Annotated in this window: 49 protein-coding genes and 3 tRNA genes (1 of these 52 cut by a window edge); 28 read left to right on the top strand and 24 right to left on the bottom strand. The window is 64.1% G+C overall.

What is annotated here, in order from left to right:
• Both F2P45_RS21025 and F2P45_RS21020 read left to right on the top strand, forming a co-directional pair.
• Positions 1-193, top strand: partial view of a nuclear transport factor 2 family protein gene (locus F2P45_RS21025; RefSeq protein WP_166879532.1) — the 3' portion only. It extends 938 nt beyond the left edge of the window; the window shows 193 of its 1131 coding nt (coding positions 939-1131); its start codon lies off the left edge, out of view; it ends in the stop codon at positions 191-193.
• 49 nt (positions 194-242) lie between these two features.
• Positions 243-1991, top strand: coding sequence for a serine hydrolase domain-containing protein (locus F2P45_RS21020; protein WP_166879530.1), 1749 nt, complete (start codon positions 243-245; stop codon positions 1989-1991).
• Between the two features lie 51 nt (positions 1992-2042).
• Here F2P45_RS21020 and F2P45_RS21015 read toward each other — a convergent pair whose 3' ends face one another.
• The 4 genes from F2P45_RS21015 to F2P45_RS21000 form a co-directional block, all read right to left on the bottom strand.
• Positions 2043-2186: a hypothetical protein gene (locus F2P45_RS21015; RefSeq protein ID WP_166879528.1), complete on the bottom strand. Its 144-nt coding sequence runs from the start codon at positions 2184-2186 to the stop codon at positions 2043-2045.
• Positions 2187-2192: 6 nt separating this feature from the next.
• Positions 2193-5546 carry a WG repeat-containing protein gene (locus F2P45_RS21010; RefSeq protein WP_166879525.1) on the bottom strand — a complete coding sequence of 1118 codons (3354 nt, stop codon included), beginning with the start codon at positions 5544-5546 and terminating at the stop codon, positions 2193-2195.
• Between the two features lie 241 nt (positions 5547-5787).
• Positions 5788-6633 carry a hypothetical protein gene (locus F2P45_RS21005; RefSeq protein WP_166879522.1) on the bottom strand — a complete coding sequence of 282 codons (846 nt, stop codon included), beginning with the start codon at positions 6631-6633 and terminating at the stop codon, positions 5788-5790.
• 164 nt (positions 6634-6797) lie between these two features.
• Positions 6798-10412, bottom strand: coding sequence for a hydantoinase B/oxoprolinase family protein (locus F2P45_RS21000; protein WP_166879519.1), 3615 nt, complete (start codon positions 10410-10412; stop codon positions 6798-6800).
• A 112-nt stretch (positions 10413-10524) separates the two neighbouring features.
• Between F2P45_RS21000 and F2P45_RS20995 the strand changes: the two genes are divergently transcribed.
• Complete coding sequence (locus F2P45_RS20995; protein ID WP_166879517.1) at positions 10525-12009, top strand: NAD(P)H-hydrate dehydratase; 1485 nt, start codon at positions 10525-10527, stop codon at positions 12007-12009.
• 104 nt (positions 12010-12113) lie between these two features.
• Here the strand turns inward: F2P45_RS20995 and F2P45_RS20990 are convergent, their stop codons facing one another.
• Positions 12114-12830 (bottom strand): ABC transporter ATP-binding protein, encoded by a 717-nt coding sequence (locus tag F2P45_RS20990; RefSeq protein ID WP_166879515.1) that lies wholly within the window; start codon positions 12828-12830, stop codon positions 12114-12116.
• Here F2P45_RS20990 and F2P45_RS20985 point away from each other — a divergent pair.
• The 4 genes from F2P45_RS20985 to F2P45_RS20970 are packed head-to-tail and all read left to right on the top strand — an operon-like array spanning position 12829 to position 15493.
• Positions 12829-13452 carry an arylesterase gene (locus F2P45_RS20985; RefSeq protein WP_166879514.1) on the top strand — a complete coding sequence of 208 codons (624 nt, stop codon included), beginning with the start codon at positions 12829-12831 and terminating at the stop codon, positions 13450-13452. The genes F2P45_RS20990 and F2P45_RS20985 overlap by 2 nt on opposite strands.
• A gap of 2 nt (positions 13453-13454) precedes the next feature.
• Positions 13455-14510, top strand: a complete 1056-nt coding sequence (mnmH, locus tag F2P45_RS20980) for a tRNA 2-selenouridine(34) synthase MnmH (protein WP_166879512.1) — start codon at positions 13455-13457, stop codon at positions 14508-14510.
• Between the two features lie 36 nt (positions 14511-14546).
• Positions 14547-15029 carry a hypothetical protein gene (locus F2P45_RS20975; protein WP_166879510.1) on the top strand — a complete coding sequence of 161 codons (483 nt, stop codon included), beginning with the start codon at positions 14547-14549 and terminating at the stop codon, positions 15027-15029.
• The gene (locus F2P45_RS20970) at positions 15026-15493 is read left to right on the top strand and encodes a hypothetical protein (RefSeq protein WP_166879507.1); all 468 of its coding nucleotides are present in this window, start codon (positions 15026-15028) and stop codon (positions 15491-15493) included. The genes F2P45_RS20975 and F2P45_RS20970 overlap by 4 nt, the downstream gene beginning before the upstream one ends.
• A gap of 65 nt (positions 15494-15558) precedes the next feature.
• On the opposite strand, the gene F2P45_RS20965 is transcribed toward F2P45_RS20970, so the two are convergent.
• Complete coding sequence (locus F2P45_RS20965) at positions 15559-16293, bottom strand: hypothetical protein (protein ID WP_166879504.1); 735 nt, start codon at positions 16291-16293, stop codon at positions 15559-15561.
• Between the two features lie 188 nt (positions 16294-16481).
• Here F2P45_RS20965 and F2P45_RS20960 point away from each other — a divergent pair, with 188 nt between their 5' ends.
• Positions 16482-18695, top strand: a complete 2214-nt coding sequence (locus F2P45_RS20960; protein ID WP_166879501.1) for a hypothetical protein — start codon at positions 16482-16484, stop codon at positions 18693-18695.
• 243 nt (positions 18696-18938) lie between these two features.
• Here the strand turns inward: F2P45_RS20960 and F2P45_RS20955 are convergent, their stop codons facing one another.
• The 9 genes from F2P45_RS20955 to F2P45_RS20915 all read right to left on the bottom strand — a co-directional run bounded on the left by F2P45_RS20955 (position 18939) and on the right by F2P45_RS20915 (position 28061).
• Positions 18939-20870, bottom strand: a complete 1932-nt coding sequence (locus tag F2P45_RS20955) for a SurA N-terminal domain-containing protein (protein WP_166879499.1) — start codon at positions 20868-20870, stop codon at positions 18939-18941.
• A gap of 211 nt (positions 20871-21081) precedes the next feature.
• A tRNA-Asp gene (locus tag F2P45_RS20950) sits at positions 21082-21158 on the bottom strand.
• Positions 21159-21191: 33 nt separating this feature from the next.
• Positions 21192-21267 (bottom strand) — tRNA-Val (locus F2P45_RS20945).
• Between the two features lie 66 nt (positions 21268-21333).
• The gene (locus F2P45_RS20940) at positions 21334-21651 is read right to left on the bottom strand and encodes an HU family DNA-binding protein (RefSeq protein WP_166879595.1); all 318 of its coding nucleotides are present in this window, start codon (positions 21649-21651) and stop codon (positions 21334-21336) included.
• A 98-nt stretch (positions 21652-21749) separates the two neighbouring features.
• Entirely contained in the window at positions 21750-24176 is a 2427-nt protein-coding gene (gene lon, locus F2P45_RS20935; RefSeq protein WP_166879496.1) for an endopeptidase La, read from the bottom strand.
• Positions 24177-24460: 284 nt separating this feature from the next.
• Positions 24461-25729 (bottom strand): ATP-dependent Clp protease ATP-binding subunit ClpX, encoded by a 1269-nt coding sequence (clpX, locus tag F2P45_RS20930; protein ID WP_166879493.1) that lies wholly within the window; start codon positions 25727-25729, stop codon positions 24461-24463.
• 216 nt (positions 25730-25945) lie between these two features.
• Positions 25946-26563 (bottom strand): ATP-dependent Clp endopeptidase proteolytic subunit ClpP, encoded by a 618-nt coding sequence (gene clpP / locus F2P45_RS20925; RefSeq protein WP_166879491.1) that lies wholly within the window; start codon positions 26561-26563, stop codon positions 25946-25948.
• A gap of 37 nt (positions 26564-26600) precedes the next feature.
• Entirely contained in the window at positions 26601-27941 is a 1341-nt protein-coding gene (gene tig, locus F2P45_RS20920; protein ID WP_166879488.1) for a trigger factor, read from the bottom strand.
• A gap of 33 nt (positions 27942-27974) precedes the next feature.
• A tRNA-Leu gene (locus F2P45_RS20915) sits at positions 27975-28061 on the bottom strand.
• A 226-nt stretch (positions 28062-28287) separates the two neighbouring features.
• Between F2P45_RS20915 and F2P45_RS20910 the strand changes: the two genes are divergently transcribed.
• Complete coding sequence (locus F2P45_RS20910) at positions 28288-29655, top strand: MATE family efflux transporter (protein ID WP_166879485.1); 1368 nt, start codon at positions 28288-28290, stop codon at positions 29653-29655.
• 172 nt (positions 29656-29827) lie between these two features.
• Here the strand turns inward: F2P45_RS20910 and F2P45_RS20905 are convergent, their stop codons facing one another.
• Positions 29828-32929, bottom strand: coding sequence for an efflux RND transporter permease subunit (locus tag F2P45_RS20905; protein ID WP_166879482.1), 3102 nt, complete (start codon positions 32927-32929; stop codon positions 29828-29830).
• A complete protein-coding gene (locus F2P45_RS20900) occupies positions 32926-34092 on the bottom strand; it encodes an efflux RND transporter periplasmic adaptor subunit (protein ID WP_370663291.1) in 1167 nt (388 codons plus the stop codon). The genes F2P45_RS20905 and F2P45_RS20900 overlap by 4 nt, the downstream gene beginning before the upstream one ends.
• Before the next feature lie 163 nt (positions 34093-34255).
• On the opposite strand from F2P45_RS20900, the gene hpnC reads away from it, so the two are divergent.
• The 6 genes from hpnC (at position 34256) to F2P45_RS20870 (ending at position 39386) form a co-directional block, all read left to right on the top strand.
• A complete protein-coding gene (gene hpnC, locus F2P45_RS20895; protein ID WP_166879479.1) occupies positions 34256-35065 on the top strand; it encodes a squalene synthase HpnC in 810 nt (269 codons plus the stop codon).
• A gap of 109 nt (positions 35066-35174) precedes the next feature.
• Positions 35175-36008, top strand: a complete 834-nt coding sequence (hpnD, locus tag F2P45_RS20890) for a presqualene diphosphate synthase HpnD (RefSeq protein ID WP_166879476.1) — start codon at positions 35175-35177, stop codon at positions 36006-36008.
• 4 nt (positions 36009-36012) lie between these two features.
• Entirely contained in the window at positions 36013-37338 is a 1326-nt protein-coding gene (hpnE, locus tag F2P45_RS20885; protein ID WP_166879590.1) for a hydroxysqualene dehydroxylase HpnE, read from the top strand.
• Between the two features lie 124 nt (positions 37339-37462).
• Positions 37463-37600 (top strand): hypothetical protein, encoded by a 138-nt coding sequence (locus tag F2P45_RS20880; RefSeq protein WP_166879473.1) that lies wholly within the window; start codon positions 37463-37465, stop codon positions 37598-37600.
• A gap of 17 nt (positions 37601-37617) precedes the next feature.
• Positions 37618-38559 carry a DUF1700 domain-containing protein gene (locus tag F2P45_RS20875; protein WP_166879470.1) on the top strand — a complete coding sequence of 314 codons (942 nt, stop codon included), beginning with the start codon at positions 37618-37620 and terminating at the stop codon, positions 38557-38559.
• A gap of 20 nt (positions 38560-38579) precedes the next feature.
• Positions 38580-39386 carry a head GIN domain-containing protein gene (locus F2P45_RS20870; RefSeq protein WP_166879467.1) on the top strand — a complete coding sequence of 269 codons (807 nt, stop codon included), beginning with the start codon at positions 38580-38582 and terminating at the stop codon, positions 39384-39386.
• On the opposite strand, the gene F2P45_RS20865 is transcribed toward F2P45_RS20870, so the two are convergent.
• Positions 39373-40611 (bottom strand): TIGR03862 family flavoprotein, encoded by a 1239-nt coding sequence (locus F2P45_RS20865; RefSeq protein ID WP_166879465.1) that lies wholly within the window; start codon positions 40609-40611, stop codon positions 39373-39375. The two genes, F2P45_RS20870 and F2P45_RS20865, sit on opposite strands and share 14 nt — an antisense overlap.
• A gap of 187 nt (positions 40612-40798) precedes the next feature.
• Between F2P45_RS20865 and F2P45_RS20860 the strand changes: the two genes are divergently transcribed.
• From F2P45_RS20860 to F2P45_RS20850, 3 genes are all read left to right on the top strand, one after another.
• Positions 40799-41002, top strand: coding sequence for a helix-turn-helix transcriptional regulator (locus tag F2P45_RS20860; protein WP_166879462.1), 204 nt, complete (start codon positions 40799-40801; stop codon positions 41000-41002).
• Entirely contained in the window at positions 40999-41931 is a 933-nt protein-coding gene (locus F2P45_RS20855; RefSeq protein ID WP_166879460.1) for an alpha/beta fold hydrolase, read from the top strand. Before F2P45_RS20860 ends, F2P45_RS20855 begins: the two co-directional genes overlap by 4 nt.
• A 116-nt stretch (positions 41932-42047) precedes the next feature.
• Positions 42048-42974, top strand: coding sequence for a hypothetical protein (locus F2P45_RS20850; RefSeq protein WP_166879458.1), 927 nt, complete (start codon positions 42048-42050; stop codon positions 42972-42974).
• Between the two features lie 26 nt (positions 42975-43000).
• On the opposite strand, the gene F2P45_RS20845 is transcribed toward F2P45_RS20850, so the two are convergent.
• Positions 43001-43672 (bottom strand): GntR family transcriptional regulator, encoded by a 672-nt coding sequence (locus tag F2P45_RS20845; protein WP_166879456.1) that lies wholly within the window; start codon positions 43670-43672, stop codon positions 43001-43003.
• Between the two features lie 189 nt (positions 43673-43861).
• On the opposite strand from F2P45_RS20845, the gene dctP reads away from it, so the two are divergent.
• Genes dctP through F2P45_RS20795 form a run of 10 tightly spaced genes read left to right on the top strand, consistent with a single transcriptional unit; the run spans position 43862 to position 52798 of the window.
• Positions 43862-44878 carry a TRAP transporter substrate-binding protein DctP gene (dctP, locus tag F2P45_RS20840; RefSeq protein ID WP_166879453.1) on the top strand — a complete coding sequence of 339 codons (1017 nt, stop codon included), beginning with the start codon at positions 43862-43864 and terminating at the stop codon, positions 44876-44878.
• Positions 44875-45441: a TRAP transporter small permease gene (locus F2P45_RS20835; RefSeq protein WP_166879451.1), complete on the top strand. Its 567-nt coding sequence runs from the start codon at positions 44875-44877 to the stop codon at positions 45439-45441. The genes dctP and F2P45_RS20835 overlap by 4 nt, the downstream gene beginning before the upstream one ends.
• A complete protein-coding gene (locus F2P45_RS20830; protein ID WP_166879448.1) occupies positions 45438-46787 on the top strand; it encodes a TRAP transporter large permease in 1350 nt (449 codons plus the stop codon). The genes F2P45_RS20835 and F2P45_RS20830 overlap by 4 nt, the downstream gene beginning before the upstream one ends.
• Positions 46788-48455 (top strand): malonate decarboxylase subunit alpha, encoded by a 1668-nt coding sequence (gene mdcA, locus F2P45_RS20825; RefSeq protein ID WP_166879445.1) that lies wholly within the window; start codon positions 46788-46790, stop codon positions 48453-48455.
• 14 nt (positions 48456-48469) lie between these two features.
• Positions 48470-48784 carry a malonate decarboxylase acyl carrier protein gene (mdcC, locus tag F2P45_RS20820; RefSeq protein ID WP_166879443.1) on the top strand — a complete coding sequence of 105 codons (315 nt, stop codon included), beginning with the start codon at positions 48470-48472 and terminating at the stop codon, positions 48782-48784.
• Complete coding sequence (locus F2P45_RS20815) at positions 48781-49692, top strand: biotin-independent malonate decarboxylase subunit beta (RefSeq protein ID WP_166879440.1); 912 nt, start codon at positions 48781-48783, stop codon at positions 49690-49692. The genes mdcC and F2P45_RS20815 overlap by 4 nt, the downstream gene beginning before the upstream one ends.
• Complete coding sequence (mdcE, locus tag F2P45_RS20810; RefSeq protein WP_166879438.1) at positions 49689-50405, top strand: biotin-independent malonate decarboxylase subunit gamma; 717 nt, start codon at positions 49689-49691, stop codon at positions 50403-50405. The genes F2P45_RS20815 and mdcE overlap by 4 nt, the downstream gene beginning before the upstream one ends.
• Positions 50389-51033, top strand: a complete 645-nt coding sequence (mdcG, locus tag F2P45_RS20805; protein WP_166879436.1) for a malonate decarboxylase holo-[acyl-carrier-protein] synthase — start codon at positions 50389-50391, stop codon at positions 51031-51033. Before mdcE ends, mdcG begins: the two co-directional genes overlap by 17 nt.
• Complete coding sequence (gene mdcB / locus F2P45_RS20800; RefSeq protein WP_166879433.1) at positions 51030-51905, top strand: triphosphoribosyl-dephospho-CoA synthase MdcB; 876 nt, start codon at positions 51030-51032, stop codon at positions 51903-51905. Before mdcG ends, mdcB begins: the two co-directional genes overlap by 4 nt.
• Positions 51902-52798 (top strand): ACP S-malonyltransferase, encoded by an 897-nt coding sequence (locus F2P45_RS20795; protein WP_166879430.1) that lies wholly within the window; start codon positions 51902-51904, stop codon positions 52796-52798. The genes mdcB and F2P45_RS20795 overlap by 4 nt, the downstream gene beginning before the upstream one ends.
• 5 nt (positions 52799-52803) lie before the next feature.
• Here F2P45_RS20795 and moaD read toward each other — a convergent pair whose 3' ends face one another.
• The 5 genes from moaD to F2P45_RS20770 all read right to left on the bottom strand — a co-directional run bounded on the left by moaD (position 52804) and on the right by F2P45_RS20770 (position 56933).
• Entirely contained in the window at positions 52804-53061 is a 258-nt protein-coding gene (gene moaD / locus F2P45_RS20790) for a molybdopterin converting factor subunit 1 (protein ID WP_166879428.1), read from the bottom strand.
• A gap of 6 nt (positions 53062-53067) precedes the next feature.
• A complete protein-coding gene (locus F2P45_RS20785; RefSeq protein WP_166879425.1) occupies positions 53068-54324 on the bottom strand; it encodes a molybdopterin molybdotransferase MoeA in 1257 nt (418 codons plus the stop codon).
• A gap of 4 nt (positions 54325-54328) precedes the next feature.
• On the bottom strand, positions 54329-55804 hold the full coding sequence (thrC, locus tag F2P45_RS20780) for a threonine synthase (RefSeq protein ID WP_166879422.1): 1476 nt from the start codon (positions 55802-55804) through the stop codon (positions 54329-54331).
• 692 nt (positions 55805-56496) lie between these two features.
• The gene (locus tag F2P45_RS20775; protein ID WP_166879419.1) at positions 56497-56709 is read right to left on the bottom strand and encodes a hypothetical protein; all 213 of its coding nucleotides are present in this window, start codon (positions 56707-56709) and stop codon (positions 56497-56499) included.
• Positions 56709-56933, bottom strand: a complete 225-nt coding sequence (locus tag F2P45_RS20770) for a hypothetical protein (protein WP_166879416.1) — start codon at positions 56931-56933, stop codon at positions 56709-56711. The genes F2P45_RS20775 and F2P45_RS20770 overlap by 1 nt, the downstream gene beginning before the upstream one ends.
• Between the last annotated feature and the right edge of the window lie 224 nt (positions 56934-57157).

Here is a 57157-nt window from a genome sequence, read left to right as displayed (position 1 = left end):
AGCCGACTATTACAAGACCTTCCCTTTTTCCATCGGCAAGGAAATCGCCAGGCAAGGCGGGAATTTTGTCCATTCAAAGAGCTTCGGCGACAATTTTCATGTGGTCGACGGCAACTTCATAACAGGGCAAGACCCCTCTTCCACCGCCTCGGTCGCGCGCAAAGTCATTGAGACCATCCAGAAAATCCACTGACAGCGGCCTGACGCCGCCTGACCATTCGAATTCACAGGAAGACACCGACATGAGCGAACATTTTTCACCTACAAAGTATCTGATAGCCGGATGCCTCGCACTTTCCCCCTTGACGGCAAACGCCAGCAATCTTGCAGCGACCGCAGATGGGCAAGCCATCGCCAAGGTGCTCAGCGAGTATGGCGGGCCGGACAAGCCTGCCTTGGCCATCACCCTCTTGCAAGATGGGAAAGTGATTTACGAGAACGCCTTCGGGAACGCCAATCTTGAATACAAGGTGGCAGCGACGGTCGATACGAAATTTCAAGTCGATTCGCTGGCATGGGAATTCATCGCCGCCGCTATTTTGATGCTGGAAGATCGAGGACAGCTGGCACTGAACGACGACATCAGGAAATACCTGCCGGAAGTACCCGACTTCGGCAAGAAAATATCCATCAACCATTTATTGAGCTCCACCGATGGTCTGTACGGATATCGGGTCATGAAGTCCCTGGGCGGGTGGGAATCGACAGCGCCTGAACGCTACGAGACTATTTTGCCCTTCATAAACGGACAAAAAACACTCAACTTCAACCCTGGAGAAGCGTTTTCGCCCGGCGGCGACACCCGGTTCGTCCTGTTGATGAAAATCGTGGAGCGCGTGTCGGGGCAAGCGTTCGACACCTACGCCAAGGAAAACCTGTTTGCACCGCTGAACATGTCGAACACGCTGTTTCTTACCGAAACTTCCGAGCCGGTGACCAACGTGGCGGTCCCGTACCTTGCCGATGCCAAGGGAACGTACAAAACCACCCACGCCGGCGGCAAAGCGGCGGGACCGATCGATCTGTACACCTCGATCCGCGATCTTTCACTCTGGAGGGCGGCCATGTCAGCGCCAGTGCCGGGCAAAAAGTCGCTGGCGGACAGATTGAATGTGCCTGTCAGGCTCGATGCCGGAAACGTGGTCAGGGATATTTCCGGTATTTCCACATACGGGCAGTTGCATGCGGGCCTGGAAAGAGGGATTTCCAAGTTCTATCGAACGGGAAATTCTGGCGGGTATGCCAGTTCCATCTTCCATTTTCCCGAGCAGAATGTCACGGCGATTGCGCTCAGTTCCGGCCTGGCATATAACGGAAGTTATGCCATGCGGATCGCATCCGTTGTGCTGAAAACCCACTTTACCGAGCCGGAGACGATCGATTATGCGGGCATCGCAGCTGTCGAGGTGCCTCCCGAACTGCTGCGGAAATACGCGGGAAGTTATTGGAACCGCCAGCGCGCCATTTCCGCAAGAGTTCACGTCAAAGACGGTGTCTTGCATTACAGCAGAACGGAAGGCACTGACGGACGCGCCTCGATCCCCTTGAGCGGCTCGGTTTTTCAGCTGAAAATCGACGGCGACGACAAATATACGATCAAGTTTGTGGATAAGAAAGAGGGACGGGACATGCACTTCATCATGGGAAACAGCGATCCGCTTGTTTTCGAGTCGTACACACCCGTTTCGTACCCGGAAAGCGCCTTGGCGCAGTTCGCCGGCACCTTCTACAGCAAGGAACTCAACTCGTCCTTTGTACTGGAGACGCGTGACGGACTCCTGACCGCCAGAAACCTACGTGTTGGCACGGTCGTTTTCAAACCAATGACGGCCGACATCTTTTCCGGCAACAAAGACTTCATGGGGAGTATCAAATTCAATCGAGGCAAAGGCAATGAGGTTACCGGATTCCAGATCGCGGTCGACGAGGTCCGGGGTCTGGAGTTCACGAAAATCCCCACTGGCGACGATGGCAAACTGCGTCATCTGTAAGCCGTCGAGGCCGATCCGCTAGCTGATCGGCCGGGTCGGCGCCGCGCACGTCTACCAGCGCCGGCGACATCGCAGGCACGCGCCGTCATCCGGATCATTGTCGATGGCATCGACCACGCCCTCACGAATGCGAAGCCGCTCGCCTGGCTCGCCGGGTGGTTTCAGCCAATGCCGGACCACCACCGTGCGGGTCATGGCGTCTCAGACTCCGGCGGCAAGTTCAACCTGTTCGTAGAGCGCGGGCGGCACCGAGGCACGCATGTACCCCAACTCCCGCACCGCCGCCACGCAGACGGCGACGGTGCGCAGTTCCGGCGGGAGCTTGTCGAGTTCCATGCCCTCTTTGCTCACCAAGGCCAGGCAGACCTCCTCGTTCAAATACTTGCGCGGGATCTTATCCAGCGGCATATAGCTTTCGCGCACGGCGATCGCGTACAGCTCGGACGTCATCAGCTTTTTGGGGACGTAGTCGACCGCGCGCGGCAGCGCGGCCACGGCAGCGTCCACCATGGCGCGGGTAATGCGCTTGTGCGGCAGCGCCGACAAGGCGCGCGGGTGCGATTGCATGCCTTTCAATAAGGCGTGGTCGTCCGCCGTGGCGAGCGTTTCCTGGCAGCGCGTGGCGAGCCATGACACATCGTCGGGCACGCCGAATTCCGGCGTGTAGTCGCGATCGCAGGACAGAACGGTGGCCGCTTCGAACGCCGCTTCCAACGGGCGCCCCAGCGCTTCCCACGCCGCGGCCATGACGTAGTGGCCATTCACGGGATACTTCAGATGAGGTGTTGCCAGGACGGCGTCGTCGAGGGCGCCCTGGAAATCGCCTGCCCAGAGGCGGGTCCAGGCGCGCGTGCCGTGCCAGGCGCTGTGCGCAAGGGGCTGGCCGGCCTCGATCAGGCGCGTGCAGATATCCTCGTGCAGCTCGGCCGGTACCCAGGCCAGGGCGGCGTCGTTTTGCCGCAATGCGGCCAGGTAGATGTCGACGTCGCGCAGTGCGGGCGGTACGAATTCCAGCGTTTCCCCGTCGTGCTGGACCGAAAGCAGGCATAAGGCGTGCGTGACCAGGTGCGCCGGAATGAACGGAAGCATGGGCGGGTAGCTCGCGCACACGGCGCGTTCGGCCAGCGCCTGCGTGATCATCTCCTTGCGCACGTAGGCAAGATTGGTGATATCCAGTTCCAGTGCCAGCGCCTCGATCTCGGACGTGCGCAGCCATAAGGGAATCCCGCGCAGGCTGGCTCCGGCCTTGAGCGCGCGGATGCACAGCGCGTTGTCCAGCAGGCAGCCCCAGAACTGATACAGGCAGCCGTGGTACCACTCGGAGATCGGCGTCGAGCAGGTATCGTCGCGCTCATTCCATCGCCGGTCGTCGGCATACAGGGCACGCGCCAATGCCAGGCCCTCGGCAGTCATGCAACGCTCCGGGATGTCGCAGGCGACGTCGGCGCCCTTGCGTATCAATGCCTCAAGCCGCGCAGGCGTCTGGAAGCGCGCCGGTATCCACCCGAGGGCATCCGCATGGGCGTCGACGGCGATGTCGGCCAAGGCCTCGTCGATCAGCGCGTCGGGGACCTCGGAAATGGCGATGGCGTGGCTTTTGACAAAGGCGGGCAAGTCGATACCGTCGAAATACGATGGCTCGTCCTCGTCCTCGTCCTCGTCGTCTTCTTCCTGCGCGCCGCCGGGTTCCGCGAGCAGCCCGCGCGCGGCATCGGCCGCCTCCAGCGTCTCGCTCGATGGCGAGCAGCTTAACCACACCTCGTCCCAGTCGTCGCCATCGCCCCAGTCGCCAAAGGTGGCGAGAACGAGCCAGACACGATTCGATTCCTTCGCGCCATCCGTACCCGCCAGTGCGGCCGGCAAGTCGAACGCCCAGCCTTGTTCCCGGCACAAGCCGCGAAGGCAGACGTGATCAGGGGCAGGATCGCCGGGGCCGAACTGCGCCGCCAGCTGCGCCGCGAAATCGGCATAGATGGCGTCCTGCGCTTGGCCGCGCATGCCGCTCAAAAACTGATATTCGCCGTTCACGCCTTCGTCGAGGTAGCTGCGAAATATCCGGCGCACGGTCGAGGGGCCGTAACAGGTGGCGCGGTCGTGCTTGTCGTTATCGTCACCGTCATCCTCGTCGTCCTCGTCCTCGTCATCGCCGTCGTGCTGCGCGGCGGCCCAGACGTCGAATTGCGCGTCGCTCGCATGGCGCTGAAGTTTTTGCATGGTCTCGGCCAGCATGTCCCGGACCAGGTCGGGGAAAGCGGCACGCGAATCGAGTTCGTCCAGGAAGGTGTCCGGAGCGGCTGCAAAGAAGACCGCCGGCATGGTCACCTCCGCGCGGGGGCGGCCTTGCCACACCAAACGTCCCGCCTGATCGTAGAGCGCGGCGAACTGGCCCGCGTCGCTTTGCTCGCGCCGCCAGCGGTAAGCCACGCGCGCGTCGCGGTCGAGCAGCACCACGCCATCCCGGGCAAGGAACGGCGCCAGCGGCGTATTCGACTCCGGGAGCCAGAGCGAGCCCTCGGACGACAATACTTCGATGGCCTCCTTCGGCGCCGGCAGGAACACGCCGTCGGTGCGCACGAGGCCCCATAGCAGGGAGCCATCATCGATTGCGGTGGGATTTTCCGCAGCATCGGATCCGTGGCCGATGGCAAAACCGTGCTCGGTGAAATCCGTTCCCCAATACACGTACTCCGTGTTGAGCTCGCTCCCATCCGCCTTGAAGTAAGTCTTTTCGCCATACTTGACGATTCCACAGCTCATCGTCGTGGACAGGTGGTAGGACTGATCCTTGAGCACATGCTTGCCGCTGGCATCCAGATAACCGAATTCAAAGCCTTTCTGAAGGCAAAATGCCAGGCCGTCAGCGTTGAATTCGTCGATGCGGTCATGGCGCGGCTGCACAATCCAGTTGCCTGCCGTGTCGATCAGGCCGAACATTTTGGGCGCGCTCGCCGCCGGCGCGACGCCGTGGACGGAAAATCCGAGCGCCTCGTGAAACTGGGGAGCGATGACCCACTGGCCGTCGCGGCCGATGTAGCCAGTCTTGTCTCGCTTGCCCACGCGCACCGCCGCCAGGCCATTCGCGGCGAATTGCCCGGCGTCGGCGAAGCTGCCGTCGAAAGCGAACTCGCCGCGCGTATCGATGTAGCGCCATGCGTTCGCCGACACTTTCACCGCCGCCAGCCCGTGCGTAAATGCGCCTACCGCCTCATGCACCGGGGCGACGACGCACTGGCCAAGCAAGTTCATGTAGCCCCAGAGGCCGTTCTTGCGGAAGCGCGACAGGCCATCGTCGCTGAAGGCACGCGCCTCGTCCAGATCGGGCGCCACCAGCCAGTCGCCGGTGGCGTTGATGTAGCCGCACGCGCCCTCGCCGGCCGAGGCGGCGGCGATCAGGCCACCGCGGCCGTCGTCCCGGAACGCTCCCCCAACCTGGACCAGCGGTGGGTCCATGGCGCGCGCCGCACCCTCATGAATGACGAGCAGGTCGTCATATTCGTCGTCGGGTTGAAAAAAATTTCGGATCAGGATGGGCTGGGTCGGCATGAAGGTTTGCATGGGCGAGTCGGGTTGAGCAGGCATTCTACTCGCAGCAACTACTCGTGCAGGCCTGAAAGCAGGCAAAAAAATACCTCCCGGTTGAACCGGGCGCGGAGAGTCGGACATCAACTTCCGGCGCCAGTTCAGCCGTGAGGCAGAAGAACGAGTCCGAGGAACGTCGTCCACCATTTAGCCCAGTGTAGCGCGCGGCACTTAGCGCTGGCTTAGCAAGACTTTGCCGCAGCATGCCGGCAGCGCTTCAGCACTCGCGCGCCAGCCCTCCGCTCTTGCACGGCTTGGCGCCGGCGGGCGTGTGCAGCTTGAACGCTGGTTCTTGCCGGGCCGCCACTTTGGCAGGCACCGGCTTGGCCTTGGTGGCCGGCTTGGCCCCTGGCTTGGGCGCCACTTTCGGCTTGACGCCCGGTTTGGCCGGCGCGGCGGCGACCGGTTTTTTCTTCACGCCTACCTTGGCCGGCGCCGCCGCGACGCTTTTCTTCGCGCCCGGCCTGGCCGCTGCGACAGGTGCTTTTGCCCTGACCACCGGCTTTTTCGCGGCAAGCACGGGCGCCTTGGGCTTGGCCTTGACCACAGGTTTGGCCGCAGGCGTCTTTTTGGTCACGGAAGTGGCGAGCGGATGCACGGGCTTGGGTACGGGTTTCGGCACGGGCGCCGCTTTCGCCACAGGCACCGGCACCGGCTCAAGCGGCTTTTTGACCGCCGTTGTCTCGGGCTCGGGCGGCAGGACGACCAGCGGCGGCACCGTTTCAGGCGCGGGCGTGATGGTGCCCGGCGGCGGCGAGGTGTAGTCCGGCGCCGGTCCGGTCGCTGTCAGGGCGACGGTAGCCTTCGGCGGCGGCTTGGCCACCGGTTTGGCCCGCGCCGCCGAATCGGCCTGGGCGCTCATCGCCACGACCTGCATGGCGTTGTCAAGCTTGCGTTGGGAATTGAACCACAATCCGCCGCCGATCAAGGCCGCCAGCGCGAGCGCGCCACCGCCCCACGCCACCGCCGTGCCGATCCAGTTGCCCGCAGGCGGTTTTGGTTCCTGCAGGATCCCCGACAGCACCGGCGGACCCGAGGGTTCGTCGGGCAGCAAGGACGGCATCGGCTTCTTCGCGGGAGGTGCGGGAGGCGCCGGGTCGAACGTTGCATCGTCGGGTGTCAGGCTCGGCTCGACACGCCGAGGTCCGTTTTGCTCATGTGATTCCAAAATCTAACCCTTATTGATCTGACACCAAATTGTGTACCAAGCCACAAGTGTAGCCAATTTCACAAAATTTTGGAGCACAAATCGCCAAATCCGCCGCCGCCGGGGGTTTCGATCACGAACAGGTCGCCTGCCGCCATCTCGGTTTTGCCGATGTGGGCGAGCAGTTCAACGCTGCCGTCGGCCCGCACCACGCTGTTGATCCCGCACGCGCCCGGGCTGCCGCCGGCCATGCCGAACGGCGCATGGATGCGGTTGTTCGACAGGATCGCCGCCGTCATCGGCTCCAGGAAGCGCACCTTGCGCACCCCGCCGTTACCGCCGTGCCAGCGCCCCGCGCCGCCCGATCCGTGCCGGATCTCGTAGCTCTCGAGCCGCACCGGGAAACGGAATTCCAGGATTTCCGGGTCGGTCAGGCGCGAATTGGTCATGTTGGTCTGGACCACGTCGGTGCCGTCGAAGCCCTCCCCGGCGCCGGAGCCGCCCGAAATCGTCTCGTAATACTGGTATCTGGCGTTGCCGAAGGTGAAGTTGTTCATCGTGCCCTGCGACGCGGCCATGACCCCGAGCGCGCCGTACAGCGTGTTGGTGATGCAGGTCGAGGTTTCCACATTGCCCGACACGACCGACGCCGGATAGTGCGGATTGAGCATCGAGCCCGGTGGAATGAGCACCTTGAGCGGTTTCAGGCAGCCGGCGTTGAGCGGAATTTCATCGTCCACCAGGGTGCGGAACACGTACAGCACCGCCGCCATGCACACCGCCGACGGCGCATTGAAGTTGTTGGCCAGTTGCGGCGAGGTGCCGCTAAAGTCGATGGTGGCGCTGCGCGCGGCCTGGTCGACCCGGATCGCCACCTGGATCTGCGCGCCGTTATCGAGCTGCGTGGTGAAGTCGCCGTCCTTGAGCGCCCCGATCACGCGCCGCACCGCTTCTTCGGCGTTGTCCTGCACGTGGCCCATGTAGGCCTGCACCACGGCCAGGCCGAAGTGCGCGACCATCTTGCGCAGTTCGTCCACGCCCTTCTGGTTGGCGGCCACCTGCGCGCGCAGGTCGGCCATGTTCTGGTCGGGATTGCGCGCCGGATAGCGCGCGCCGGAGAGCAGCGCGCGCGCTTCGGCATCGCGCAGCAGGCCGTCGACGCCGTCGACCAGCTTGAAGTTATCGATCAACACGCCTTCCTGCTCGATGAAGACCGAGTCCGGCGGCATGGACCCCGGCGTGGTGCCGCCGATGTCGGCATGGTGGCCGCGCGAGCCGACGTAGAACAGGATCGCCGCGCCGGCCTCGTCGAACACCGGCGTGATCACCGTGACATCCGGCAGGTGGGTGCCGCCGTGGTAAGGGTCGTTGAGCATGAAGACGTCGCCCGGACGCATCTTGCCCGCGTTTTCGGTCATGACGGTCTTGATCGACTCGCCCATCGAGCCCAGATGCACCGGCATGTGCGGGGCGTTGGCGATCAGGTTGCCGCAAGCATCGAAAATGGCGCAGCTGAAGTCCAGCCGTTCCTTGATGTTGACCGAGTACGCGGTGTTCTGCAGGCGCAGGCCCATTTGCTCGGCGATCGACATGAACAGGTTATTGAAAATCTCCAGCATCACCGGATCGGCCGTGGTGCCGATGGCGCGCCGCTCGGGCATCGCTTCGATCCGCGTCAGCACCAGGTGGTTGTGCGGCGTGACCCTGGCCTGCCAGCCCAGTTCCACCACGGTGGTGGCGTTGTCCTCGGCGACGATGGCCGGGCCCTTGATCACATCGCCCGGCCGCATGTCGGCGCGCCTGTACAGGCCCGTGTTGTGCCACGAATCGGCGCCGAACATGCGCACCGTCTCGCGCGCCTTGAGCGGGCCTTCGCGCGTCGCTTGCACGGCCAGGCTCTCGGCCGGGGCGTCGGAGGCGCCGATGGCTTCCACCGACACCGCCTCGACCACCATCGCCTTGGACGGCATCAGGAACGAGAAGCGCTTTTTGTAGGCCGCTTCGAACTGGTTCTTCATGCGTTCGGGATTATCGAACAGGACGATGATGGCCGAATCGGTGCCTTCGTAGCGCAGGTGCACGCGCCGCACCAGCCGAATACGCGCAGCGGCCACGCCCTGGTGGGTCAGCTCTTTGCTCAAGCCATCGCCCAGCGCCGTGAGGTAGCCGTCCAGCATGTCGGGCGTGGTATCCGCCAGGCGCAGTTCGACCGCGCGCTCGCGCATGGCGCGCTGGTCGGCCAGGCCCATGCCGTAGGCCGACAGCACGCCGGCCAGCGAATGCACGAATACGGTTTTCATGCCGAGGGCGTCGGCCACCAGGCAGGCATGCTGCCCGCCGGCGCCGCCGAAACTGGTGAGGGCGTACTCGGTCACGTCGTGGCCGCGCTGCACCGAGATCTGCTTGATCGCGTTGGCCATGTTGCCGACCGCGATCTGGATGAAGCCTTCGGCCACCTGCTCCGGCGCCGGCGTGACGCCGGTGGCGGCGCCGACTTGCTGCGCCATGGCGAGGAACTGGGCGCGCACGCGTTCCGGATCGAGCGGCTGGTTGGCCTCCGGCCCGAACAGGCGCGGAAAATGCGCCGGCTGGATTTTGCCCAGCATGACGTTGCAGTCGGTGACCGCGAGCGGGCCGCCGCGCCGGTAGCTGGCGGGGCCCGGATTGGCGCCGGCGCTGTCGGGACCGACGCGATAGCGGCTGCCGTCGAAATGCAGCAGCGAGCCGCCGCCGGCGGCGACCGTGTGAATGCTCATCATCGGGGCGCGCATGCGCACGCCCGCGACCTGGGTTTCGAACACGCGTTCGAATTCGCCCGAAAAGTGCGACACGTCGGTCGAGGTGCCGCCCATGTCGAAGCCGATCACTTTGTCGAAGCCGGCCAGCTGGCTGGCGCGCGCCATGCCGACAATGCCGCCGGCGGGGCCGGACAGGATGCTGTCCTTGCCCTGGAAGGCGCGGGCGTCGGTCAGGCCGCCGTTCGACTGCATGAACTGCAGGTTCACGCCCGGCATTTCGGCGGCCACCTGGTCGACGTAGCGGCGCAGGATCGGCGACAGATAGGCGTCGACGACGGTGGTGTCGCCGCGCGCGACGAGCTTCATCATCGGGCTCACTTCGTGCGAGACCGACACCTGGCTAAAGCCGATGGCGCGGGCGATGCGCGCGCAGGCCGCTTCGTGGGCGGTGTAGCGGTAGCCGTGCATGAAGACGATGGCCAGCGAACGGGCGCCGTCGTCGTAGGCGGTTTGCAGGGCGGCGCGGGTGGCGTCGTCGTCGAGCGTGGTGAGCACCTCGCCGTGGGCGCCGATCCGTTCGTCGATTTCCACCACATGGCTGTACAGCAGTTCCGGTAGCACGATATGCCGATCGAACAATTTTGGCCGGTTCTGATACGCTATGCGCAGCGCGTCGCGAAAGCCACGCGTGATGGCCAGCGCCGTGCGCTCGCCTTTGCGTTCGAGCAGGGCGTTGGTGGCGACGGTGGTGCCCATCTTGACGGCCTCGATGGCATCGACCGGCATCGGCGCATCGCTCTGCAGGCCAAGCAGATGGCGGATGCCGGCAACGGCGGCGTCGCTGTACTGCTCCGGATTTTCGGACAACAATTTATGGGTCACCAGGCTGCCGTCAGGCCGGCGCGCCACGATGTCGGTAAATGTGCCGCCGCGATCGATCCAGAATTGCCAATCCATGTGCCATCCTTAAATGTGTTTGGGATGGCGCATATTGTAGTGCCCATCCCGAAATTTTAGTCAGCGTGTATTGAAATTGGCGCAATATTAGCGCCTTTGCAACGGAGTCAAGATGAAATCACTGTACAGCGTCGCCGAAATCCGCAGTATCGAACACACCATGGCGCAAACTCTGCCGGCCGGCACGCTGATGCAGCGCGCCGGCGAAGCGGCCGCCAGCGCCGCGCGTGCCATGCTGGCCGGGCGCAAGGTCCTGCTCCTGGCGGGGCCGGGCAACAACGGCGGCGACGCGCTCGAAGTAGCGGCCAACCTGGCGGGCGCCGAGACCGATCTTGACGCCGACGTGACGGTGCTGTATTTGCCCGGTTCAGTGGCTCCCTCGCCCGAGACGGCCAGGGCGCTGGCCAGGGCCCGCGCCAGCAAGGCGCAGTTTGTCGACAGCCTGCCGCTCGGACGCGACTGGAGCCTGATCGTCGACGGCTTGTTCGGCATTGGCCTGGCGCGCCCGCTCGACGGCGACATGCGCGCGCTGGTCGAGTCCATCAATGGGCTCGGGCGGCCGCTGCTGGCGCTCGATGTACCGAGCGGACTCGATGCCGATACCGGCGCCGTGATCGGCCCCGATGGCGTGGCGATCCAGGCCACGCGCACGATCACCTTCATCGGCGACAAGCCGGGACTGCATACATTTGAAGGACGCGATTACGCGGGCCAGGTGCAGTTGGCGCCACTGGGCATCGATCCGGGCCAGCGCCCGCCCGCCGGGGCGCGTTTGAACGAGCCGGCGCTGTTTGCGCGCCACCTGGCGCCGCGCCGGCACAACAGCCACAAAGGCAGTTTCGGCGACGTGGCGGTGATCGGCGGGGCCAAGGGCATGGCGGGCGCACCGCTGATGGCGGCGCGCGGGGCGCTGTTTACCGGCGCCGGACGGGTGTTCGTGGCGGCCATCGAGCCGGCAGGCGCGGTCGATTTCGTGCAGCCCGAGATCATGCTGCGCGACGCGCAGGAATTCGACAGCGGCGACGCCACGCTGGTAATCGGTCCGGGCATGGGCGACTCGGTGACCGCGATGCGGGTGCTGTTCAAGGCGCTCGAAGGCAAGGCGGCACTGGTGCTCGATGCCGACGCGCTCAATCTGATCGCCGACAGTCCTGACTTGCAGGGACGGCTGGCGCAGCGCGAGGCCAGCGCGATTGTGACGCCGCATCCGCTGGAGGCGGCGCGGCTGCTGGGCGTGACCAGCGCGGTGGTCCAGGGCGACCGGCTGGCCGCCGCGCGCGAACTGGCGTCGCGCTTGAACGCGGTGGTGGTGCTGAAGGGGTCGGGCACGGTGATTGCCAATGCCGCCGGCTCGGTGGTGATCAATCCGACCGGGAATGCGGGACTGGCCACAGCGGGCAGCGGCGATGTGCTGGCGGGGATCTGCGGCAGTTTGCTGGCGCAGGGCTGGCAGCCGTGGGAGGCGGCTATCGGCGCGGTGTGGGTGCACGGCGCGGCGGCCGACCGGCTGGTGGCGCAAGGGAGCGGGCCGATTGGGTTGACGGCGGGCGAATTGCCGCTGGCGGCAAGGGCGGTGCTGAACGCGCTGGCGCGTTAAGTGTACTCAACCGAAAGTCACGACAGCATGACCCGTCTCTCCCGGCCTCGGCGGCACCCTTGGCGGGAGAGACGGCTCATAAGATTGTGGCTAACGGGAAACCGCTAAACCAGCCGTCCACCCGCAATCGTGATCGTCCGCCCACAACGCGCCGCAATCGACGGGTCGTGCGTCACCAGCACCAGGGTCGAACCGCGCTCGCGGTTCAATTCGAACATCAGCTGAATCACCGCCTCGCCGGTCGCCGCATCCAGGCTGCCGGTCGGTTCGTCGGCAAACAGCAACGGCGGCTCGGTCACGAACGCGCGCGCCAGGGCCACGCGCTGCTGCTCGCCGCCCGACAAAAACTTCGGATAATGCTTCAAGCGGCTCGACAGCCCTACCCGTCCCAGCATGGCCGCCGCCTTTTCCTTCGCATCGCTTTCGCCGCGCAGCTCCATCGGCAGCATCACGTTTTCGAGCGCGTTCAAATGCGCCAGTAACTGAAACGACTGGAACACGAAACCCAGCTTGGCCTTGCGCAGACTGGCGCGGCCATCTTCGTCGAGCGCGAAGATGTCGTCCCCGGCCAGGATCACCTTGCCGGTCGATGGCGTGTCCAGACCCGCGAGCAGTCCGAGCAAAGTCGACTTGCCCGAACCGGACGCGCCCACGATCGCGAGCGTCTCGGCCGGTTGCACTGTAAAATCGACGCTGTGCAGAATGGTCAGTTCGCCGCTGGCATCGGCCACGCGCTTCGACAGGCCGATCACCTCGATCGCCGCGGGCGCCTTTGCATGGTCACTTACGTAACGATTGGAAGAATCAGGAATGTCACGCATGCTTGTTTATCTCAAAAAATGGTCTGTTTGCGGGCTGCTGATGATGGCCGCCTCGGCGAGCGCCTATTCTGCACCAAAAACCGTGCTTGTGCTGGGCGACAGCTTGTCGGCCGAGTATGGACTCAATCGCGGCGACGGCTGGGTCGCGCTGATGGAGCAAAAACTCAAGGCCGAAAAAATCGAGGCGTCCATCGTCAACGCCAGCATCAGCGGCGAGACCACCAGCGGCGGCCGCGCGCGCCTGCCGGCCCTGCTCACCAGGCACAAGCCGGACGTGGTGGTCATCGAACTGGGCGCCAACGACGGCCTGCGCGGCCTGCAGGTGCCGGCCGCCGAAGCGAACATGCGCACCATGATCGAGCTGGCGCAGAAGAACAAGGCGCGCGTGCTGCTGGTCGGCATGCGCATTCCGCCCAACTACGGACGTCAATACACCGACAGCTTTTTCGGTATGTACAAGTCGCTCTCGACCAAATACAAGACGGGGCTGGTGCCGTTCATGCTCGAGGGCGTGGCCGACAAGCCGCCCCTGTTCCAGCCGGACCGCCTGCATCCGGCCGCGAATGCGCATCCGATCATCCTGGCGACTATCTGGCCGCACATCCTGCCATTGGTGAAATGACGATGAAATATCCCGCCCTTGAGAATTTTGCGGACCTGCTGCCGCAACTCGACCAGTTCGACTGCATCATCGACGCGCGCAGCGAGTCCGAGTTCGCGCTCGACCATCTTCCCGGCGCCATCAACTGCCCGGTGCTGAGCGACGCGGAGCGGGTGCGGGTCGGCACCATGTACAAACAGATCAACGCGTTCGAAGCGAAAAAGGTCGGCGCGGCGCTGGTGGCCAAGAACATCGCGCGCCATATCGAGACTTTGTTCATTGACAAGCCGAAGGAATGGCGTCCCTTGATTTACTGCTGGCGCGGCGGCAACCGCAGCGGTTCGATGGCGCTGATCCTGGCCAAGATCGGCTGGCCGGCGGTGCAGCTCGACGGCGGCTATAAAGCCTATCGCGCCTACGTCAGCGCGGCGCTGCTGGAGCCGCCCCTGCCCGAATTGAGGGTCATTTGCGGCACCACCGGCAGCGGCAAGAGCCGCCTGCTGCAGGTGCTCGACTCGATCGGCGCGCAGGTGCTGGACCTGGAACAGCTGGCCGCGCACCGCGGTTCGGTGCTGGGCAATTTGCCGAGCAAGCCACAGCCATCGCAAAAAATGTTCGAGACGACGATCTGGGACAAGCTGCGCAACTTCGATCCGGCGCGGCCGGTGTTCGTCGAATCCGAAAGTAAAAAGGTCGGCCAGTTGCGCGTGCCGGACGCGCTGATGAACAAGATGCGGCAATCGCCGTGCGTATCCCTGACCTTGTCGCGCCCGAACCGGGTGCGGCTGCTGATGGAGGATTACGAGCATTTCACCAACAGCCCCGACACGCTCAATACCCAGCTCGACTGCCTGGCGCAGCTGCACGGGCGCGACAAGATCGACAGCTGGCACGCACTGGCCAGCGGCGGGCAGATGCCGGTGCTGGTGGACGAACTGCTGGCGTCGCACTACGACCCGGCCTACCTGCGCTCGATCGACCGCAATTTCATCCAGGTCGGCAAGGCCGAGGTGGTGGCGCTGGACGATATTGGCGAAGCCGATTTTATGGCGGCGGCGCAGCGTTTGCATGCCGTCTGATCGCACGGTGCGGAAAGTTCTTTTGGAGAGTTACCGTTGCACGAACAATATCTGACTCACCGGGATGTCGAGCTCTTCGGCCCCGGCGTTTGCAGCGGGTGCGGCAGACACGGGTTGCACCCAGCCTGCGAAGCGCGGGCTGTTGAACGAATGCGGGAGTTCGATGAGAACGAGCGCCGGCTTCTTGAGCAGCATGCACTGCACGGCGCATATGGCGTCGCGGGAGCGGCGGCCCGGCAGTCCTACGATTCCGCCCTCGCGGCGTTGTCAGCGTACCTGGAACGTCCGCTTGATTGCGATCTCGACCATGCGATCGAAGGCGCCGGATGGTGGTTCATTCCGGAGGGTTGGATTGGCATGTTGGGTTTTGTCGTTGAGAAAGAAGGAGCCACGATCTATCCGCTCGGCTCCGGGCTGGCCGCACGGAACAGGCTGCCTAACGCGTCCGCGCTCTGGTGCGCGATTGATGCATACTTGCATGGTCAGGTCGAGGCTGTAAATCGGCCATCAACAAGATGACCTCTCCTTACAAGCCCCCCGCAGCGGCCTTTGCTGAAGAGATACCCAAGGCGGCGGGCGTGCGCTGGATCGGCGCGGCCGTGTTCGCGGTGGTGCCTGCACTGATATTCGCGCTGGTCGAGGTTCCCGACATCACCAACCGGGATCCCGCAGCCACAATGATGTCGGAAGCTGTCAGGCGTTTGCCAGCCGTCGCCATCGCCTCGGCGACCGGGTATTTGCTCGCCGTCCGATTTACCCACGCATCGAAACTCGGCACATTGTTTTTGGGAATGGCGGCCGGCCTATTCTGGAACACCATCTATGTGGTTATGGTCAATCTGACTATTTACAACGTCCGGGGATTCGATTTTCTGAAGCATTCCTTTACCCTGGCGCCCTTCGCCCTTGTTGTGCTGTTTGCTCCGCTGGCCGGAATGATGAGCCTGCTGGTGCGCCAGTTAAGTAGAGGGCTCTTGAAATAGCGCGGTTCCCGGCTTGGATCGAGGTGGCCCCAAGCATCACTGATATGCCACCCCGGAGCGGGCTTTCAAGAGATCAGATGCCGAAATGTCGGCTCAATCTTTTTCGCATGCAGGAAGCGCACGATATCTTCCAGGGTGGCGTCGCGCAGCAACAAGCCCTCCGGCGCGCTTGCGACAGCAGGCGCGCTCCTGGCCGCCGGCGCGCCATGCGCGGGCCCGAGCACGTCAAGCGCCTGCTGGAACTGCGCGGCGCCGATGCGCTCCAGGCGCTCCAGTAAGGCGGCCTGGGCCGCCAGCGGCGGCGCCATCTCCAGCCCCGATTCCTCGGCGAACGCTGCGCCCAGGCCCGCATCGATGAACGCGGCCCACTTGCCGGTGCGCGGGTCCAGGCAAGGCGGCAATTCCACCGCCGCGCCGGCCGCATCGGCAAACGGCGCCATCTCGGGCACGTAGGCCTTGCGGATCAGTTCCAGCAAGGTGCGCACCTGCGCGATCGGCGTTGGCGCTTCCAGCGACATCCACAAGTAATAGCCGTTCGAACCCGAAATGCTCACCGCCGGGGCGGGAAAACCGAGTTCGGCCTGCAAGGCATTCGCCACCACGCACAGCTGCGCCCAATGCTGCGCCTCTCCCGCGCCCGGCAGTTTGCGAAACGGGATCACCACCGCACGCGTCATGCCGCCGTCGGCCAGCTCGATGGCAAGGGCGCTGTGCCCGGCGCGGCGCTGCGCGAGCAGGTCCGGCGACAAGGCGCCTGCGGGAAGGTACAAACGGCTCAGTTCCGACATCATCTTTTGCATCTGTTTCCTCAGTCCGGCCAGCTACCCTGCGTAGCCAGTGGCGCATTTTGCCACAGCGCGACGCCCCCGCGGCTGGCCGTACCTATCAGATCTGCAGTTATTTATCATGGTTTTCATGACATCGCCGGTAGCGCTCACTGGCCGGCAGGTCTACTTTTCAAGCTCATACCAACAACAAAGGAGCCAAGATGTCAACGAAACAAGCCCAGGAGCGCAGCGTCACGCTGGAAGTGCAGGCCACCATCACCGAACGCCCGGACCAGCTCCCCGCCATCGTCGGCTATGCGTTCAGCCAGGGCGGAACCTTGCTCGACACGCAGCCGCTCGACAAGGAGGGCCGCGCGCGGCTCACGGTCCCGGTGGGAGCGGAAGGTCAACTGGTGCGCGTCGTGCTCGGGCCCGAACTGGACAAGGACGTGCTGGACGTTGGCGAACTGCTGCGGCGCGGCGGCATCGACCGCCATGTGCCGGTGCGCCCGACCACGGAGCGCGTGGCCCCGGTGCTCTTCGAGCTCGGCCCGGACCGCTGGCGCCGCTGGATCGGACGCCTGTGCGTGGTCAACGGCACGCTGCTCAAGCGCGTCGTGTCCGGCGGTGTCGTGCTGAACCTGCCGGTATGCCATGCCAGCGTCGAGGTCTACGAAGTCGACCCGTGGCCGATCATCATCGCCACACTGCCCCAGCTTGAGATCGACCGCCTGCGCGACATCGTCGACGGCCCCTGGCCACCGCTGCGCCTGCCAATTCCCCCGCGCCCGCCCGAGCCCTTCCTGGCCACCGAACTGGAAGATCCGCTGCTGAGCGTGGCCCTGAACCCGCAGCCGCTGCCGCCGCGCCAGCTGCAGGCACACGCCATGCAGCACGCCGAGCCGCTTGCCTTCGAGCAAACCCCAGCGCTGAGTGCGCTAGCGCTGCCGGCCGACCTGATACTGGCCGCACGGGCGTCGCGCCCTGTCTTCGAGCGTGCCGTGCTGACCCACCTCGAGCTGCTGCGCCCCTTGTTTTGCTGGCTGTTCCCGTTCGCGGTGCGCAAAACCAGGATCGCCACCGTGACGACCGACGAGTGCGGCCATTTCCGCGCCGTGATCTGGCGTTCGATCTTCAACTTCGACCAGCCCGATCTGTACTTCATCGCCCGCCAGCGCATCTGGCCTGGCTTTTCGGTGACGATCTACGAGCCGAAACCGGTGCTGTGCCACACCTGGTGGAACTATGCGTGCGGCACGGAAGTCACGCTCGTCACCAGCCACCCGCTGGCGCGCGCCTGCCTGCCCTGCCCGCCCGTGGTGGCGCCCAACAACTGGGTGTTGTTCATGGCCATCGGCAATACCTCGGTCTGGCGCATCCACGGCGCCAACGACAGCACCCGGATCGGCAGCGCCGGCTTCGAGCCGGCCCAGCGCGGCTTGCTCGACGGCAGTGCGCCATGGGGCGGTTCGCTGCGCCCCCGTCTTGAGTTCGACAGTTCCCTGCGCAACGACCTGGGCGTGTCCTTCTATCGCGTGTCGTACAAGCGCGCGAGCGAGGACGAGTCGTCGTGGCGCCCCAGCGTCGAGGCGATCAACCGCCACTACACGCGCGAAGTCGGTGGCGACCTGATCCTTGAACAGTACGCGCTGGGCCCGCGCACGGTCGGCAGCAGCGCGCATCTGTACGAAATTCCGCCGGCACTGCCGCCAACCGGCCAATGGTCGATTCCGAACGCTGTGCTCGATACGCAAAACGCGGTGATTCCCACCACGGCGGTCGCGCCCGGCATGCCGTTCGACCTGAACGGGGTGGCGACAGGGCCGGACCAGGGCGGCTTGTGGCAGATCAAGATCGAGCTGTTCAACGCCGCCGGCGCCATGGTCGATCCCGAGGCGCTGGGCATCAAGTGGCGCGTGCCGGCCACCGACACGCTGACGGGCACGATTCTGACCCAGGATGCAGCCCTGCTCGGGCTGGTCGACGCGGCGTTCAACCGCATGGTGCTGACCGTGCGGGTGGACAATAACCCCACCTTCGCCCGCATCGATGCGCCCGCCGTGGGCGGCAGCACGGCGGCCGACGAGTGCGGCGTGATGCATTACGCCGCGTCGGCGCAGACAGTGGCCGTGCCCTTCCTGGCGCTGCAGATGAACCGCTTCGCCAGCTACAGCTTCTATGTGCAGCGGGGCACGGTGTGGCCACCGGAGTACAGCCTGGCGGCGACAGCGGCGGCCAGCGTTGCCGGCATGCCCGGTGCGATACCGCCGTCGCCGCCGGCGGCCCCACCGCCGACGGTCGGCAGCCTGCTCGACGCGTGCAGCCTGGCGGGCTTTACCGAGCAGCTGTATGTGGCGCACACGGGCACCGACGGCTGGTCGCGCCTGAGCGGCTACGACAGCAGTGCCGCACGGGCGTTCGTGCTGGCGCCGTGAGCGGGCGCGCGGCCGGCGCCTGAGGCCGGCGTATCCGGGTGAATGAGGAAAACGGGGGGCGGCTGCGGACTGCCCCCCGTTTTGGGCATTTGTCAGTCGTCAAACTGTGCAACTTGCCGATGGACCTTCCGTCGCATACGGACCAAGGTGCCTGGCGGCGGGTCCGGGCCGCCCAAGTGTCGCGGGACGAAAAAAAACCCGGCAGCGCAAGCGACCGGGTTTTCATCTGACTGAACAGCGAACTTACTTCACTGCCGGAGCTTCTTTCGTATCGGCTGCGGCAACCTCGGTCTTGACGATGACCTTGGCCTTGGCTTTTTCTTTCAGCGCATCGACATAAGCGCGCATCTCGACCTGGCCGAGGCGTTCGGCGATCTCTTTCTGCTCGGCGGTGCGGCGCACCTCGTCCACCTTGGCTGGCTGCGATACCTTGTTGATGCGGTACACACCGTAGCCGACGCCAGGAATGTCGACCCCCACATACGCCGGCAGCTTGCTGGCGTCGGCCTTCAGGACCACTGGCAGCGCAGCCTGGTTGACCGCCGTCGGCGTCGCACGGCTGACCACCTTGGCCGCGCCGAAGCCGGCAGCGTCGCCGCTGGCCTTGGCTGCGGCGATCTTGGCTTCGCCGGCTTTCTTGGCCAGGCTGGCCGCTTCCTGCTGGGCCACGCGGATACGGATGATGTCCTGCACTTCGGCCAGCGGACGCTTGCTTGCCGGCGAATATTCCGCGATGCGGGCCGCGACCAGCATGCTCGGCTTGACTTCGATGGCTTCGGTATTGTGCTTGTTCTTGACGACGCTGTCCGAGAACACGGCGCTCAGGAACTTGGCATTGTTCAATGGCGACTGGGCCAGCGCCGGATTTGGCGTGCGCGTGACGTTGTCCAGCGTTTCGATCTTCAGCTTCAGCTTGTCGGCCACCGGCTTCAGGCTGGCGGACTGGTCGTACACGGTTTCGGTGAAGGTTTGCGCCAGTTCCGAATACTTCTTCGACATCTTCGGCTTCTTCACTTCAGCAACGAGCGCATCCTTGACTTCGTCGAACGGCTTGATGGTTTCCGGCACCAGCTTGGTGACGGTCACGATGTGGTAACCGAATTCCGATTCGACGACGTCGCTGATGTCGCCCTGCTTGAGCTTGAACACGGCGGTTTCGAGCGCCGGACTGAGCATCTTGCCCTTCTCGGCCTGGCCCAGATCGCCGCCCTGCTCCGCGCTCGCAACGTCCTGCGACTTGGTTTTGGCAACATCGGCAAACGTCGCCGGCGCCTTGCGCAGCTCGGCCAGGACCGCGTCGGCCTTGGCTTTGGCGGCGGCCTTGTCGGCAGCGCTGGCGCTCTTGGCGGCGTTGAACAGGATGTGGCTGTACTGGCGCACTTCCGGCGTGGTGAAGCGTGCCTTGTTGGTTTTGTAGAACTCGGCGACTTCTTCATCGCTCACGCTGACCAGGCCTTCGACCGCGGCCGCGTCGAGCACGACGTATTCGATCTTCGCTTTTTCAGGCACCTGGAACAAGGTGGCGTTCTTGTCGTAGAAAGCCTTGACCATCTCGTCGGTGACCTTGACCTGGGCCTGCTGCTCGCTGGCCGGGAACAGCAGTTCCTGGACTTCGCGCTCTTCGTCGAAGATGTTCGACATGCGCGTGGCGACCGTGCGCGGCAGGAATGCGGATTCCTGCACGGTGCCGGTCAGCTGGCGCTGCACGAAACCGCGGCGCAGGCTGGCCTCGTACTGGGCTGCCGTCATGCGGGCGTTGAGCAGCGCCGCTTTATAGACTTCCACATCGAACTTGCCGGCGGTTTTGAATTCATCGTTCTGCTGAATGGTGCTGACCAGCACATCGTCGCCCACGGTCAGGTGGCTGCGTTCGATTTCCGCTTCGAGGGCGCGCTGCGCGATCAGGCTATCGAGGATTTCGCGCTTGAATTCAGGCGTGTCGAAGCGCTTCTGGTCGAACTGCGCGCCCATCATGGCGCGGTATTGGTCGACCTGCTGGCGCTGCGCCTCTTCCCATTCGGGCTGCGTGATCTTCTTGCCGTTCACATTCGCCACGACGACGGTACTGTCGGTGTTTTCGTTGGTGGCCATTCCACCGACGACCAGGAACGAGGCGGCCAGCAACACGAGCATGACCTGGATCCAGCGTTTGTGATTACGAATAAATTCAAACATGGTTTGCCAATTCGAGATAAATAAAATTGCGATTGAATGCGATTGAGACGCACATATAAAAAAAGGCGAACTTTCGTTCGCCTCTTCTTTTTTTGACAGGACTGCCAGGACCCGGCCGCCTTGTTTGCGAACCATGGAAGCGGCGCATGGCCGATTCCTGAACCCCGGCGCACCCCCCGTTCAGGGACTGCACCATCGTACTGCTATATGCTGGCGGAGCGGACGGGACTCGAACCCGCGACCCCCGACGTGACAGGCCGGTATTCTAACCAACTGAACTACCACTCCCGTAAAAAACACTGGGTACCGCATGTCATGCTCTGGTGGGGGCTGAGAGGCTCGAACTCCCGACCCGCGCCTTGTAAGGGCGCTGCTCTACCAACTGAGCTAAACCCCCGCAAGCACACCTGTGTCACCAGGTGCCTCTGACATTTTCCGGTGATTGTCACCTCACCGAAGGACATTAGTTTACTGCATCCTTTAGCGCTTTACCAGCTTTAAATTTAGGAACTTTCGCCGCCGCGATCTTGATCGCTTCCTTGGTGCGCGGATTGCGGCCGGTGCGCGCGGCGCGCTCGCCCACCGAGAAGGTGCCGAAGCCGACCAGGGTCACGCTGTCGTTCTTTTGCAGGCTGGCGGTGACGGCATCGATCATGGCGTCGAGCGCCCTCGTGGCCGAGGCCTTGGTGATGTCCGCCGACTTCGCGATTTCTTCGATCAATTCTGTTTTGTTCACTTGTGCCCCATTAAGAGTTGCGGCGAAAGGAAATTCGCAGCGCATATTAAACAAGCCGTCCATCGGCCTGTCAAGCCAAATACAACCCGAAAAAAAAGCAAGCGTCACGAGGACGCTTGCTTCTGTACCGCGGTGACGCCGGATTAGTGTTTCACGACGTCCGTCTGCGGGGCCACGCCGTCGACCTGGGCGGTGGCGGCGACGGCGGCAACGGCGGCAACGGCCGGCACTTCCACCACTGGCGTCGGCATGCGTTCGAGCGCGATTTCGAGCACCTTGTCGATCCAGCGTACCGGAACGATTTCGAGCTTGTTCTTCACGTTGTCCGGAATCTCGGCCAGGTCCTTGACGTTCTGCTCCGGAATCAAGACGGTCTTGATGCCGCCGCGATGCGCCGCCAGCAGTTTTTCTTTCAGGCCGCCGATCGGCAGCACTTCGCCGCGCAGGGTGATCTCGCCGGTCATCGCCACATCGGCCCGGACCGGAATCCCGGTAAACACCGACACCAGCGCGGTGGTCATCGCGATACCGGCCGATGGACCGTCTTTCGGCGTGGCGCCTTCCGGCACGTGAATGTGAATGTCGGCTTTTTCGAACACGTCATTCTTGATGCCGAGGCGGTTGGCGCGCGAACGCACCACGGTGCGCGCCGCTTCGATCGATTCCTTCATCACGTCGCCCAGGGTGCCGGTGCGGATCACGCCGCCCTTGCCCGGCATTTGCACCGCCTCGATGGTCAGCAAATCGCCGCCCACTTCGGTCCATGCAAGGCCGACCACCTGGCCGATCTGATTCTCTTTCTCGGCCACGCCAAAGTCGTAACGGCGCACGCCCAGGAACTTGTCGATGTTCTTGTTGTTGACCATGACCTTTTTATCGGCCTTTTTCAGCAACAGCATCTTGACGACCTTGCGGCAGATCTTCGAGATTTCGCGCTCGAGCGAACGCACGCCGGCTTCCCGGGTGTAGTAACGGATGATGTCGCGGATCGCGCCTTCGGCCACGGCGATTTCTTCTTCCTTCAGGCCATTCGCCTTGATCTGCTTGGGCAGCAGGTAACGCTGGGCGATGCTGGTCTTTTCATCTTCCGTGTAACCGGACAGGCGAATGACTTCCATGCGGTCGAGCAGCGCCGGCGGAATGTTGAACGAATTCGAGGTCGCCACGAACATCACGTCCGACAGATCGAAGTCAACTTCGATGTAGTGGTCCGAGAACGTGTGATTCTGTTCCGGGTCCAGCACTTCGAGCAGGGCCGAGGACGGATCGCCGCGAAAGTCCGCGCCCATCTTGTCGATTTCGTCGAGCAGGAACAGCGGATTGCGCACGCCGACTTTCGCAAGCGATTGCAGCACCTTGCCCGGCATCGAACCGATATACGTGCGGCGGTGGCCGCGGATCTCGGCTTCGTCGCGCACGCCGCCCAAAGCCATGCGCACGAACTTGCGGTTGGTGGCCTTGGCGATCGACTGGCCCAGCGAGGTTTTACCCACGCCCGGAGGACCGACGAAGCACAGGATCGGCGCTTTCAGTTTGTCGACGCGTTGCTGGACCGCGAGGTATTCCAGAATGCGTTCTTTGACCTTGTCGAGACCATAGTGATCGCCTTCGAGCACTTTTTCGGCGTTCGACAGGTCGTTATTGACCTTGGACTTTTTCTTCCACGGTAGATTGACCAGGGTGTCGATGTAGTTGCGCACCACGGTCGCTTCGGCCGACATCGGCGACATCAGCTTGAGCTTCTTGAGTTCGTTGGTAGCCTTGTCCAGCGCTTCCTTCGGCATCTTGGCGGCGATGACTTTTTTCTCGAGTTCGTCGATATCGGCGCCATCTTCGCCCTCGCCCAGTTCTTTCTGGATCGCCTTGACCTGCTCGTTCAGATAGTACTCGCGCTGCGATTTTTCCATCTGGCGCTTGACGCGGCCACGGATGCGTTTTTCGACTTGCAGGATGTCGAGCTCGCCTTCGAGCTGGCCGAGCAGGTGCTCAAGACGCTTGGCGACATTGAAGATCTCGAGGATCACCTGTTTCTGCTCGAGCTTGAGCGGCAGATGGGCGGCGACGGTATCGGCCAGGCGGCCGGCGTCGTCGATCCCTGCCAGCGAAGCGAGGATTTCAGGAGGAATCTTTTTGTTCAGTTTGACGTACTGGTCGAACTGCTGGACGATCGCGCGGCGCATCGCCTCGACTTCGGAATCGTCGCCGATTTCCGAATTGAGCGGGGTCAGGTCGGCGATAAAGTGCGTCGGCGCATCGCTGATGTGGTTGATGCGCGCACGCTGGGCGCCTTCGACCAGCACCTTGACGGTGCCATCGGGCAGTTTCAACATTTGCAGAATGTTGGCCACGCAACCGATTTCGTAGATGTCGGACGCGGATGGCTCGTCTTTGGCTGCGGCTTTCTGGGCCGCCAGCATGATGCTCTTGCCCTGTTCCATGGCCGCTTCCAGCGCCTTGATGGATTTAGGACGGCCGACGAACAGTGGGATCACCATATGCGGGAAGACGACCACGTCGCGCAACGGCAGTAAGGGCAGCGTCGTTTGCTCGGTTAATTTGGAAGTTGTCATGGCATACCTTATAGAAAGCGTGTTTACGATATTGGCACCATCTGCCAAAACACAAGACCGGCGGATAAAATATTTCTACAAGTTATTTGAGTATTCATCAACTTGATTCAAATACAACCGGAATAATCTAAAAAAACTTTATCGGAACATCAAATAAAAAAGCCACCGCGCAGCGGTACCGCTGCGAGTGGCTTTTCGAATGAAGCCTGATTCTTTTATTGAGGTAAATTGTACCGCCAAGAATTCAGGAATCAATGCTTTTGTTGCGTCCGCATCGCAGAATTTCAGTTTTCGCCCGATGCCTTGGCGCTTTCGCTGTAAATCAGTAAAGGTTTTGCGCCGTTCGTGATCGAATTTTCATCGATAACGACCTTGATGACATTCTGCTGATTCGGCAGTTCGTACATCACATCGAGCAATGCATGTTCAAGAATGGAACGCAAGCCGCGCGCGCCCGTCTTGCGTGCCAGTGCCTTGCGCGCAATCGCATGCAAAGCGGCCGGACGGATTTCCAGTTCCGCGCCTTCCATTTCAAGCAACTTGGAATACTGTTTAATCAAGGCATTCTTCGGCTCGATCAGAATCTGGATCAGCGCTTCTTCGGTCAATTCGGACAGGGCGGCAACCACCGGCAGGCGGCCCACCAGTTCCGGAATCAGGCCGAACTTGATCAGGTCTTCCGGTTCGGCTTCGAGCAGCACGTCGGCGCTGGCGCGCTGGGACTCGCTCTTGACGCTGGCCGAGAAACCGATGCCGCTCTTTTCGGAACGGTTCTGGATGATCTTGACCAGGCCGTCGAACGCGCCGCCGCAGATGAACATGATGTTGGTCGTGTCGATCTGGACGAAATCCTGGTTCGGATGCTTGCGCCCGCCTTGTGGCGGTACCGATGCCATGGTGCCTTCGATCAGCTTGAGCAGTGCTTGCTGCACGCCTTCGCCGGAGACATCGCGGGTAATCGACGGATTGTCCGATTTACGCGAAATCTTGTCGATCTCATCAATGTAGACGATGCCGCGCTGGGCCTTGTCGACTTCGTAGTTGCAGCTTTGCAGCAGCTTCTGGATGATGTTCTCGACGTCTTCGCCCACATAACCGGCTTCGGTCAGGGTGGTGGCGTCGGCGATCACGAACGGCACGTTGAGCATGCGCGCCAGGGTCTGGGCCAGCAGGGTCTTGCCCGAACCGGTAGGACCGACCAGCAAGATGTTGCTCTTTGCCAGTTCGACTTCGTCCTTCTTGCCCAGGTGCTTGAGGCGCTTGTAATGGTTGTAGACCGCAACGGACAGGATGCGCTTGGCGGTTTGCTGGCCGATCACATACTGGTCCAGCAATTCCTTGATCTCGTTCGGGGTTGGCAGGTCCGACTTGGCGCCGGCCACCGTTTCGACGTTCGAGGTCTCGTCGCGGATGATGTCGTTACACAGGTCGATGCATTCGTCGCAAATGAAGACGGATGGACCTGCGATGAGTTTCTTCACCTCGTGCTGGCTCTTGCCGCAGAACGAGCAGTAGAGGAGTTTTTCGCCGCTGGAGGATTTTTTTTCTGACATGGGGCAGGGTTCTCTTGAATTGCTATAAATGTAACGCGAACAGACGCGCAACATGAGTGTGCGCTAACAGCATGCTACCCGAAATAAAAACGAAACGCCCGAACGTCGTAGCGCCGGGCGTTCTTTCAGCAACAACCGAGGTGAACGTGGCGGGCGCCCTGCGGCACGCCGGACCGATCCGGTGTGCCGCTGGCCCTCACGACCCGCGCTGACAACTTATTCGCGCTTCGCAAGGACTTTGTCGATCAGACCATACTCAGCAGCTTCTTCGCCCGACATGAAACGGTCGCGGTCGGTATCCTTGTGGATCTGTTCCATCGTCTTGCCCGTACGTTCGGCCAGGATGTGGTTCAGGCGCTCACGCAGGTAGAGGATTTCCTTGGCCTGGATTTCGATGTCCGAGGCCTGCCCTTGCGAGCCGCCCGACGGCTGGTGAATCATGATGCGCGAGTTCGGCAGCGAAAAACGCTTGCCCTTGGCGCCGGCCGCCAGCAGGAAGGCGCCCATCGAGGCCGCCATCCCGGTGCACAGGGTCGACACGTCCGGCTTGATGAAGTTCATTGTATCGAAGATCGCCAGGCCGGCCGACACCGATCCGCCAGGCGAGTTGATGTAGAGCGAAATATCCTTGTCCGGATTCTCGCTCTCGAGAAACAGCAGCTGCGCAACGATCAGGTTGGCCATCTGGTCATGCACCGGCCCGACCATGAAAATCACGCGTTCCTTGAGCAGGCGCGAGTAAATATCGTACGAGCGCTCGCCGCGGCCGCTTTGCTCCACGACCATCGGAATGAGGCCGAGTGCTTGTGTATCCAATGCCGGATTATGATTCATACCTGTCTCTTCCTTTGTAAGCAGCCTAAAGCAAACTTTAAGCTTGTGCGTTGCTTCCCATCAACTCGTCGAATGCAACAGCCTTGGCTGTGACTTTCGCGATACCGAGTACATAGTTAACGACGTTTTCTTCCAATACAAGAGCTTCGACTTCCGACAGGCGGCGACGATCGCTGTAGTAGTACTTCAGTACTTCGCGCGGATCTTCGTAGCTTTGGGCGAAATCTTCGATCTGTGCCTTGACCTGCTCAGGGGTTGCCTGCAGCTTGTTGTCGCCAACCAGTTGCGACAGGATCAAGCCCAGGCGCACGCGGCGCTCGGCCTTGGTGGCGAACAGTTCTTGCGGGAATGGCATATCTTTGACATCCATGCCGCGCTGCGCCATGTCCTGGCGGGTCATTTCGGCCAGGCGGTCCGCATCCTGGGCGATCATGACTTTAGGAACTTCCATGTCGGTGACCTTGACCAGGGCATCCATCACGGCTTCCTTGTTGCGTGCCTTGACGCGGCCCGCGACTTCGCGTTCCAGGTTGACTTTGATGTCAGCGCGCATTTTTTCCAGGTCGCCGTCTTCCATGCCCAGCGATTTGGCGAACTCGGCATCGACTGCCGGCAGGTGCGCCCATTCCAGCTTTTTCAGGGTGATGGTGAAGTCGGCGGTTTTGCCGGCAACATCGGCACCGTGGTAATCGGCAGGGAAAGCCAGCGGGAAGGTTTTCGCTTCGCCGACTTTGAGGCCAACGGTGGCCGCTTCGAATTCCGGCAGCATGCGGCCTTCGCCGAGCACGAATGCGTAGTCTTCAGCTTTGCCACCCGGGAATTCAACGCCATCGATCACGCCGACGAAGTCGACGGTGACGCGGTCGCCATTGGCCGCGATGGCTTCGCCGCCGTCGCCGTGTTCGCCGGCTTCACCCTTGGTGTGGTAATGCACGCGCTGCTTGCGCAGAATGTCGATGGTCTTTTCGATTTCCGCGTCCGACACGTCGGCTTTCACGGTGTCGATCTCGACGCCGGAGAGGTCGCCGATGACGACTTCAGGATAGACCTCGAAGGTGGCGTCGAACGACAGCACGCCTTCAGCGGAATCTTCCTTTGGTTCGATTTTTGGGAAACCGGCAACGCGCAGCTGGTTCTCGTTCGCAGCTTCGTTGAATGCGCGGCCGACTTTATCGTTCAGCACGTCCGATTCGATCTGGTAGCCATACTGCTGGGCAACCATTTTCATTGGCACTTTACCTGGACGGAAGCCAGGTGCCTTGGCCGATTTGGCCTGCTGTTTCAGGCGCTTTTCCACTTCCGTACGGACGTCAGTCAGCGGAAAAGAGATCGTCAAGCGACGTTCGAGTTTACCCAGGGTTTCGACTGCAGTTGCCATGTAAAAATCGTCCAAAAAATAGTATTAAACTCGTGGTGCGAGGAGGGGGACTCGAACCCCCACACCATTGCTGGCGTCAGGACCTAAACCTGGTGCGTCTACCAATTTCGCCATCCTCGCGGGATCGCATCCGGCGCCGCCATGGGCGGCCGCATGCACCTTTCCATCTGAAAAAACAAAGGGCGCCCGACAGTGAAACCGGCCGCCCTGCACTGCCTTTGTTAGGGGCTACAACTTCAACCCGGTATTTTACTGGATTTTCTGACCACATAGGGCGTTTTTTGAATCGAGCTCAGGCGGCGTATAATTTGGAAACGTTTTCAGTCCTCTAAAGAAATACCTCCGCATGTCCTCCATTCAATATAACAAAGTCCGCAAGCTCAGTTTGTTCGCCATGACATGGCCGATTTTTATCGAGCAGCTCTCGCATATTCTGCCGGGCGTGGTCGATACCTTCATGGTCAGCCACCTGGGCGATTCGGCGGTGGCCGGGCTGGCGGTGGCCAACCAGATCGTCGGCTTTTGCATCATTCTGTTTTCGTTTGTCGGGATCGGCAGCGCGGTGGTGCTGACCCATTACCTCGGCGCCGGCGACCGCGCCGGCGCCGAGCGCGTGGCGGCCACCGCCGTCGGCATCAACTTCTGGCTGGGGATGATCGTCAGCCTGGCGATCTGGGGCTGTTCGGCCGACATGCTGCGCCTGCTGCAATTGCCGCCGCAACTGATGCCGTACGCGCAGCCGTTCCTGGCGCTGATGGGCGGCACGCTGTTCATCGAATCGATCAATATCGCGTTCGGCTCGGTGCTGCGCGCGCACGGGCACATGCGCGAAGCGATGTATGTCGCCATCGGCATGAACGTGCTCAATCTGATCCTCAACGTGATCCTCATTTTCGGCCTGCTGGGCGCGCCGGAAATGGGCGTGGTCGGCGCGGCGCTGTCGACCGTCATCAGCCGCGCCGTGGCCTGCCTGGCGCTGGCCTGGCTGGTGCGGCGCCAGCTCAAGCTGGGCGTGCGGCTGTCGTGGTTCGTCAGCCTGTCGCGCGCTACGCTGGCGCGCATCCTGCGGATTGGTTTACCGGCGGCGGGCGAGAATCTGTGCTGGCAAGCGAGCTTCATGGTGATCACGTATTTTGTCGGCCAGATGGGCGTGACCGAGCTTGCCACGTTTTCGTATGCGATCCAGTTGTCGATGATCATGATGATGCTGGGTATTTCCATCGGCATCAGTACCGAGATCATGATCGGGCACATGATCGGCGCGGGCGAGTTCGACGACGCTTACCGGCAACTGCTGCGCAGCCTGCGCGTGGGCCTGGGCGTGACGGTGGTGACGACCTGCGTGGTGGTGCTGCTGGCGCCGTGGCTGTTCGGGTTTTTCAGCAAGGACCCGGCGATCGTGGCCGGCGGCGCGCTGCTGCTGCGCATGAGTTTGCTGCTGGAGCCGGGCCGGACCTTCAATCTGGTGGTGATCAATTCACTCAGGGCCACTGGTGACGCGACGTTTCCGGTGCTGATAGGAGCGTGTTCGATGTGGGGCGTGGCGGTGCCGCTGGCATGGCTGCTGGGCCTGCATTTCGGATGGGGATTGATGGGGGTGTGGATCGCGTTCACTTGCGACGAGTGGGTGCGCGGCTTGGCGATGTATGCCAGGTGGAAAAGCCGGGTGTGGGAGAAACATGCGCGCGCGGTACGGGCGCATGTGGCGGCGTAAAGCGTGAACCAGCAACGCCGTCATCTACGGCAAGGCAAGCGTGGTTCCCCCACCACATTTAAGACCGTCTTCCCCGCGAAGGCGGGGATCCATAGCACCGTTAATCATAGGTGCTATGGGTTCCCGCCTTCGCGGGAAAGACGGTACTTAGAGCGGGGCCATGGCGGACGTATTACGTGCGCAGCGCAACCGCGTCGACCGGCTTTTTCACCCTGAAGCACGTCGCATACAAGGCCGGCAGGAACAGCAGGGTCAGCGCCGTCGCCACCACCAGCCCGCCCATGATGGCGACCGCCATCGGCCCCCAGAACACCGAACGCGACAGCGGAATCATCGCCAGCGCGGCCGCGGCCGCCGTCAGGATGATCGGCCGGCAACGACGTACCGCCGCCTCGATCACCGCATGCCACGGCTCCGCGCCGGCGGCGATATCCTGCTCGATCTGGTCGACCAGGATCACCGAGTTACGAATGATCATCCCGAACAGGGCAATCACGCCCAGATTCGCGACAAAGCCGAACGGCCGGTCCAGGATCAGCAGCGCCATCGCCGCACCGGCCACACCGAGCGGTCCGGTCAGGAACACCAGCAGCGAACGCGAGAAGCTGTGCAGCTGCAGCATCAGCAGGGTGAACACGATGAACAGCACCAGCGGCACATTCGCCGCAATCGACGCTTCCGCCGCCGCGCTGTCGGCGGCGGCGCCCGCCAGCGAGATGGTGTAGCCCGGCGGCAGCGCCGCGCGCAGGTCGGCCAGTTTCAGGCCGATCTGATCCGACACGGTCGGCCCCTGGATGCCGTCGACCACATCGGCCTGCGCCGTGATCGCCCATTCGCGGCCTTCACGCCACACCACGCCCGGTTCCCACACAAAGTGCGCACGCGCAATCTGCGACATCGTCACCGACTTGCCCGATGCGGTCGGGATATTCGTGTCGTTGAGCACCGCAATGGTGGCGCGCTCTTCGACCGGCTGGCGGATCACGATATCGATCAGCTTGTTGTCCTCGCGGAACTGGCCGATGGTGGTGCCCGACAGAATGGTATTCGCCGCGCGCATCACCGTTTGCGAGGTCACGCCCAGTGCGCGCAGTTTTTCCTGGTCCAGGTCGAGGCGCAGCACCTTGACCGATTCGTTCCAGTTGTCATTGACGCCAATGGCATTCGGGTTGGCGCGCATGATGTCCTTGACCTTGTCGGCAAAGTCGCGCACGACCGCGATTTCGGGACCGGCAACGCGGAACTGCACCGGATACGGCACCGGCGGCCCGTTCGGCAGCAATTTGACCCGCCCACGCACTTCCGGGAAATCCTTGGCGAAGATGTCGACAATCTTCAGGCGCAGCGACTCGCGATGCTCCAGCCCCTTGGCCAGCACGACGATCTGCGACACGTTCGATTGCGGGAAGATCTGGTCCAGCGGCAAATAGAAACGCGGGCTGCCGTTGCCGACGTAGCTGGTCACGCTCTCGACATTGGTTTCCTTGGCCATCAGCTTCTCGAACTTTTTGACCAGCGCTTCGTTGGCCTTGAACGCGGTGCCTTCCGGCGTCCACATCTCGACCATCAGCTCGGGCCGGCTCGAATCCGGGAAGAACTGCTTCTCGATGAAGTTGAAGCCGTACACGCCCAGGAAGAACACGCCCAAGCTCAGCGCGATGGTGGTCTTGCGCCACTCCACGCACCAGGTGACGACCCGGCGGAAGCGCTGGAAACCCGGCGTGTTGAACATGTCGTGCTCGCCCTCGCCGGCCGCGTGCGGCTTGACCTTGAGGATCATGTAGCCGATGTACGGCGTAAATATCACGGCCACCAGCCACGAAATCAGGAGCGCGATCGCATTCACCGAGAACATCGAAAAGGTGTATTCGCCGGCCGCCGACTTGGCCAGGCCGATCGGCAGGAAGCCCGCCGCCGTGATCAGGGTGCCGGTCAGCATCGGCATCGCGGTCGAGGTGTAGGCGAAAGTGGCCGCGTCGAAGCGCGACATGCCCTCCTCCATCTTGCGCACCATCATTTCGACGGCGATGATGGCGTCATCGACCAGCAGGCCGAGCGCGATGATCAGCGCCCCGAGCGAAATCTTGTGCAGGTCGATGTTGAAAAAGCGCATGAACAAGAAGGTAATCGCCAGCACCAGCGGAATCGTCAGCGCCACCACCAACCCCGGCCGCGCATCGATGCGCAGCGGCTTGGTGTGCAAACCGAGCGCCAGGAAACTGACCGCCAGCACGATCACCACCGCTTCGATCAGCACCTTGATGAATTCGCTCACCGAGGCCGTCACCGCGCGCGGCTGGTCCGATACCCGTTCCAGTTCGATGCCGACCGGCAGCTTGGCCTTGATGCGCGCCACAGTTTCTTCCAGGCCTTTGCCCATCTGAATGATGTTGCCGCCCTTTTCCATCGACACGCCGAGGCCGATGACTTCCTTGCCGTTAAAGCGCATCTTTTCGACCGGCGGATCTTCGTACTCGCGCTTGACGGTCGCAAAATCGCCCAGGCGGAAGGTGGTGCCGTTGGCGCGCAGTTCCAGGTTTTCCAGGTCCTTGGCGGTGGTCAACGCGCCGCTGACGCGCACTTGCAGGTTGTCGGTCGGCGTGACCAGCACGCCGGTCGCTTCGACCGCGTTCTGGGTGGCGATCTGGTTGGCGATGACTTCGAACGGCACGCCGAGCTGCGCGAATTTCTTGTGCGAAAACTCGATGTTGAGTTTTTCAGCCTGCACGCCGAATTGCTCGACTTTCGAGACCAGCGGCACTTGCAGCAGTTGCTGGCGCACGAAGTCGGCGTATTCCTTGACCTCGGCATAGTTGAAGCCGTCGGCCGAGAGCGCGAAGATCGAGCCGTAGGTGTCGCCGAATTCATCGTTGAAGAACGGCCCGATCACGCCGGGCGGCAAAGTGCCCTTGATGTCGCCGATCTTTTTGCGCACCTGGTACCAGGAGTTGGCGGTCTCGCGCGGCGGCGTCGATTCGCGCAGCTGCAGGATGATGATCACTTCGCCCGGCTTGGAATAGCTCTTGATCTTGTCGATGTAGGGCGTTTCCTGCAGCTTCTTCTCCAACTTGTCGGTGACCTGCTCGGCCATCTGCACCGCGGTCGCGCCCGGCCAGATGGCGCGCACCACCATCACGCGGAAGGTAAACGGCGGATCTTCATCCTGCCCCAGGTTCATGTAGCTGATCACTCCGCCCAGCAGCAGCGCCACGATCAGGTAGCGCGTCAGCGGGATATGTTCGAGTGCCCAGCGAGAAAGATTGAATCCCTTCATTTGGCGACCTCGACCTGAGGCGCGGCCGCGCTCTTCTGTGCGGGAAGCGGGTCGCTCGACGAGGTATCCGGCGGCAGGATCGTCACTTTCTGGCCCGGCTTGATCAGGTTCACGCCGGCCGTCACCACGGTCTGCCCGGCGCTCACGCCACCGGCCAGCACCACATCGTTGGCGGAGGTGCCGGCCACGGTCACGGGCACCATGCGCACCACGCCCTTGTCGACCACCCACACCGAGGTGGTGTTCTTTTCATGGAACAAGGCGGTCAGCGGCACCTTGATTTGCGGCGTGGCCATGGTGCTGGCGAACTGCACCATCGCGGTCATGCCCAGCTTGACGTCGGCCGCGCTGTCGGGAATCGAGACCTTGACCGCGTAAGTACGGGTGGCGGGGTCGGCCACCGGCGAGACTTCGCGCACCTTGCCGGGAATGACCACATCCTTGTTGGCCCACAGGCGCACGGTCACGTCGCTGAGTTTGCGCAGTTGGTCGACCTTGTCTTCCGGCAAACCGATGACGATTTCCTTCTCGCCCATCTTGGCCACGCGCACCACCGGCGTGCCGGGCGAGACCACCTGCCCCACTTCGGCGTCCACCGCGGTGACCACGCCATCGACATCCGACACCAGGGTGGCATAGCCGGCCTGGTTGGACTGCCCGAAATACGCGGCCTGGGCCGCATCGACCGTCGCCTGGGCCGAACTGTAGGCCGATTGCTTGGCGTCCAGCACAGCCTGGCTGACAAAATTCTTCACGCGCAATTCCTGATAGCGCTTGAGCTCGGCCTTGGCCAGGTCGCGTCCGGTTTCGGCGGCGCGCAGGTTGGCCTTGGCCTGGGCCTGCGACAGTTGCAAGTCTTGCGGGTCGAGCTGCATCAGCACCTGGCCCTTCTTGACCACGGTGCCGGCATCGACCTTGCGCGCGGTAATCTTGCCGCCCACCCGGAACCCGAGACGCGATTCGACCCGCGCGCGCACCTCACCGGCGAACTCGGCGTTCACGCCGACGGTGCTGGCGCTGAGCACGATGGCGCGCACCGGACGAATGTCTTCCTTCTTCTCCACGGGCTTGGAACAGGCTGCCAGCAAGGCGGCCATGATGGCGGCGCTGAGAATGGTCGTCGGTGCCAAAGGTCTTTGGCGCAGGTTTTTCACGGGGAACACGGTGTTTTCCTTTACTATGCGGTGGGCGCCACCCGAGGGCACGGCGATGATGTCGGGATGCTACTACTTACTTCGCCGACCCTGAGAGCTAACTGACTTTCTGGTTAGTAATTATAATCCTGCAAGTTTTATTTGCAAATGACTTTTGCGTCATTAATAAGCCATGCCTGTCGATCACTACGAGAATTTCCCTGTTGCCTCGATTTTGCTGCCCAGGCGGCTGGTGCCGGCGGTCGAAGCGATTTACGCCTTCGCCCGCACGGCGGACGATATCGCCGACGAAGGCGACGCCAGCGGCCCGGAGCGCCTGAGCGCCCTGACCGCCTACGAAGCCGCGCTCGACGCCATCGGCCGCGGCGAGCACCAGCGCGAGACGCTGTTCCGCCGCCTGGCCGAAGTGATCGCCCAGTACAAGCTGCCGCTGCAACCATTTTACGACTTGCTCTCGGCCTTCAAGCAGGATGTCGATACCAAACGCTATGCGAACGTCGACCTGCTGCTCGACTACTGCCGGCGCTCGGCCAATCCGGTCGGTTTGCTGATGCTGTCGCTGTACGGCGCCGTGGACGAGGCCAACGTGCGCGATTCCGACGCCATCTGCTCGGCACTGCAACTGATCAACTTCCTGCAAGATGTCGGCATCGACCGTCAAAAAGACCGTATTTACATCCCGATGGATGACTTGCAGCGCTTCGGCGTGGCGCCTGAAGAGCTCGACAAACACAATACCGGCGGCAACTGGCGCCCGCTGATGGCCTTCGAGGTGGCGCGTGCGCGCGCCCTGATGCAAAGCGGCGCCCCGCTGGCGCGCCGTTTGCCGGGCCGCATCGGCTGGGAATTGCGGCTGGTGATCCAGGGCGGCCTGCGCATCCTGGAAGAAATCGAGAAAGCCGACTACGACGTCTTCAACCAGCGCCCGCAGCTCAAACTGCCTGACTGGATCGCCATTCTGTGGCGCGCGCTGCGGATGTGAACCGCTGTAACTGCCCTTGCCCGCGAAAAAACCGTCATCGCCCCTCTCGTCCGGGGCGCATCGGCTATAGAATAGCGGCTTCGCTTCGCACACCCTTGCATTTTTGACCATGTCTCCTGACGAATACTGCCAACAAAAGACCGTCCAGAGCGGCTCCAGCTTCTATTACAGCTTCCTGTTCCTGCCGCCGGAGCGGCGCCGCGCCATTACCGCGCTGTACGCCTTTTGCCGCGAGGTGGACGACACGGTCGACGAATGCACCGACCAGTCGATCGCGCGCATCAAGCTGGCCTGGTGGCGCACTGAACTGGCGAGCATGTACGCCGGCACGCCCACGCACCCGGTGACGCAAGCCTTGCAGCCGCACCTGGCGGTCTACAGCCTGCAGGAAAAGCACATGCAGGCCATCGTGGACGGCATGGAAATGGACCTCGACCAGACCCGCTACCTCGACTACACGGCCATGAAGCGCTACTGCTGGCACGTGGCCAGCGTGGTCGGCATTTTGTCGGCCAGCATTTTCGGCGTGACCAATCCGAAGACGCTGGAGTACGCCGAACAGCTGGGCCTGGCGTTCCAGTTGACCAACATCATTCGCGATGTGGGCGAAGATGCGCGCAAGGGCCGTATTTACCTGCCCGTCAACGAATTGCAACAGTTCGGGGTGACGGCGGCCGACCTGCTCAACGCGCGCCACAGCGACAAGTTCGAAAACCTGATGCGTTTCCAGACCGAACGCGCGCAAAAAGTCTACGACGACGCTTTCGCCCTGCTGCCGAAAGAAGACCGGCGCGCCCAGCGGCCCGGCCTGATGATGGCGGCCATCTACCGCACCGTGCTCGACGAAATCGAGCGCGACAAGTTCCACGTCCTGAACCAGCGCATCTCGCTCACGCCGCTGCGCAAACTCTGGCTGGCGTGGAAGACCTACATCCGTGGCTGACGCCATGGCCGGCGTGCCGGCCAGCGCCGCCGTCATCGGCGCCGGCTGGGCCGGTTGCAGCGCGGCCGTCGAACTGGCGCGCGCCGGCTGCAAGGTCACCTTGTTCGAAGCGGCCCGCACGCTCGGCGGACGGGCGCGCGCGGTCGACGTGCAAGGCCGCCAGCTCGACAACGGCCAGCACATCTTGCTCGGCGCCTACAAGGAGTCGCTGCGCCTGATGCGCGCGGTCGGCATCGACGCCGGCGCCGCCATGCTGCACCTGCCCTTGCAGATGCGCTATCCCAAAGGCAGCGGCGGCATGGATTTCGTGGCCCCGCGCCTGCCGGCGCCGCTGCACCTGGCGCTCGCCCTGCTGCGCGCCGACGGCCTGGCGTTCGCCGACAAGATGGCGCTGGCGCGCTTTTCCTCGACCGCGCGCTGGATGGACTGGCGCCTGCACAACGATTGCAGCGTCAGCGAATTGCTGGAGCGCTACGACCAGACCGAGCGCCTGATCGAACTGATGTGGCGCCCGCTGTGCCTGGCCGCGCTCAACACCGCGCCCGAACGCGCCTCGGCCCAGGTGTTCCTGGCCGTGCTGCGCGACAGCCTGGGCGCGAGCCGTTCCAGTTCCGACATGCTGCTGCCGCGCCTGGACCTGAGCGCGCTGTTTCCGGTCGCCGCCGCCGCCTTCGTCGACAGCAAGGGCGGCTCGGTGCGCCTGGGCGCCAAGGTGGCGTCGCTCGCGTCGCAGGGCGGCCGCTGGCTGCTTGGCGATAGCGAGGCGTTCGACGCCGTGGTCATCGCCACGCCGCCGCCGGCCGCCGCCACCCTGCTGGAACAGGCCGGCGCGCCCGAGCTGGCGGCGTCGCTCGGGCACTTCGAGTACGAACCGATCACCACCTGCTATCTGCAATATCCGGCCGCGACCCGGCTCGATCTGCCCTTCTACGCCCTGCGCGACAACGCGGCAAGCGGCCACTGGGGCCAGTTCGTGTTCGACCGCGGCCAGCTCGATCCTGCCCAGGCCGGCATGTTCTCGGTGGTCATCAGCGCCTCGGGCGCCGCCTCGGAACTGGGACGCGAGGCGCTGGCCCAGGCCGTTGCCGAGCAGTTGGCTGTTGTTTTGAACCGCCCCGAACTGGCGCGCCCGGACTGGGTCCAGGTGATCAGCGAAAAACGCGCCACCTTCGCCTGCACGCCCGGCCTGGCGCGTCCGGCCAACGATACCGGGCTGGCGCGCCTGGCGCTGGCCGGCGACTACACCGCCAGCGACTACCCGGCCACCATCGAGTCCGCCGTGCGCAGCGGCGTGGCCGCCGCCCGCCTGTTCACAGGCAAGCGCAAGTGAACGGCTATCCCCCGATTCGGTCGTTTGCGGCGCAGAAAGTGCAGCCTGTCGCATTCCGCTGGAGCTGAACCGTCCGTTTTCGTACAGTAGCACTATCGAAACAGGTTTTTTACACGGACAGTACATGAACATCGCACTCGGACTTCGCGCACTCGCTTTACTGGCTTTTGTGGTCGCGAGTACCGCCGTCATCGTCATGCCCGACTTGCTCGGCGGCGACTTGCAGATTTTTCATTCGGGCGTGGCGCTGAGCCACTCCTGATCAACAAGGCGATCATCATGGGCAAACTCGACTATCTCGACGCGCTGCGGCGCGCCATGGCGGGCATTTCCGCCGACACCCAGGCCAAGACCCTGGCCTATTACGAACAGCGCTTCGTCGACGGCGTTGCCGCCGGACGCAGCGAAGAAGACGTGGCCGCCGAACTCGACGAGCCGAAAAAGATCGCCATGACCCTGCGCGCCAGCGTGCACATGCATTCTTTCGAGCAAAAGAAGAACCCGGCCAACCTGCTGCGCCTGCTGGTGTCGATCGCCGGCCTGGCCATCTTCAATCTCTTCATGGTGGTGCCGGCGCTGGTGTACGCCGCCTTCCTGGCGATCCTGTACGCGGCCGGACTGGCGTTTTACGTGGCCGGCATCGCCATTACCGCCAGCGGCCTGTCGGGCGCCACCGAACTGGTGCTCGACGGCCCGTTCCGCGAGATGATCCTCAGAAACGCGTCCGAGGAAGAACGCGACAAGCTCCAGGTGATCGTTTCCATCGGCGAAGAAGGCGTGCATTTTCACCAGGCGCGCATCGATAACGATGACGTCAAGCACACCGAGGCCGAGGCCGAGGCCGACACCGCCGCCGCCATTCTCGACGCCGGCGACGTGGTCGAAGAAGCCATCGCCAGCAGCGGCGAAGCGGCCAGCGTGGCGCGCGAAGCCGGCGACGCGGTACGCCGGGTCGCCAGGGAAGCGGCGGCGGCACGCGCGGCCGGCGCCGAGGTCGAGAAGCGCAGCGTGGTGCGCCGCGCCGAAGAAGCGGCCGGACGCGGCGTGCGCATCACCACCGAACTGGAACCCGGTTCGCGCACCACGCAAACCTTGTTCGGGCTGGGCATCGTACTGGCCGGGATCATCGTCTTCCTGCTGTGCCTGGTCATTACGAAATACACGATGATCGGCTTCCGCCGCTATATCGACATGAATGTTTCCCTGCTCAAGGGCAACTGAACGCGGAACCGGAGAATCTTATGCGCTCACTACTCAAAGTCGGCTTCGGCCTGCTGCTCCTCGCGTTCGTGCTGATCGCCCTGTTCTACAGCATGCTGCGCGCCCAGGGCACGACGCGCCCGAGCAATCGCGAGGGCCGCATGGTCACCAGCGAAACGCGCACCGTTTCGGGCGGCATCACCACCATCAACCTCGGCGGCCCGATCGACATGACCTTGCGCCAGGGCGCGGTGCCGTCGCTGATCGTGCGCGGCGAACAGCGCCTGCTGTGGAATGTGGAAACGGTCGGCGAAGGCAGCACGCTCAACATCGAAACCAAGGGCATGCTGCTGCACCACAAGCAGCCGCTGCAAGTGGTACTGGTGCTGCCCGCGCTCGACACCTTGCGCATCCGGGGCAGCGGCGACAGCACCGTCAACGGTTTCAGCGGCGACAAGCTCGAACTGCAATTGCACGGCTCCGGCGACGTCAAGTTCAACGGCCGCTACCGCGAGATCGAGGCAGTCCTGCAAGGCAGCGGCGACATTGAACTGAACGGCGGCAGCAGCGACAAGGTCGATGTCAACGTGGTCGGTTCGGGCAGCATGACGGTGGTGGGCGCGGCCAAGGCGTTCAAGGTGGCGCAGATGGGGTCGGGCGACCTGGACGCAGAGCACCTGAGCGCCGAGACCGTCACCATCGACCTGATGGGTTCCGGCAGCGCCGTGGTCCAGGCCCGCAAGAGCGCCTCGGTCAACCTGCGCGGCAGCGGCGACATCAGCGTGCACGGCAGCCCCGAGCAGCGCAACGTCAGCCGCAACGGCTCGGGCGACGTCAGCTTCGAGTGAGCCAGTTCAAGGCCCCGAGGCCGGCGGCGCGGCCGCTGGCGAAGCAGGCGGTGAGCAGGTAGCCGCCGGTCGGCGCTTCCCAGTCGACCATCTCGCCGGCCGCGAACACCCCCGGCACGGCGCGCAGCATGGCGTTGGCGTCGAGCGCGTCGAAACGCACCCCGCCGGCGCTGCTGATCGCCTCGTCGATCGGGCGCGCGCGCTTGAGCGTGACCGGCAGCATTTTCAGGGCCGCAGCCAGGCGCGCGCTGTCGCCGAATTCGGCCGCCGACAGGCATTCGCGCAGCAATCCCGACTTGACGCCCTTGATCCCCAGCCGGCTTTGCAGATGGCTCGACATCGAACGCGAGCCGCGCGGGCGCGTCACTTCCTCGAACACCTTCCCGGCGCTGAAGTCGGGCACCAGGTCGAGCCAGATGGTGGCGCTGCCGCTGGCGGCGATCTGCTCGCGCAGGCCGGCCGACAGGGCGTAGATCAAACTGCCTTCGACGCCGCCGGCGGTGATGACGAACTGGCCCTGGCGCTTGTGCGGCGCACCGTCGCTGCCATGCGCGGTAATGGCCACGGTGGTCAGCGGCGCGCCCGCGTGGCGGCTGCTGAAATGCTCGCTCCAGTCGGTGTCGAAACCGCAGTTCGACGGCGCCAGGGGCGCCACCGGCACCGAGCGCTCCCGCAGCAGCGGCACCCAGGCGCCGTCCGAGCCCAAACGCGCCCAGCTGGCGCCGCCGAGCGCCAGGATGACCGCATCGAAGAGCGCTTCACGCTCGCCGTCCGGGGTGGCGAAGCGCAGCGCTTCGCCGTTCCAGCCCAGCCAGCGATGGCGCATGTGGAATTGAACGCCGCCTTCGCGCAGGCGCTGCAGCCAGGCGCGCAGCAAGGGCGCGGCCTTCATATCGGCCGGGAACACGCGACCGGAGGTGCCCACGAAGGTGTCCACGCCGAGGCCGTGAATCCAGTCGCGCACCGCCTGCGCGTCGAAGCCGGCCAGCCACGGCGCCACCTGGGCGGCGCGCGCCCCATAGCGCTGGCCGAATGCAAGCGCCGGCTCCGAATGCGTGATGTTCATCCCGCCCTTGCCCGCCAAAAGGAATTTGCGACCGACCGACGGCATGGCGTCGTACAGGTCGACCGCCGCGCCGCCCTGGCTCAACACTTCGGCGGCCATCAGGCCGGCCGGACCGCCGCCGATGACGGCGACGCGGGCTTGGGAAGGAAGTTCTGGCATGGCATTCTCGGTACGGCGTTTGGACGACCCGCATTGTAGTCGACTTCAGGAGGCGAAAAACAGATGTAAAGCATGCTTGACATCGAATCTGTCGATCCCTACCATCTCAAGCCTGCTTGACAAGCACGGAGGCGGACATGCGCGACAAGATCATCGGCCGGCTCCTGCTGCGCAAGATCACAAACATATGAACAACACCCTCCGCGTCATGCGCGCGCGGTACGGCTGGAGCCAGGCGCACCTGGCCGACCTGCTCAAGGTATCGCGCCAGAGCGTCAACGCCATCGAGACCGGGCGCCACGACCCGAGCCTGCCGCTGGCGTTTGCCATTGCCCGGCTGTTCGCGCAGCCGCTCGAATCGATTTTTCATCCCGACCAGGAGATACCATGATCGCCCGCTTTGTATTCGCCTTGACGCTGGCCGCCGGCGCGCCCGCCTTTGCCGCCGACGCCCCGCCAGCCCCACCCGCCAACCGCTTCGCCGCCACCCTCGTTCCCGCCGAACGCTTCGAGATCGGCGCCGTGCAGGTCGAACGGCATGGCAAGGGCCGACGGGCGCTGATCCTCATTCCCGGCCTGGCCAGCGGCTCCTGGGTCTGGCAAGGCACGGCGCGCCAATTCATGGGCGACTACAGCGTCTACATCGTCACCCTGCCCGGCTTCGACGGCCGCGCGCCGGTACCCGGCAAGCAGATGGAAGCGGCCCAGAGCGCACTGGCGCAGCTGATCGACACGCGCAAACTCGTCAAGCCGGTGCTGGTCGGGCATAGCCTGGGCGGTGTGCTGGCGCTGTCGCTCGCTTCGCAGCGCCCGCAGGCGATCGGCGGGGTGATCAGCATCGACGGCTTGCCGGTGTTTCCCGGCGCCGAAGACCTGACGCCGCGCCAGCGCGAGCAGATGGCGCAGCAACTGGCGCGCCGCATGGCGCCGGCCGACCAGCGCGCCTTCGCCGCGCAGCAGCAGGACTACATGCGCGGCACCGGCGTGGTCGACATGGCGCGCGCCGACGAACTGGCCAGGCTCAGTGCGCGCAGCGATCCGGGCGCGGTGCTGCAATACATGGCCGAAACCTTCGCCATGGACCTGCGCCCGGCGCTGCCGCAGATCAGCGCGCCGGTGCTGCTGATCGCGCCGTATTTCGAGGCCGACGCCAGCGCCCATGAGCTCACCGCCGAGACCAAGAAGGCCTACTACGCATCGCTGATCGAGGCGGCGCCGAAAGCGCAGGTGGTCACCGTTGCCCCGGCCAGGCACTTTGCCATGATCGACCAGCCGGAACAGGTGAACGAGGCGATCCGCGGCTTCCTCAACGGCCTGTAATCGTGCGTCCGGCTGCTACGCGCGGTGGCGTTTTTCGCTACGCGATGCAGCTTTGACAATTATCAAGAATGGCATTGCACACTGCTGGTTCCCGCTGTATCAACTCTGGAGACCACATGAAAAGTGCACTGGCCATTCTGGCGATTTGCGCATCCTTCACCGCGCTGGCGGCGCCGGCCGCCGCGCCATCGACAACCGTGCGCGCCGGCGACACCCTGCGCCTTGATCCCACCGCGGCCAACGTCAAGCGCGTGCGCGCCGCCCTGCACGCGGCCCGCTCCGAGAACGACAAGATCGACCAGATCCGCCGGCTCGCCACCCTGTACTCGCGCAGCAATGCCTCCGGCATGAACGACGCCATCGTGAGCGAGCTGCGCACACTGGCCGCGTCGCCCAGCCGGCGCATCGCGCGCAGCGCCATCTACCCGCTGGCGCAAGCCGTCGGCGCCGAGGAGACCATCGAGATCCTGCTGCGCGCCAAGCGCGCCGGCCTGATGGAAAGTGAAGAAATCGCCGGCGAACTGGCGCGCGCCCTGCGCTTCGCGCCGCGCGAACAGCAGCTGCGCTACGTGCAGCTGATCGCCGCCGAACAATCGCGCTACGGCGTGGACGTGATGGTGTCCGGCTTCGGCAGCAATCTGCTCGACCCGATGCTGCCCGAAACGCGCCAGGCCGTCGGCGAACTGCTGCGCCGCACCCGCATCGATTTCCCGCGCGCGGCCGCCAGTTTCGGCTACGTGGACGCGATCCGCTACGCCGGCTGGCTGCACGCCAGTGCGCTGACGGAGCAATGGATCACCCGCCAGCCATACGAGGTGACGGTCATGGCGCACCTGGACGACCCCGAGACCGACCCGCGCAAACTGATCGCCTACCTCGGCACGGCCGAAGGCAAGGAGCTGATGGCCCGGGTCGGCCGGCGCGGCCCCCTGGCCGGCGCGGTGCGGCGCGCCAGCGGCTACGCCGACGCCTATCCCCACAGCCTGCACGTGAAAAAACTGGTGGCCGACATCGTCGGCACCTGGCACAAGCTGCCGGCGTAGCGCTGGCCGTGTAAGGCGCGCGGCGCTCAGGACTGGTTCAAGGTACCGGCGGCCAGCTGCGGCAGGGAGGCCATCAGGTCGGCGAAGCGCTGGCCCTGGATCATCACATGGCTGCGGGTAAGCCGCTCGGCCTTGTCGCCATCGCCGGACAGGATCGCCTGTACCAGGCCGTCGTGTTCTTCGTACGAGGCCGCGACCCGGTCGCGCACGCGCAGCTGCAAGCGCCGGTACGGGCGCAGGCGGCGGTACAGGTTGCGCGTCTGCTCCAGCAGGAACTGGTTATGGCTGCCCGCGTAGATGGCTTCGTGGAAGGCTTCGTTCTTGTAGTAGTACGCATCCGGATCGCTGGCGTCGCGCGCCTCGCGGCAGGCCAGGTGCGCCGCCAGCAGCCTGACATGATCGGCCGCCGTCATGCGGCGCGCCGCCAGCCGGCTGCAGGTCGCCTCCAGCTCCGACATCACTTCGAACATCTCCACCAGCTGGTGCGGCCCCAGTTCGGCCACCACCGCGCCACGGCGCGGGCGGATCACCACCAATCCCATCGACGACAACTGGATCAGCGTTTCGCGGATCGGCGTGCGCGACACACCGAAGCGCGCAGCCAGTTCGGTCTCGTCCAGATGCTGCCCGGGAGCCAGTGCGCCGACCGCAATCAGCTCTTCGATCTGCTCGCGAAGTATTTCAGAACGGCTAGTCATGTGTATTTACTGTCACCGGTTGTATACAAGATTTCATTATAAAAGCACGATAGAACTTGACAAGGTATTTTTAGAAATATTACTGTATACCAAGAAACGACGTTTGCATTCGCCAAATCCGTGCGTTTGTTGCGACGGTCGTTCCGATGTAGTGCCACCCCGCGAAGTTTCCATCATCTTGGAGGATGTATGACCGTAATGACCCGCAGAACCGTGCTTGCCGCGCTCGCCTCGAGCCCACTCTGGATGCACAATGCCTGGGCCCAGACGACCAGTTTGAAAATCTCGCACCAGTTCCCAGGTGGCACGATCAACGAAGGCGACTTCCGCGACCGTCTGTGCCGCATGTTCGCCGCCGAGGTGGAAAAGCGCAGCAAGGGTGCGCTCAAGTTCTCGATCTATCCGGGTTCCTCGCTGATGAAGACCAACGCCCAGTTCTCGGCCATGCGCAAGGGCGCGCTCGACCTGTCGCTGGTGCCGCTGTCGTACGCCGGCGGCGAAGTCCCGGAAGTGAACATCGGCCTGATGCCCGGCCTGGTCACCACCTACGACCAGGGTTACAGCTGGAAGAACGCCGAAGTGGGCAAGGAACTGGCGCGCATCCTGGCTGAAAAAGGCATCGTGGTCCTGAGCTGGATCTGGCAGGCCGGCGGCGTGGCCTCGCGCAGCAAACCGATTGTCGAACCGGAAGACGTGCGCGGCATGAAAGTGCGCGGCGGCTCGCGCGAGATGGACCTGATCCTCAAGGCCGCCGGCGCCGCCGTGGTCACCCTGCCGTCGAACGAAATCTACGCCGCCATGCAGACCGGCGCGATGGATGCGGCGCTGACCTCGTCCACCTCGCTGATCTCGTTCCGCCTGGAAGAAGTATCGAAAGCCCTGACCACCGGCCGCGGCGGCGCCTACTGGTTCATGTTCGAACCGCTGATGATGTCGAAGGCGATCTTCGACCGCTTGAGCAAGGAACAGCAGGCGATCCTGATGGCGGTCGGCGGCGAACTCGAAAAGTTCGCGCGCACCTCGGCCCAGGCCGACGACGCGGCCGTCGCCGCCGTGTACCAGAAAGCCGGCGCCAAGGTGGTCGACCTGAACGCGGCCGTCGTCAAGAAGTGGCAGGCGATCGCGCGCACCACGGCGTGGACCGACTACCGCGAAAAGAACGCGAACTGCGCCAAGCTGCTCGCACTGGCCGAGAAAACCTTGTGAGCCACGGCTTCGAACTGGCGCCGGCCAAAGGGCCGGCGGTACCCGACAACCCGACCCTCGCGAAGATCTCGCGGCTGCTCGACAGGCTCAACAGCCTGTTGCTGTTGCTGTCGATGTGGGCGCTCGTCATCACCGCCCTGGTGCTGACGTACTCGGTGGTGTCGCGCTACTTCTTCAAGCTCCCCACCGACTGGCAGGATGAAGCAGCCGTGTTCATGCTGGTCGGCGTGACCTTCTTCTGCACCGGCTACGTGCAGTCGTACCGGGGCCATATCGGCATCGAGGCGCTCTCGTCCCTGCTGCCGCCGAAGCTCAACGCGGTGCGCCTGTTCCTGGTGGACCTGATCTCGTGCCTGTTCTGCGCCTTCTTTTCGTGGAAGTCGTGGACGCTGTTCCACGAAGCCTGGGTCGACGGCCAGACCACCTCGTCGACCTTTGCGCCGCCGCTGTGGATCCCGTACGGCATGATGGCGCTCGGGATCAGCATCCTGACCTTGCAGATCCTGATCCAGGTCCTGGCCCATATCACCAATAAACCAGCAGACCAGCGGAGCGCTCAATGACCGACCTGACCCTCGGCGCCCTGTACGGCGTCGTCACCCTGATCGTCATGTGCTCCGGCATGCCGATCGCCTTCGCCCTCGGGGTGGTGGCCATTACCTTCATGTTCTTCTTCATGCCGTCGTCATCGCTCGACACCGTGACCCAGAACGTGTACGAAGAAATGGCGTCCATCACCCTGCTCTCGATCCCCCTGTTCATCCTCAAGGGGGCGGCGATCGGCAAGTCACCTGCGGGCAAGGACCTGTATTCGGCCATCCACACCTGGCTGCACAAGGTCCCCGGAGGCCTCGGCATCGCCAACGTGTTTGCCTGCGCGCTGTTCGCGGCGATGGCCGGTTCGTCGCCCGCGACCTGCTCGGCAATCGGCTCGGCCGGCATTCCGGAAATGCGCAAGCGCGGCTACTCGCCCGGTTTCGCGGCCGGTATCATCGCCGCCGGCGGCACCCTGGGTATCCTGCTGCCGCCGTCGATCACCATGATCCTGTACGCGGTGGCGGCGGAACAATCGCTCGGCCGCCTGTTCCTGGCCGGGATCGGCCCTGGCGCGCTGCTGGTCGCCCTGTTCGCCGGCTATGCGGTGTACCGCGCGCGCAAGGAATACGGCATGGCCAAGGCCATCTACGAAGCGGGCGGCGACAAGTCGCCCTACCTCGAGACCGAGCACTTCACCCTGCGCGAAAAAGTCGAAATGCTGCCGCGCGTGCTACCCTTCATCGTCCTGCTGATCGGCGTGATGGTGGCGCTGTACGGCGGTTACGCCACGCCGTCCGAGACGGCCGGCCTTGGCGCGATGCTGGCGCTGGTACTGATCGCCGTAGTCTACAATGTGTGGCGGCCGAAGGACCTGGCGCCGATCCTGTCGTCGACCATCAAGGAATCGACGATGCTGTTGTTGATCATCGGGATGTCGCTGCTCTATTCGTACGTCATGAGCTACCTGCATATCAGCCAGTCGGCCGCGCAGTGGGTGGTCGACATGCACCTGTCGCGCTGGGTGCTGCTGTCGGTGATCCTGCTGATGGTGGTGGTGTTCGGCTTCTTCCTGCCGCCGGTATCGATCATCCTGATGACCGCGCCGATCATCCTGCCGCCTTTGAAAGAAGCCGGCTTCGATCTGATCTGGTTTGGTATCGTGATGACCGTGGTGATGGAAATGGGGCTGATTCACCCGCCGGTGGGCTTGAATATCTTCGTGATCAAGAACATCGCGCCCGATATTCCGCTCAAGGATGTGATCTGGGGCGTCATGCCCTTCCTCGGTCTGATGTTCGTTGCGGTGGTGCTGTTGTGCCTTTTCCCTTCGATCGCGACCGGCCTGCCTGACATGATGATGGGAGCAAAATAGATGAGTGCATCGCCAGCGAAGTGGAACACGCTGCAAACCAACCGCGCCGCACGCCTGGCACGCGCCGGCGCCTCGCTTGGCGGTGCGCTCGACGGCAAAGCGCTGCCGGCGGCGCTGCTGGCCGACCTGCTGTATGCCGTGATCGAGCGGGGCGACCGCGTTTGCCTCGAAGGGAACAACCAGAAGCAGGCCGATTTTCTCGGCCAGGCGCTGGCGCAGCTCGATCCGGCAAGGGTGAATGGCCTGCATATGCTGCAATCGGTGCTGGCACTGCCGCAGCACCTCGACGTGTTCGAGCGCGGGGTCGCCGACCGCCTCGATTTTTCATTCTCCGGGCCGCAGGCCGGGCGCGTGGCCAAGCTGCTCGAAGCGGGCAAGCTCAAGATCGGCGCGATCCACACCTATCTTGAGCTGTTCAGCCGTTACTTCATCGACCTCACGCCGCGCGTCTGCCTGATCGCGGCCGAAGCGGCCGACCGCCACGGCAACCTGTACACCGGCCCGAATACCGAAGACACCCCGGCAATCGCCGAAGCGACCGCCTTCAAGAACGGCATCGTGATCGTCCAGGTGAACCGTATCATGGACACCCTGCCGCGCGTGGACATTCCCGGCGACTGGGTCGACTTCGTGGTGCAGTCGCCGCGTCCCTACTATATAGAACCGCTGTTTACGCGCGACCCTGCGCAGATCTCGGAAATCCAGGTGCTGATGGCGATGATGGCCATCAAGGGCATCTACGCGCCCTACGAAGTCGACCGCCTGAACCACGGCATCGGCTTCGACACGGCGGCCATCGAACTGCTGCTGCCGACCTACGGCGAGTCGCTGGGCTTGAAGGGAAAAATCGCACGGCACTGGGCGCTCAATCCGCACCCCGCGCTGATTCCCGCGATCGAATCGGGCTTCGTCGAATCGGTGTATTCGTTCGGCTCGGAGCTTGGCATGGAAGACTACATCCGCGCCCGGCCCGACGTCTTCTTCACGGGGCCGGACGGCAGCATGCGCAGCAACCGCGCCCTGTGCCAGGCCGCCGGCCACTACGCCTGCGACATGTTCATCGGCTCGACCCTGCAGATCGACTTGCAGGGCAACTCCTCGACCGCGACCCAGGGCCGCATCGCCGGCTTCGGCGGCGCACCGAACATGGGCGCGGACGCGCGCGGGCGGCGCCATGCCAGCCCGGCGTGGCTGAAAGCCGGCCAGCAGGCGCGCGAGGGCCGCAACACCATCCCGCGCGGCCAGAAATTGGTGGTGCAGATCGTCGAAACCTTCCGCGAGCACATGCAGCCGGCGTTTGTGAACAAGCTCGATGCGTGGGAGCTGGCCGAGCAGGCCGGCATGGCGCTCCCGCCGGTGATGATCTACGGCGACGACGTGACTCACATCCTGACCGAGGAAGGCATCGCCAACCTGCTGCTGTGCCGCAGCGACGAAGAGCGCGAGCAAGCCATTCGCGGCGTTGCCGGCTACACGCCGGTGGGCATGGGGCGCGACCGGCGCATGGTGGAGAACTTGCGCGATCGCGGCATTATCGCCCGCGCGGAAGATATCGGCGTCGACAAACGGCTCGCCACGCGCGACCTGCTCGCCGCCAGGAACATGAAAGACCTGGTGCGCGCCTCGGGCGGTTTGTACAACCCGCCGAAGCGCTTCCGCAACTGGTAGAAACTGGAGACTTTATGGAAACGCTCGAATATCGCTTCGAAAACGGCAGCCGCGTACTGCCGGCGCAGGCGCAGGTGGTGGGCGTGGTCGGCTCAGGCAATCTGGAAGTGCTGATCGAATCGGCGCCCCTTGGCGGCGCCTGCGCCATCGCCATCAAGACCGCCGCCGTGGGCTTCGGCGCCACCTGGGAAGCGGTGATGCGCGACTTTCACGAGCGCTGGCAACTTGCCGACACGCGCATCGACATCAACGACATGGGCGCCACGCCCGCCGTGGTGAGCCTGCGGCTGGACCAGGCGGTGCAAACGATGCTGGGAGAAGACGCATGAGCAGCGCAGTGAGTAGTTACCTGGAACTGACCGCGCGCGAACGCCTGGCGCGCCTGTTCGACGCCGGCAGCTTCGAAGAATTCCTGCCGCCGTCGGCGCGCGTGGTCAGCCCGCACCTGGGGCAGCTCGACGCGCCGGTCGCCTTTGACGATGGCGTTGCCGTGGGCCGCGCGCAGCTGGCCGGCCAGCCGGTGTTTTGCGCCGCCCAGGAAGGCGGCTTCATGGGTGGGGCCGTCGGCGAAGTCCACGGCGCCAAGCTCACCGGCCTGCTGCGCCGCGCGGTGCGCGATAGCGCCGCCGCCGTGGTGCTGCTGCTGGAGAGCGGCGGCGTGCGCCTGCACGAAGCCAACGCCGGCCTGATCGCCGTGTCCGAAGTCATGCGCGCCCTGCTCGACGCGCGCGCCGCCGGCATCCCGGTGATCGTGCTGGTGGGCGGCTCGAACGGCTGCTTCGGCGGCATGGGCATCGTGGCGCGCTGCGCCAACGCGGTGGTGATGTCGGAAGAAGGCCGGCTGGCCATGTCCGGCCCCGAAGTGATCGAAACCGCCTCCGGCGTCGAAGAATTCGATTCGCGCGACCGCGCCCTGGTCTGGCGCACCACCGGCGGCAAGCACCGCTACCTGATGGGCGACTGCCAGGCCATCGTGCCCGACGAGGTGCGCGCCTTCCGCGACGCCGCCATCGCCGCCATCGCGCACAGTTCGGCCGCCGGCGTGGAACTGAGCCTGGCCGCGCTGGAAGCCGAACAGGATTTACTGGCCGGCCGGATTGCCCGCTTCGGCGGCTGCGCCGATCCGCTCGACGCCTGGCGCGAACTGGGCATTCCTGAGCCGGCCGCCGTGCCGATGATGGAAGCCGACGCCTTTTCCGCCCTCGCGGCAAGCCACAGACCTGGAGCAGCACAATGAACTGGAATGAACTGGCCGCACAGCTGTTCCCCGAAGGCCATGCGATCACGGAAAGCGACAACTTCCTCTCCGGCAGCGCGCGCCTGGCCGGCGCCGACATTGCGGTTGTCGGCACTACCGGGCACGCCCCGATCGGGGTCGAAATCGCGCTGGCACAGGCCCGCTTCGTGCTGCAAACGGTGCGCGAGCATCCGGGCCGGCCGATCCTGATCATGGTCGACACCCAGGGCCAGCGCCTGCGCCACCGCGACGAAATGTTGGGCATCAACAGCTTCATGGCGCACCTGGGCAAATGCGTGGACCTGGCGCGCCGCTCGGGCCACAAGATCGTCGGACTGGTGTACGACCAGGCGCTGTCGGGCGGGTTTATCACCAGCGGCATGATGGCCGACGCCTGCTACGCCCTGCCCGACGCCACCATTCGCGTCATGGGCTTGCCGGCGATGGCGCGCATCACCAAGGTGCCGGAAGAACGGCTGACCGAACTGGCCGTATCGAATCCCGTTTTCGCACCGGGGCCGGAGAACTACGCCCGCATGGGCGGCATCGAGGCGATCTGGGATGGCGACCTGGCCGCCAGCCTGGCCAAGGCGTTCAGCGATGCCGGCGCCACCGACGTGCGCAGCGCGCGCGGACTGGAACGCGGCGGGCGCAAGTTGGCGCAACCGGTCATCGCCGCCATCGTCGCAGGGTCGAATGTACTCGCGCCATGACCACGCCTGGCTGAACAGCGCCGGCTGGGCCGCCGCGCTCGACGGCGCGGTGGCCGCCCATGCGCAGGCGCTGGAACAATGGCGCCGGCACGACTGGCCGTTGATCGTTACGCGCCGCACACCCGATGCCCTGCCGGATGCGGTGTGCCTCGGCCTGGCGCTGCCTCCGGACGCGGGCCGCAAACTGCGCATCGCTTTGCAGGTCCATCAAAACAGCGTGGCCCGCGTCGGCCATGCGCTGGCGCTGCACGCCGCCGCGGCAGCGGCGCCGGCGCGCTGGGCCGCGCCACTGGCGGCGCTGCTGGCCGATGCCGGCAACATCACCTTGCGCGCCTACGGCTCGCTGGCCCTGCAAGCCGTCACAGGCCTGGCCTATCTGACCGAATCGTCCGACATCGACCTCTTGTTCAAGCCTGCCAGCCCGCACGAGCTCGACGCCGGCATGCAGGTTCTGCAAACGCATGCCCGGCACCTCCCGCTCGACGGCGAGATTGTTTTTCCGGACGGCGCCGCCGTCGCCTGGAAAGAGTGGCGCGATGCGGCCGCCGCCGGCGCGCGGGTGCTGGTCAAGGACGCCGTCGGGGTGCGGCTGGCGACCACGGATTCGCTGCGGGAGCTGCTCGCATGATGAATGCGTTTTCCCTCGCGCCACCGGTTACCGATGCACGCCGCTTCAGCCGGCATGCCGCGCGGCTGGCCATCGCCAGCCTGTATGCCGAACTGGCGCTGTACCCCAAACCGGGGCTGGTGTCGATGGTCGACAACGGCAGCCACGCCGACATGAACGCCGCCACCTTCATGCGCAGCCTGTTCTCGCTGCGCCATTACTTCCGCCATATTTGCCTCGCCGGTGGCCAGGGCGCGCCATTTGCCACGCTCAAGCGGCTCGGCATCGACGCCGAAGAACGCATGCTGCGCGCCACCGGCGGCGTCAACACCCATCGCGGCGCCATCTTCAGCCTTGGCCTGCTGTGCGCCGCCGCCGGACGGGCCTACGCCCACGGCGGCGACCTGACCGCGGCAGCGCTGCAGGCGCACCTGCTGGCGGGATGGGGCAAGGAGCTGGGTAGCCACACGACGGCGATCCATCAGCAGTCGCACGGGCTGGCGGCCGCTGCAAAGCACGGCGCCAAAGGCGCGCGCCACGAAGCGGCCAGCGGCCTGCCCTCGGTCTTCCGCACGGGCCTCGGCGCCCTGCGCCGTACGCTCAACGATGGCCGCGCCATGCGACAGGCGCGCATCGACGCGCTGTTCGCGCTGATGATCCATGTCAGCGACACCAACGTGGTGCACCGGGGCGGACCGCAGGGCGCGGCCTTTGTCCGCATCCAGGCCAGCGCCTTTTGCCATGCCGGCGGTACCGCGTCGACAGGCTGGGAGGCGCACGCGCTGGCGATCCACCACGCCTTCGTCGAGCGCAATCTGTCGCCCGGCGGCGCAGCCGACCTGCTGGCGGCAAGCTGCTTCGTGCACACGCTGACCGTGGAGCACGAACGGTGACCCAGGGCCTGTTCATCATGTGCTCGGGCCAGGGCGGCCAGCATGCGGGCATGTTCGACCTGGCCCGCAGCGACCCCGCCGCCGCCGCCCTGCTCGACCAGGCGGGCATCAGTCTGGGTACTTCCACGCTGTTCGATAACGCAGTCGCCCAGCCAGCGATTGTCGCTGCCGCGCTGACGCTATGGGAAGCCCTGCGCGCACACCTGCCCACACCAATGCTGGCCGCCGGTTACAGCATCGGCGAAGTCGCCGCGTGGTCGGTGGCGGGCGCGCTGGCGCCCCTCGACGCCATTGCGCTAAGCCGGGTACGGGCGACGGCGATGGACGATGCGGCACGTGCCGGGCCGGAGCAGGCGCTGGTTGCCATCAGCGGCGTGGCGATCGACAAAGCCGCCACACTGGGTGCGGAATACGGGTACGAGATCGCGATCGTCAACGGCTACGATACCTGCATTGCCGGCGGTCTGGCCAAGGATTTGGCGGCACTGGGCGATGCGGTGGCCGCCGACGGCGCAAAACTCCAGCGCCTGCCGGTCGCGGTGGCGTCGCATACGTCGCTGATGGCACCGGCCGTTCCGGCTTTCGACGCGGCCCTGCAGGCGCTGCGGTTCGCCACGCCGGCATGTCCGGTACTCGGCGGCGTGAGCGCACTGGCGCTGCACACAAAAACGCAGGCCGTGGATGAATTATCGCGTCAGCTGGTGCAAACGATCCGCTGGAGCGACTGCATGGATGCGGCGGTGGAAGCCGGCATTACGGTGGCGCTGGAACTGGGGCCGGGGTCGGCCCTGGCGCGGATGATGCAGGCGCGCCATCCGCACATTGCCTGCCGCTCGGTCGCTGATTTTCGCAGTATCGACGGCGTCGCCGCCTGGGTCGCTCGTCAGGAATAGCCGTTTCAACCGCCCGTTACGGGCGGGAAGAACGCCACTTCGGCGCCCTCTTCCACTTCCTGGTCCGGGCCGCACATGACCTGGTTGCAGGCCATGCGCAGGGAGCGCTGCTCCGACAGCGCCTGCTCCCACTTCGCGCCGCGCTCCATGAGATGGCGGCGTACCTGGCCGACCGTGCCGATCCCCGCTGGAAGCGTGACCGTTTCCTGGGACGTGCCAAGTGCCTCGCGCACGCTGGCGAAAAAACGCAGTGTAATGTTCATCGATGCCTAATGCTGTAATTCGCTAAATGGGATGAAGCGCACGATGTCGCCCGCCTTGATCGTCTGGCCGGCCGGATTGTCGAGCAGGCCGTCGCCCCAGACGGTGGACGTGAGCACGCCCGAACTCTGGTTGGGGAACAGATCGAGCCCGCCGGCGTCGTTGATGCGCACGCGCAGGAACTCGTTGCGGCGGTCGGCCCTGGGCCAGTCGAAGTCGGCGCGCATGGCGTGCGCGCGCGCCTCGACGCTGCCGCTCACGCCCTGCAAACGCAGGATGAACGGGCGCACGAACAGCAAAAATGTCACGAAACTCGACACCGGATTGCCGGGCAAGCCGAGGAAGAACGCCGATCCGTCATCGCGATCGACTTCGCCGAAGGCCAGCGGTTTGCCCGGCTTGACGGCGATCTGCCACATGTTCAGGCGCCCTTCGGCCTCCACCGCCGGTTTGATATGGTCTTCCTCGCCGACCGACACGCCGCCCGAGGTGATGATCAAGTCGTTCTGGCGCGCGGCGTTGCGCAGGGTCTCGCGGGTCGCGTCCAGCGTATCGGGCACGATGCCGAAGTCGCTGATCGCGCAGCCCAGGTTCTCCAGCAGCGCGCGCAGGGTGAAGCGATTGGAATTGTAGATGGCGCCCGGCGCCAGTTGTCCGCCCGGCGCTTCGCCCGGCATGGTCAGTTCGTCGCCGGTGAAAAACACCGCCACGCGCAGGCGGCGGTAAACCGGCAGGTTGGCCAGGCCGACCGATGCGGCCAGGCCCAGCTCCTGGCTGCGCAGGCGCGTGCCGGCGGCCAGGATGGCGCCGCCGGCTTCGATATCTTCGCCGGCGCGGCGGATCCATTCGCCCGCCTGCGGCGCGTGTTTGATGGTGACCGTGTTATCAGGTCCGGCTTCGCACTGCTCCTGCATCACCACCGCGTCGGCCCCTTGCGGGATCATGGCGCCGGTGAAGATGCGCGCCGCAGTGCCGGCTTCCAACGGTTTTCCGACCGTGCCGGCCGGGATGCGCTGGGTCACCGTCAAGCTGGCCGCGCCGCTGGCGCAATCGGCCGCGCGCACGGCGTAACCATCCATCTGCGTGTTGTCGGCGGACGGCACGTCGATAGTCGAGACCTGGGCGGCAGCGAGCACGCGGCCGTTGGCGCCCAGGGTCTGCACGACTTCCGCCTCATGCACGGGACGCGCGGCGGCTTCCAGGAAGTCGAGCGCCTCGCGCACCGACAGCATCGGCGGGCGGCTCTTGGGTGATTCGTTCGCCATGCTGTTACAGACCCGTGTTGGCGGCGATGTAAGCCTGCATTTGCTTCACGTCGGCCGGCATGACGACGAACTTCTGCGGCAGCGATTCGATGTCTTCGAAGCCCGGCGGACGCTCGGCGTCCACGCCCAGCGCGTCGAGGATGGTTTCGTTGAACTTGGCCGCCAGCGCGGTTTCGAGCACGATCATCGGCACGCCCGGCGCCATGTACTGGCGCGCCACCTTGATGCCGTCGGCGGTGTGGGTGTCGATGGTGATGTCGAAGTCGTCGGCCACGTCGCGGATGGTGTCGAGCCGGTCCTTGTGGGTCGATTTGCCCGACGAGAAACCGTAGTTCGAGACCAGCTTGAATTCGTCGCCGTCGCTGCCCGGTTTGCCCGACAGGTCGAAGCCGCCCTGGGTTTCCACCTTGTGGAACAGCGCGCGCACGCGCTCGGCGTCGCGCCCCACCAGGTCATAGATGAAGCGCTCGAAGTTGGACGCCTTGGAGATGTCCATCGACGGGCTGCTGGTGTGGTACGTTTCGGCCGACTTGCGCACGCGGTACACGCCGGTGCGGAAGAATTCGTCGAGCACGTCGTTTTCATTCGTGGCGGCGACCAGGCGGTCGATCGGCAGGCCCATCATGCGGGCGATGTGGCCGGCGCAGATATTGCCGAAGTTCCCCGACGGGACCGTGAACGAGACTTTTTGCGTATTCTCGGTGGTGGCCGCGAGGTAGCCGCGGAAGTAGTACACCACCTGCGCGACCACGCGCGCCCAGTTGATCGAGTTGACGGTGCCGATTTTTTGCTTCGCCTTGAACGGCAGGTCGTTGGAGACCGCCTTGACCAGGTCCTGGCAGTCGTCGAACACGCCTTCGACGGCGATGTTGAAGATGTTCGGGTCCTGCAGGCTGAACATCTGCGCGCTCTGGAAGGCGCTCATTTTCTTGTGCGGCGAGAGCATGAACACGCGGATGCCCTTCTTGCCGCGCATGGCGTATTCGGCGGCGCTGCCGGTGTCGCCCGAGGTGGCGCCAAAAATGTTCAGCTCCGCGCCGTCCTTGGCCAGGGTGTATTCGAACAGGTTGCCCAGCAACTGCATCGCCATGTCCTTGAAGGCCAGGGTCGGGCCGTTCGACAGCGCTTGCAGGATCAGCGTTTTGTCGCCGTTTTGTTCGAGGATGCGCAGCGGCGTGATCTCGGCGCTCTTTTCGCCTTTGCGCACGTTGCGGTAAACGTCCGCCGTGTAGGTCTTTTTGGTGAGCTTTTTCAGGTCCGCTTCGGGGATGTCGGTCGCGAATTTTTTCAGGATCTCGAAGGCCAGGTCGGCGTACGACAGCTTGCGCCAGGCATCGAGTTCGGCGCCGGTCACCTGCGGATACTCGGCCGGCAGGTACAGGCCGCCGTCGGGCGCAAGGCCGCCCAGCAGGATGTCGGAGAATTGTTGGGGAGCTTGCGAAGCGGTGGCCTTGGCGGCGCGGGTAGACACGTAGTGCATAGAGTGGGTAGGTCCGTTTTGGCTAACAGCAGGGAGCAGAACAATGCGATCGAACTCTTATTATAGTGCGGCGCGCCGGACGGTGCGTATTCGGGCATGTTTTCCGGACGTGCACCATCAGGCCACGGACGGATCTTGTCGTCCAGTCCGAACGCCTGGCGTTCCATGGCGATGAGGTTGCGCAAGGCGTCGGCCAGCGTCTTCATGGTGCCGGCGCGGGAATTGAGGGGCATAAGCTTCTCGAACAGCTCAAGGCGCTTGTTGACGCCCTTCTCGTCTGGAGCGCACAGCATCGCCGCCAGGTCGCGGAAGAGGTCCGCGTGGTCCGTCTGGATTTCCAGTTCTTCGAGCAGCTGCATCGACAAGCGCCGCGTGCGCTGAATGTCCGAGCGGTGCGACAGGATGATCTGCGACTGCATCGCCGCGGTGACCTCCACGATCTCGCGCTCGCGCGCCGGCGACAGCGGTTCGGCGGTGGCCGGCACAACGGATTGCTCGATAAGCGACATCGCCTTCGCGCGGATTTTGACGCCCAGGTGCCGGCTGATGTTGAGCTTGGCGAACCGTTTGTCCATCGCCGCGCGTGAAACGCCATGCTCTACCGCCATTTGCTGCTTCGTCTTGATACCGGCGCGCCAGTCCTTTTCGACCAGATCCCAGTCGATCACCTACTTTTTCTTTCGCCATGGGAATCAACGCGCTTTCTGATATTTGCCCTGCAGGGTGCCGATCGAGTCGACACAGTCGTGACCCAATGCCCAGCTGCGGGCGAACTCGACGTCCTCGAAGTCGTCTTCGGGAACTTGGGCGCGCAGCCATGGCGCGGCCGCATTGCGCGCCTGGTAGATCGTGGGCTGGGCCTGCCCGGCCACGGGGTCCTGCTCGACGGGGGTTACTCGTGCCATCACGGACGCCCAAAAAGAAGCCCCGCACGCATTGCTGCGCCGGGGCTGGTGCCTGATTGCTCAGGCAACGGTGGAAGGGAGAATGCTGCGCGCATGAAAAAGGCCAGCGGGACGAGCGTCGCGCTGGCGTCAATCTGCTTGGTGCCCGGTGGCAGGCCCCGCCCTATCTGGACGGTGGCGTGCAGCGCGAACATGAATTGGCCGCCCTGCTCCTTGGCGGGCATGACGCCGGCGAGTCGCCTGGTGCGTTATGCCCGCCCAACGGCGAGACGATCCGACGTCGTCCTCTTGAAAGTGCCCGGGTTGAAGGCCCTTTTCGCAGGCTCTATGACGTTTTCGGTGAAACTTGACGACCGCCACGGTATCGCCTAATTGAAATCGACCGCTGCGCGGCGGCCTGCAAGGGATTGACGGGTAAATGAGCGAGTTTGGACATGCGCAGATAGGC

This window comes from Massilia mucilaginosa (assembly GCF_011682145.1).
GTDB classification, from domain to species: domain Bacteria; phylum Pseudomonadota; class Gammaproteobacteria; order Burkholderiales; family Burkholderiaceae_D; genus Telluria_A; species Telluria_A mucilaginosa.
The sequence above is the reverse complement of the archived record's forward strand: the minus strand, read 5'-3'. Positions and strand labels throughout refer to the sequence as shown.

What these genes read in the sequence shown, in the direction of transcription:
- F2P45_RS21020 (WP_166879530.1), top strand. Translation starts at nt 243, where the DNA reads ATGAGCGAACATTTTTCACCTACAAAGTATCTGATAGCCGGATGCCTC.
- F2P45_RS21015 (WP_166879528.1), bottom strand. Translation starts at nt 2,186, where the DNA reads ATGACCCGCACGGTGGTGGTCCGGCATTGGCTGAAACCACCCGGCGAG.
- F2P45_RS21010 (WP_166879525.1), bottom strand. Translation starts at nt 5,546, where the DNA reads ATGCAAACCTTCATGCCGACCCAGCCCATCCTGATCCGAAATTTTTTT.
- F2P45_RS21005 (WP_166879522.1), bottom strand. Translation starts at nt 6,633, where the DNA reads ATGCCGTCCTTGCTGCCCGACGAACCCTCGGGTCCGCCGGTGCTGTCG.
- F2P45_RS21000 (WP_166879519.1), bottom strand. Translation starts at nt 10,412, where the DNA reads ATGGATTGGCAATTCTGGATCGATCGCGGCGGCACATTTACCGACATC.
- F2P45_RS20995 (WP_166879517.1), top strand. Translation starts at nt 10,525, where the DNA reads ATGAAATCACTGTACAGCGTCGCCGAAATCCGCAGTATCGAACACACC.
- F2P45_RS20985 (WP_166879514.1), top strand. Translation starts at nt 12,829, where the DNA reads ATGCTTGTTTATCTCAAAAAATGGTCTGTTTGCGGGCTGCTGATGATG.
- F2P45_RS20990 (WP_166879515.1), bottom strand. Translation starts at nt 12,830, where the DNA reads ATGCGTGACATTCCTGATTCTTCCAATCGTTACGTAAGTGACCATGCA.
- mnmH (WP_166879512.1), top strand. Translation starts at nt 13,455, where the DNA reads ATGAAATATCCCGCCCTTGAGAATTTTGCGGACCTGCTGCCGCAACTC.
- F2P45_RS20970 (WP_166879507.1), top strand. Translation starts at nt 15,026, where the DNA reads ATGACCTCTCCTTACAAGCCCCCCGCAGCGGCCTTTGCTGAAGAGATA.
- F2P45_RS20965 (WP_166879504.1), bottom strand. Translation starts at nt 16,293, where the DNA reads ATGCAAAAGATGATGTCGGAACTGAGCCGTTTGTACCTTCCCGCAGGC.
- F2P45_RS20960 (WP_166879501.1), top strand. Translation starts at nt 16,482, where the DNA reads ATGTCAACGAAACAAGCCCAGGAGCGCAGCGTCACGCTGGAAGTGCAG.
- F2P45_RS20955 (WP_166879499.1), bottom strand. Translation starts at nt 20,870, where the DNA reads ATGTTTGAATTTATTCGTAATCACAAACGCTGGATCCAGGTCATGCTC.
- F2P45_RS20940 (WP_166879595.1), bottom strand. Translation starts at nt 21,651, where the DNA reads ATGCGCTGCGAATTTCCTTTCGCCGCAACTCTTAATGGGGCACAAGTG.
- lon (WP_166879496.1), bottom strand. Translation starts at nt 24,176, where the DNA reads ATGACAACTTCCAAATTAACCGAGCAAACGACGCTGCCCTTACTGCCG.
- clpX (WP_166879493.1), bottom strand. Translation starts at nt 25,729, where the DNA reads ATGTCAGAAAAAAAATCCTCCAGCGGCGAAAAACTCCTCTACTGCTCG.
- clpP (WP_166879491.1), bottom strand. Translation starts at nt 26,563, where the DNA reads ATGAATCATAATCCGGCATTGGATACACAAGCACTCGGCCTCATTCCG.
- tig (WP_166879488.1), bottom strand. Translation starts at nt 27,941, where the DNA reads ATGGCAACTGCAGTCGAAACCCTGGGTAAACTCGAACGTCGCTTGACG.
- F2P45_RS20910 (WP_166879485.1), top strand. Translation starts at nt 28,288, where the DNA reads ATGTCCTCCATTCAATATAACAAAGTCCGCAAGCTCAGTTTGTTCGCC.
- F2P45_RS20905 (WP_166879482.1), bottom strand. Translation starts at nt 32,929, where the DNA reads ATGAAGGGATTCAATCTTTCTCGCTGGGCACTCGAACATATCCCGCTG.
- hpnC (WP_166879479.1), top strand. Translation starts at nt 34,256, where the DNA reads ATGCCTGTCGATCACTACGAGAATTTCCCTGTTGCCTCGATTTTGCTG.
- hpnD (WP_166879476.1), top strand. Translation starts at nt 35,175, where the DNA reads ATGTCTCCTGACGAATACTGCCAACAAAAGACCGTCCAGAGCGGCTCC.
- hpnE (WP_166879590.1), top strand. Translation starts at nt 36,013, where the DNA reads ATGGCCGGCGTGCCGGCCAGCGCCGCCGTCATCGGCGCCGGCTGGGCC.
- F2P45_RS20880 (WP_166879473.1), top strand. Translation starts at nt 37,463, where the DNA reads ATGAACATCGCACTCGGACTTCGCGCACTCGCTTTACTGGCTTTTGTG.
- F2P45_RS20875 (WP_166879470.1), top strand. Translation starts at nt 37,618, where the DNA reads ATGGGCAAACTCGACTATCTCGACGCGCTGCGGCGCGCCATGGCGGGC.
- F2P45_RS20870 (WP_166879467.1), top strand. Translation starts at nt 38,580, where the DNA reads ATGCGCTCACTACTCAAAGTCGGCTTCGGCCTGCTGCTCCTCGCGTTC.
- F2P45_RS20865 (WP_166879465.1), bottom strand. Translation starts at nt 40,611, where the DNA reads ATGCCAGAACTTCCTTCCCAAGCCCGCGTCGCCGTCATCGGCGGCGGT.
- F2P45_RS20860 (WP_166879462.1), top strand. Translation starts at nt 40,799, where the DNA reads ATGAACAACACCCTCCGCGTCATGCGCGCGCGGTACGGCTGGAGCCAG.
- F2P45_RS20855 (WP_166879460.1), top strand. Translation starts at nt 40,999, where the DNA reads ATGATCGCCCGCTTTGTATTCGCCTTGACGCTGGCCGCCGGCGCGCCC.
- F2P45_RS20850 (WP_166879458.1), top strand. Translation starts at nt 42,048, where the DNA reads ATGAAAAGTGCACTGGCCATTCTGGCGATTTGCGCATCCTTCACCGCG.
- F2P45_RS20845 (WP_166879456.1), bottom strand. Translation starts at nt 43,672, where the DNA reads ATGACTAGCCGTTCTGAAATACTTCGCGAGCAGATCGAAGAGCTGATT.
- dctP (WP_166879453.1), top strand. Translation starts at nt 43,862, where the DNA reads ATGACCGTAATGACCCGCAGAACCGTGCTTGCCGCGCTCGCCTCGAGC.
- F2P45_RS20830 (WP_166879448.1), top strand. Translation starts at nt 45,438, where the DNA reads ATGACCGACCTGACCCTCGGCGCCCTGTACGGCGTCGTCACCCTGATC.
- mdcA (WP_166879445.1), top strand. Translation starts at nt 46,788, where the DNA reads ATGAGTGCATCGCCAGCGAAGTGGAACACGCTGCAAACCAACCGCGCC.
- mdcC (WP_166879443.1), top strand. Translation starts at nt 48,470, where the DNA reads ATGGAAACGCTCGAATATCGCTTCGAAAACGGCAGCCGCGTACTGCCG.
- F2P45_RS20815 (WP_166879440.1), top strand. Translation starts at nt 48,781, where the DNA reads ATGAGCAGCGCAGTGAGTAGTTACCTGGAACTGACCGCGCGCGAACGC.
- mdcE (WP_166879438.1), top strand. Translation starts at nt 49,689, where the DNA reads ATGAACTGGAATGAACTGGCCGCACAGCTGTTCCCCGAAGGCCATGCG.
- mdcG (WP_166879436.1), top strand. Translation starts at nt 50,389, where the DNA reads ATGTACTCGCGCCATGACCACGCCTGGCTGAACAGCGCCGGCTGGGCC.
- mdcB (WP_166879433.1), top strand. Translation starts at nt 51,030, where the DNA reads ATGATGAATGCGTTTTCCCTCGCGCCACCGGTTACCGATGCACGCCGC.
- moaD (WP_166879428.1), bottom strand. Translation starts at nt 53,061, where the DNA reads ATGAACATTACACTGCGTTTTTTCGCCAGCGTGCGCGAGGCACTTGGC.
- F2P45_RS20785 (WP_166879425.1), bottom strand. Translation starts at nt 54,324, where the DNA reads ATGGCGAACGAATCACCCAAGAGCCGCCCGCCGATGCTGTCGGTGCGC.
- thrC (WP_166879422.1), bottom strand. Translation starts at nt 55,804, where the DNA reads ATGCACTACGTGTCTACCCGCGCCGCCAAGGCCACCGCTTCGCAAGCT.
- F2P45_RS20775 (WP_166879419.1), bottom strand. Translation starts at nt 56,709, where the DNA reads ATGGCACGAGTAACCCCCGTCGAGCAGGACCCCGTGGCCGGGCAGGCC.
- F2P45_RS20770 (WP_166879416.1), bottom strand. Translation starts at nt 56,933, where the DNA reads ATGCCCGCCAAGGAGCAGGGCGGCCAATTCATGTTCGCGCTGCACGCC.